This window comes from Geodermatophilus sp. SYSU D00525 (genome assembly GCF_054050475.1).
On sequence record NZ_JBJGZK010000031.1, the window covers coordinates 1 to 52,692 of the forward strand.

Consider the following 52,692-nt stretch of genomic DNA (forward strand, 5'->3'; position numbering starts at 1 on the left):
GGCGCCGGTCCCGGGCGACGACGCCGACGCGGTCACCTGGGCCGGCGCCGCCGACCTCGACCGGCTGGCCTGCACGCCGGGGTTGGTCGCGACGCTGCGCGGCTGGGGGGGGGGGGGGGGGGGGGGGGGGGGGGGGGGCGGGGCCCCCCCCGCCCCGCGCCCCCCCGCCCCCCCCCCCCCCCGCCCCCCGGCCCGGCCTCACTTGGCGAACGACACCGGTGCGGTCGGCGGGACGGCGGCCGTCGCGGGGGCCCGGTGGGCGCCCCGGTTCGCGCGCAGGAGCAGCACGGCACCGGCGACCAGCAGCAGGACGCCGAGCCCGGCGACGGCCAGCGGCAGGGTCCGCTGGACGAGGGTGATCTGGTCGCGGGTCCCGGCGGCGTCGGCGGCCGCGTCGCGCAGCCCCTCCTCGGTCGGGCCGAGGTCGGCCGCCAGCACCGTGACGCCGGTGGCGCCGCCGGGACCGCGCAGCGCGGTCACCGGGTGCTCCACCGAGCTGACGATCTTGCCGCTGACCGGCTCGACCAGGATCTCCCGCTCGCTGCTGAAGACGACGTCGGCGGTGACGGTCGCGTCGTCCGACTCGCCGGCCAGGCTGCCGGGGACCTCGATCTGGCGGATGACGGTCTCGGGGACCGACTGCAGGAAGCGGTAGACCTCGACGCCCTCGACCTCGTCCTCGCCGTCGTAGCGGGCGGTGACCGCCGCGCCGACGTTGCCGTTCCACACCTCGTAGTCCTGCCGCTGGGTGTCGAACGGGAAGGTGAGCGTCAGGCCGTCGATGTCCTCGCTGGCCGCGCCGCAGTCCACCGCCTCCGCGGTCGTGCGGTCCAGGCAGTTGACGACCTCGGTGGGCTCGGTGACCAGCGTGCCGTCCGCCGTGGTGATCGTCGTCCCCGAGGCCCACACGGCGACGTCGTCGGAGGCGTCCGGCGAGCCGGCGTCCCCCTGGACGGTCAGCCGCGCGGTGACCTCGCCCCGCGTCTCCTCCAGCTCTTCCATGTCCAGGTAGGTGGCGTCCTCGTCGACGACGGCCCGCGACGCCTGCTGGTCGAGGGGCAGGGTCACGAGGGTGGGCGCCAGCACCAGGCGGACGGCGAGCGCGGCGCCCAGGCACAGCGCGCCCAGGCCCAGCAGCACGAACCCGAGGACAGGACGACGCATGCGGGGGACCTCCTCGACCGTGCGACGGCTCCACCGGCGTCGCAGCGCGGTCACATTACTGTCGGCTCCACCACACGCCAACACCGACCGGTTCCGGGCGGTACCGATCCCCCGATCGGGTCGGGTACCGGTGCGTACCGGAGTCGATAACGCCTGTTACCGCTCGTCACGCGCACGTCGGCGGAGCACCAGGACGACGTTCCAGCTCGCGATCTCCCGCAGGCCCGGGACGCGGGCGACCCAGACCGCCCACCACGGGTGGTAGCGCGGGCGGACGGCCACGAGGTCGGCGTCCGGGCAGCGCCGCGCCCAGCGGACCGCCGCCCCCGCGGAGACCGCGAACAGGGACTCGCCGTACCGGTTCTTCGGCTCGCGGCCGGTGCGCCGCCGGTAGCGCCGGCGGGCCCGGGCGCCGCCGAGGTAGTGCCAGGGCGCGGTCTCGTGCCCGCCCCACGGCGACAGCCAGGGCGTGAACGAGAGCAGCACGGTGCCTCCCGGCCTGGTCACCCGCACCATCTCGTCGGCCATGACCCACGGGTGGCGCACGTGCTCCAGGACGTTCGAGGAGTAGCAGACGTCGACGGCGCCGGTGCGCACCGGCAGGGCCTCGCCGCTGCCGCGCACCGTCCCGGGCTCGGGCGCGCCGCGCGCGGCCATCTCGCCGGCGTCGGGCTCCAGGCCGACGTAGCGGGCGCCGGCCGCCCGGAAGGCGGCGGAGAAGTACCCCGGCCCGCCCCCGACGTCGAGGACGGTGGCCCCGGCGAGGTCGGTGTACCGGGCGAGCTGGCGCACCGAGTCGTCGGCGAGGACGCCGTAGAAGGAGGCGGGGTCGGTCTGCTCGCGCAGGAAGGCGCGGAACAGCCGCACCGACCGCCGCAGCGTCGCCGTCCGGTCCATTCGCGGTTCGTCCTCTCGGGTGGGGAATGCCGTCGATCGGGCGGGTGGAATGGCTGGTACCCGTCTGTATCGTGCCGCGGGTGATCCGCGTCTCCCCCCGGCGTGCGCCCGCCGACGTGCTGTTCGTCAACTGGCGCGACCTCGGTCACCCGGAGGGCGGCGGGTCCGAACGGTACGTGCACCGCGTCGCCGAGGGACTCGCGGCCGCGGGGCTGCGGGTGGAGATGTTCTGCGCCGCCCACGACCGCGCCCCGGCCGAGGAGGACGTGAACGGGGTGCACGTCGTGCGCCGCGGCGGCCGGCTCGGCGTCTACCCGCGGGCGCTGCTGCACGTCCGGCGCTCGCGCGCCCGGCTCGTCGTCGACGTGCAGAACGGCCTGCCCTTCTGCAGCCCGCTGGTCACCCGGGCGCCGGTGACGGTGCTGGTCCACCACGTGCACCGCGAGCAGTGGCCGATCGTCTTCGGCCGGCTCGGCGGCGCGGTGGGCTGGTGGCTCGAGTCGCGCGTCGCGCCGTGGGTCTACCGGCGGTCCCGCTACGTCACCGTCTCCGGGGCCACGCGCGCGGAGCTGGCCGGTCTCGGCATCGCGCCGTCCCGGGTCGCGGTCGTGCCCAACGGGGTGGAGCCGGTGCCGCCGGTGGCGGTGCGCCGCTCGCCGACGCCGCGGGTGGTCGTGCTCGGCCGGCTGGTCCCGCACAAGCGGGTCGAGCACGCCCTCGAGGTGCTGGCCCGGCTCCGGCAGCGGTGGCCGGACCTGGTCCTGTCGGTCGTCGGCGAGGGCTGGTGGGAGGACCGGCTGCGGGCCGAGGCCGAGCGGCTGGGCGTCGCCGACCGGGTCGAGTTCCACGGCTTCCTGGACGAGCCGGCCAAGCACGCCGAGCTCGCGCGGGCGTGGCTGCAGCTGTGCCCCTCGGTCAAGGAGGGATGGGGCCTGGTGGTCACCGAGGCCGGCGCGCACCGGACGCCGACGGTGGGCTACCGGTCCTCGGGCGGGCTCACCGAGTCGGTGCTCGACGGTCGCACCGGCGTGCTGGTCGACGACCTCGGCGGGCTCACCGCGGCGGTGGACCGGCTGCTGGCCGACCCGTCCGCGCGGTCGGCGATGGGCGCCGCGGCGGCCCGGCACGCGGCCCGGTTCGACTGGCCGTCGGCCGTGCGGGGCTGGGCGCGGGTGCTGCGCGGGGTGCCGGCCCCCGCCCGTACGGACGCCGGCGGGGCCTCAGCCGCGGGTGCCGTAGTCGAGGACGTCGATCGACTGCTGGTCGCTCTGCTCGACCGCGGACGTGTCCGGGTCGACGGCGGCGGACACGCCGGCCACGGCGGCGGCGCCGATCCCGGCGCCGGCGCCGAGGGACAGGAGCACGGCCAGGAGGGTCTTCACGCGGGCACTCGCTTCCTCGGGGGACGACGACGGAGCGGGACCCTAGACGCCGCGAGCGTGATCCACAACGCAGCACCGGCCACCGCGCCCAGCGCGGCGCCGTGAGCGACCCCGACCGCGACCGCGCGCACCGCCGTCGGCCGGGGTCCCGGCAGCGCGCCGGGCACGCGGTACAGCCGCAGGTCGGCGCCGTCGACGACCAGCGGCAGGTCGGCCACGGCGGCGGCCACGGGCGGACCGGGCGTGTCGCGCTCCACCAGCACCCAGCCGACGCCGAGCCGGGCCAGCGCCCCCGGGTCCCCGGCGGCGGCGAGGACCTGCGCGGCACGGGCGTCCTCGCCCCGCACCGGCCGGCCGTCGACGACCAGCGTGTCGTCGGCGACGACCGGCCGGGACAGCCAGCGGGCCGCGGGGTCCAGCTGGGGGCGGCGGTCGTTCCAGCCGAACGCGCGGTAGGCGCCGGCGGGGAGGACCAGCACGTCGCCGGGCGCTGGGTCGTCGGCGAGCACGTCGCGCACGGCCTCCCAGTCGGCCGGCCAGGCCACCGGCTGCAGCCGGCCGCCCACGCCCCAGGCGAGGTCGGGGACGGCGACCAGCGGCAGCACCGCCGCGGCGACGGCGACCGCCCCGGCGGCCGGGTCCGGCAGGAGCGCGCGGACGGCGGCGACGGCGCGCCGGGTGCCGAGCCCGGCGCCGACGGCGAGCGGCAGCGCGAGCCACGCCGCGTACTTCTGCCCGTCGCGCAGCAGCCCGGCCCCCGGCACGCCGGCGACCGCGGCCTCGAGCAGGTCCCGCGTGCCGGGCAGGACGCCGGCGACGGCGAGCAGCAGGCCCGCGGCCCCCAGGACCAGCAGCCGGCCGCCGGCGCCCGCGCGGGCCGCCCGGGGCGCCCAGCCCGCGGTGGCGAGGGCGAGCAGCAGCGCGGTGACCAGCGGGGCGAGCACGGACGTGCGGCTCCCGGGGACGGCGGCGCCGTTCCAGATGCCACCGGTACCGAGGACGGCGACCACGGCGCCGGCCCAGTTCTCGCCGCGCGCGGCGAAGGCGGCCACCCCGGACGGGTCGGAGGTGCCGCCGGCCGGCGCGAGCAGTCCGGCCACCACCCACGGCGCGGACAGCAGCGCGACCGCGGCGAGCGCGCGGCCGGCGCGGCGGCGGCCGGTCCCGGCGAGCACGGCGCCCGCGGCGAGCAGGCTGCCGGTGGGGGTGAGCGCGGCCGGTGCGACGGCGAGCACCAGCCGGAGCAGCGCCCGCGGCTCGCCGGCGCGCAGCCGCAGCCCGGCCCGCACCACCCAGGGCAGCGCGGCCCACGCCAGCAGCAGCGTCCAGTGGCCGACGAGCAGCCGCTCGGCGAGGTAGGGGCTCCAGCCGTAGACCAGCCCGGCGACGGCGCCGGCCGCGCCGCGGCGGCCGTCGGGGCCCGGCGGCACCAGCCGCGCGGCGCCGAGCACCGCGGCGTAGACGGTCAGCAGCAGCACGGCGGCCTGCACCAGCGAGCCCGGCAGCACGGCGGTGAGCAGCGCGGCCGCGCCGTCGGCGGGGACCGCGCGGGGCAGCGCGCCGGACAGGCCGAGCGCGTCGAGGTCGAGGTCCTGGCGCGGCACGACGACCATGTCGGCGAGCAGCACGTACCCGGGCGCGAGCACCGGCGCGGTCACCAGCAGCGCCACCGCGGCGGCCAGCGCGCGGGCCGGCCACGGGGAGCGGTCGGGTGCCACGACGGGGTCGACGGCGGTCTCCACGCGCGCCCCTCTCCCCCGTCGTCCCCGGCTCCCGGGCGCCAGCAGCGTAGGGCGGGGGGATGAGGGGGACCCGCAGCCGGGCGGCCCGCGTGGCGCCGGCCGCGCTGGTGTCCGGGGCGCTGCTGTCGGTGAGTGCGCTGTCCTACGTGGTCACCGTGCTCGCCGCGCGGGTGCTCACCCCGGCGTCCTACGGGGAACTGGCCGCGCTGCTCGGCCTCCTGCTGGTCGGCACGGTGCCGGCCAGCGGCCTGCAGACCGCCACCGCGCTGCGGCTCGGCGGCCGGCCGGCGGGCGAGGCCGCCGCGGAGGTGCCGCGCCTGCACGCGACCGCGCTCGCCACCGGCGCCGCCACCGCGCTGGTCGGCCTGGCCGCGCTGGCCCCGGTGGTCGCCCTGCTGCGGCTGCCCGACGCGGCGGCGGCCGCCTGGCTGGTCGCCGCCCTCGTGCCGCACACGCTGGCCGGCACGTACGACGGCGTCCTGCAGGGCACCGGGCGGCACGGGCGGCTGGCGGTGGTCGTCGTCGCCTTCGGGACGCTCAAGACGGCGGGCGCGGTCGCCGGGCTGCTGCTGGGCGGGACGCCGGCCGCCGCCGTGGCCGGCGTGGCGGCGGGCAGCGCCGCCGGCGCGCTGGCGACCTGGGTCGGCGCCGGGCGGCCGGGCCTGGCCCGCGGGCTGCGCGCGCCCGCCCGGGCGGCGGCCCGGGCCGCGGGCGCGCTGGCCGGGCTGGTGCTGCTGGTGAACGTCGACCTGCTGCTCGCCCGGCACCACCTGCCGGCGGGACTGGCCGGCGAGTACGCCGTCGGTGCGGTGTTCGCCAAGGTCGCCTACTGGCTGCCGCAGGGCGTCGGGGTGGTCGTGCTGCCGCGGATGGCCGACGCCGCGGCCCGGCGGCGCGAGCTGCCCCGGGCGCTGGCGGTGGTCGGCGGGCTGGGCGCGCTGCTCACCGCCGCCACCGCCGCGCTCGGGCCGGCCGCGCTGCCGTTGGTGGGCGGGGCCGCCTACGGCACCGCCCTGGGCGGCTGGACCTGGGTGTTCACCGCCTGCGGCACGCTGTTCGCCCTCGCCCAGCTGCTCCTCTACTCCGGCATCGCCGCCGCGGACCGCGTCGCGACCGCCGCGGTGTGGGGCGCCGTCGCGCTGGAGTGCGCGGTGGTGGAGGTCCTGGCCGCGGCCGGGCGGCTGTCGGTGCTCACCGTCGCCGGGACCGCGGCCGGTGCCGGCGTGCTGCTGGTGGCCGTCGGCCTCCTGCGGCTGCCCCGTGCGGCGCCGGACCCGGACGGCGACGCCGCGGTCGCCGCGACCGCGGTCAGCGGCGCGCCGGTCGCAGTGCCAGCACCGCCAGTGCCCCGGCCGCGCTGACCCCGGCGCCGGCGAGGGCGGCCGCGTCCCACCCGGCGAGCAGCCCGGCCGCGGTGCCGGCGGGCGCGCCCGCGGTCACCAGCAGGACGACCAGCGTGACGCCGACGGCGGCGCCCAGGTAGCGGGCGGTGTTGTTGGCGCCGCTGCCCATGCCGGCCCGCTCCGGCGGCACGTGCGCCACCGCCTCGCGGCCCAGCGCCGCGTTGGCCACGCCGTAGCCGACGCCGAGGACCAGCAGGCCCGGCAGCAGCGCGGCGGCCCGGTCGCCGGGGTCGAGGACGGCCAGCGCCGCCAGTCCCGCGGCCGACACGGCCAGGCCGCCGGCCAGCAGCACCCGCCCGTCGACGCCGGGCAGCCAGCGCAGCCCCACCGACGTCGCCGTCGCGACCGCGGACCACACCAGCACGAGCACCGTCGTCGCGAGCAGGCTCTCCCCCAGCGCCCGCTGCAGCACGGTGGCGAGGAAGGACATCAGCCCGACCGTGGCCGCGCCGGTGACCAGCGCGCCGACGCTCGCGGCCAGGAAGCCGCGGACGCGGAACAGGCCGAGGTCGACCATCGGCGCGCGCACCCGGGACTCGGTCAGCACGAACGCCACGGTGAGCACCGCGCCGCCGGCGAGCAGCGCGACCACCGTGGCGGTCCCGGTGCCGGTGCGGGTGGCCACCAGCCCGACGAGCAGGCAGCAGACCGCGGCGACGAGCAGGACCGGCCCGGCGACGTCGACCCGCGGCCGGCGGCCGGGCGCGGCCTCGGGCAGCAGCAGCCGGGCGGCGACCGCCAGGAGCAGCGTGACGACGGCGGTGGCGACGTGCGTGGCGCGCCAGCCGGTGTCGCCGTCGAGGAGCACCGCGGCCAGGCCGCCGACGCCGGTGCCGGCGCCGAGGCTGGCGCCCCACACCGCCGCCGCCCGCGCCCGCCCCGGGCCGAGCGGGAACACCTGCGCGATCAGCCCCAGCGAGCAGGCCAGGACGGCCGCGCCGCCGACGCCCTCGACCAGCCGGCCGGCGACGAAGACCCCGGTCGACCCCGCGGCGGCCGACAGCGCGGCGCCGGCGGCGAGCAGCACGAGGCCCGCGGTGAACACCCGGCGGCGGCCCACGTCGTCGGCGGCGGCACCGGTGACCAGCAGCGCCGCGGCCAGCCCGACGCTCATCGCCGACAGCAGCCACGCCTGCCCGCCTGCGCCGGTGCCCAGGTCCGCCGCGGTGGCCACGGCGGTGGCCAGCGGGGTGACGAAGGCGGCGAGGACGACGAGGGTGCTGACCGCGACGACGGCGAGCGTCCGCCGCTGCAGCACGGCGGCCGGGGCGGCACCGGCGGCCGCGGGGACGGGACGGGACTCGACCGATCGGGACACGCGCGCCCCCAGCAGGCTTGTCGGTTGGACATTCCAACCGGGATGCCGGCGACGCTAGCAGGAGCGGCGGCGGCCGCACCACCCCCGCGGGGGACCAGGCATGGCCGGCGGCACCGGGGGGCAAGGGTCGGGCGAGGAGCACCGTCCGGGTGCCGCGAGACAGGGAGGAGCGCCGTCGATGGCGTCCGTCATCCACTTCACCATCGCGACCGTCGCCGAGGAGAGCCCCGACTTCCGCCGGGTCCTGTGGACCGGGGAGAAGACACAGTTGGTCGTCATGACCATCCCGCCGGGTGGGGAGATCGGCGAGGAGGTCCACGAGGACATCGACCAGATCCTCACCTTCGTCAGCGGCATCGGTGAGGCGAAGGTCGGCGGGGCCACGAAGAAGGTGGCGCAGGGCGACCTGGTCGTCGTCCCGGCCGGGACCAAGCACAACTTCGTCAACACGGGCGAGAACCCGTTGATCCTGTACACGGTCTACGGCCCGCCGGAGCACGCCGACGGCGCGGTGCACAAGACGAAGGAGGAGGCCGACGCGGCGGAGGAGTCCGGCGAGGACGAGCCGCCGACCGGGGACTGACACGCTGCCCCGGTGCCGTCCGCGCCCGCGGCGGCACCGGGGACACTGGGAGGGTGAGCAGCGCCGTCGCCGACACCACCTCCGACACCGCCGAGGTCACCGCCGCGCTCCGCCGGGCCGGGATCGGCGACGTCGACGACTCGGGCCTGGCCCGGGCGCTGTACTCCTCCGACGGCTCGCTGTACCGCGTGCTGCCGCGCGCGGTCGTCCGCCCGCGCGACGCCGACGAGGTCGTGGCGGCCCTCGAGGTGTGCCGGACGCTCGGCGTGCCGCTGACCATGCGCGGCGCGGGCACCTCGATCGCCGGCAACGCGGTGGGCACCGGCGTCGTCGTCGACACCAGCCGGTACCTGGACCGGGTGCACGCGGTCGACGCCGAGGCGCGCACCGCGGTCATCGACCCCGGCGTCGTCCAGGCGCGGCTGCAGCTGGCCGCCCGGCCGCACGGGCTGCGCTTCGGGCCGGACCCGAGCACCGCCAACCGCTGCACCGTCGGCGGGATGATCGGCAACAACGCCTGCGGGTCGCGCGCGCTGGGCTACGGCCGGACGTCGGACAACGTCGTCGGCCTCGACGTCGTCACCGGGACCGGGCAGCGGCTGCGGCTGTCGTCGGGGTCCGCCGTCGACGGCCTCGAGGACCTGCGCGCCCTGGTCGGCCGCGAGCTGGCCACCATCCGCACCGAGCTCGGCCGCTTCGGCCGGCAGGTGTCGGGCTACTCGCTGGAGCACCTGCTGCCCGAGCGCGGCTTCGACGTCACCCGTGCGCTGGTGGGCAGCGAGGGGACGCTGGCCGTCGTCCTCGGCGCCACCGTGCGGCTGGTCGCCGACGCCCCGTACCGCGGGCTGGTGGTGCTCGGCTACCCGTCGATGGCCGACGCCGCCGACGCCACCCCCGGCCTGCTCCGGCACGGGCCGACCGCCGTCGAGGGCCTGGACGAGCGGATCGTGCAGCGGCTGCGCGACGTGCCGGCCGCCGTCGTCCCGGACCTGCCGCGCGGCGCGGGCTGGCTGATCGTCGAGGTCACCGGCGACACGGTCGCGGAGGTCGGGGCCACGGGCGCGGCCGTCGTCACCGACGCCGGCGCGCTGGACGCCCTCGTGGTCACCGACGTCGCGCACGCCGCCGCGATCTGGCGGATCCGCGAGGACGGCGCGGGCCTGGCCGCGCGCACCTCCGACGGCCGCCCCGCGCACGCCGGCTGGGAGGACGCCGCGGTGCCGGTGGAGTCCCTGGGCGCCTACCTGCGCGAGTTCGACGCGCTGCTGGCGCAGCACGGGCTGCAGGGCGTGCCGTACGGGCACTTCGGCGACGGCTGCGTGCACGTGCGCATCGACTTCCCGTTCGGGCGCGAGCCCGACCGCGGCCGCGCCGCCTACCGCTCGTTCGTCGAGGACGCCGCCCGGCTGGTCGCCCGCTACGGCGGGTCGGTGTCGGGTGAGCACGGCGACGGACGGGCCCGCAGCGAGCTGCTCGGCACCATGTACTCCCCCGCCGCGCTCGACCTGTTCGCGCAGGTCAAGGCGCTGTTCGACCCGGACGACGTACTGAACCCCGGCGTGCTGGTGCGCCCGGCCCGCCTCGACGACGACGTCCGGGTGGCCGCCGCGCCCCGGCTGCGGGACGGCCTGGCGCTGGCCTACCGGCACGACGACGGCGACCTGTCCAACGCCGTGCACCGCTGCACCGGCGTCGGCAAGTGCCGGGCCGACCCGTCCGGCGTCGCGGTGATGTGCCCGTCGTTCCCGGCCACCCGCGAGGAGAAGGACTCCACCCGCGGCCGGGCCCGGGTGCTGCAGGAGATGCTCGCGCCCGGCGGGCCGGTGCGGGACTGGCGCTCGCCGGAGGTGCACGCCGCGCTCGACCTGTGCCTGTCGTGCAAGGGCTGCTCGCGGGACTGCCCGACCGGCGTGGACATGGCCAGCTACAAGTCCGAGGTGCTGCACCAGTCCTACCGGCGGCGGATCCGGCCGCTGGCGCACTACACGCTGGGGAAGCTGCCGATGTGGTCCGACCTGGCCGCGCGGGCGCCGCGGCTGGTCAACGCGGTGCTGCGCAACCGGCTCGGCGGGCGGCTGGCGAAGTGGGGCGCCGGCGTGGACCGGCGGCGGTCGCTGCCGTCGTTCGCGCCGCGCACCTTCCGGCAGTCGTTCTCCCCGCGGCCGGGCGGCGGCGCGCCGGTGGCGCTGTGGGTGGACTCGTTCACCGACCACTTCGCACCGGAGGCCGCGCAGGCCGCCGTCCGGGTGCTCGAGGCGGCCGGCTACTCCGTGCAGGTGCCCGGCGACGACACCTGCTGCGGCCTGACCTGGATCACCACCGGCCAGCTGGACACGGCGAAGCGCATCCTCGGCGACACCGTGCGCCGGCTGGCGCCGCTGGCCGACGCCGGCATCCCGATCGTCGGCGTGGAGCCCTCGTGCACCGCGGCGCTGCGCAGCGACGCGGTCGAGCTGCTCGACGACCCGGCCGCCGGACGGGTCGCCGCGGCCACCCGGACGCTGGCCGAGCTGCTCACCGCCACCGAGGGCTGGGCGCCGCCGTCGCTGGCCGGCGTCGAGGTGGTCGCGCAGCCGCACTGCCACCACCACGCGGTGATGGGCTGGGCGACCGACGAGCGGCTGCTGCGCCGGGCCGGTGCGGCGGTCACCCGGCTCGGCGGCTGCTGCGGGCTGGCCGGCAACTGGGGCGTCGAGCGCGGGCACCACGAGGTGTCGGTGACGATCGCGGAGCAGCAGCTGCTGCCCGCCGTCCGGGCGGCCGGGCCGGACGCCGTCGTGCTGGCCGACGGGTTCTCCTGCCGCACCCAGCTCGACCAGCTCGCCGACCGGCCCGGCCGGCACCTCGCCGAGCTGCTCGCCGACGCGCTGGACCGGGCATAGGGAGCGATCCCCGCGTTCCCGGCGCGGGGACGCAGGGATCGCTTCCCACACCTCGGCGGCCGGGAATGGGCCGCCGGGCGGCGCGTTGGCGCGAGGCATGACCACTCTCGGCATCATCGGCGCCGGCCACATCGGCACGGCGCTCGCGCAGGCGGCCACCGACCTCGGCCACGACGTCGTCCTCTCCAACTCGCGCGGCCCGGAGACCCTCGCCGGCCTCGTCGACGCGCTCACCGACCGGCCCTCCCGGCGCGGCTCGGTGCGCGCGGCCACGGCCGCCGAGGCGGGCGCCGCCGGCGACCTGGTCGTCGTCACCGTGCCGCTCAGGGCCGTGCCGGACGTCCCGGTCGAGCCGCTGGCCGGGAAGGTCGTGATCGACACCAACAACTACTACCCGGAGCGCGACGGGCACGTGGCCGCCCTCGACGAGGGGACCACCACCAGCTCCCAGCTGCTGCAGGACCACCTGCCCACGTCGCGCGTGGTCAAGGCGTTCAACCACATCGCCGCCGCGCAGATCACCGCCCGGCGGACGCCGAGCGGCACGCCGCACCGGCGCGCGCTGGTCGTGGCCGGGGACGACGCCTCGGCGAAGGACGTCGTCGCCTCGTTCATCGACGAGGTCGGCTTCGACGTCCTCGACCTCGGCCCGCTGGCCGAGAGCTGGCGGATCGAGCCCGGCACCCCCGGCTACGGGCCGGACCTGGACCTCGAGGGTCTGCGCCGGGCGACCGCGGAGGCGACCCGGGCCGCGTGAGCTCAGGCGGCGCGGCGGTCCCGGCGGGCGCGGGCTGCGGCCAGCACCGTCGGGGCCAGCGCGGCCGCGATCCGCGCGTAGCCGGCCGACGAGGGATGGAACCGGTCGGCGGAGAACAGTGCCGGGTCGGTGGTGAACGCCCGGCCCACCTCGCCGGACACGGCCGCGACGACGGCGCCGCGCGCCTCCGCCACCTGCGCCTGCCGCTGCTGCATCGCCGCGCAGGCGGCCTGCACGACCGGGCGGAACGCCGGCGGCACGAACGGCACGCTGGACATGTCCGGCGCCGGCACGACGACGACGTCGGTGCCCGCAGCGCGCAGTCCGTCGACGGCGGCGCCGAGCGCGGCCACCGCCGGCTCGACCGGGAGGAACCGGGCGAGGTCGTTGGCGCCGATCACCACGACGGCGAGGTCGGCGCCCAGGGGCGCTGTGCGGCGTACCTGCGCGGCGAGGTCGCGGGAGACGGCGCCGGGCACGGCCAGCACGGACAGGTGGGTCTCGATGCCCGCACTGCGCAGCACCTGCGCCAACCGCGGGCCGAGGCCGTCCTCGACCCGCGCGGCACCGGTGCCGTACGCGATGGAGTCACCGAGGACGGCGAGGTGGAGACGGTCGGTCACGCCCGGTACAACGCCGGCCGGCGGGGCGCTCTGCCCGCCGGCGCGGCCGGCCGCCGGTGACCCCGGCCACCGTGCGCCCCGACCTGCGACGCTCTGCCACGATGCCCGCGTGGTGGATCTCGACGAGACCATGCTGCCCGGCGTCGGCGTGCGCTACGGACTCACGACGCGCGCCGGTGACCGCCTGGCCGTCGTCGTCCAGCGCGAGGGTGGCGCGGAGGTGGCCGTGTTCGACCGGCGCGACCCGGACCGCGCCCGCGCCGTGTTCCGGCTCGACGCCGAGGAGACCGGCGTCGTGGCCGAGCTCCTCGGCGCGCCGCGGCTGACCCAGCGGTTCGTGGACCTCTCCCGGGAGGTGCCGGGCCTCGAGTCCGCCCGCTTCCTCGTCCGGCCGGGATCCCCCTTCGACGGGCGTCCGCTCGGGGAGACCCGCGCCCGCACGCTGACCGGGTGCTCGATCGTGGCCGTGGTGCGCGAGAGCGACGTCGTCCCCTCTCCCGGGCCGGCGGAGGTCCTGCACGCCGGGGACGTGCTGGTCGCCATCGGCTCCGACGCCGGGCTCACCCAGCTCGGCGCGCGGCTGGACGGCGCGGCCTAGGCCCCCCGGCGTGCACGGCACCGAGGCGCTGCTGGTCGAACTGGGGCTGCTCTTCCTGGGGCTCGCGCTGCTCGGCCTGCTCGCCCGGCGCCTGGACCTCTCCCCCATCCCGTTCGTCCTCGTGGCCGCGCTGGCGGTGGGCGAGGGCGGGGTCGCGCCCCTGACCACGGCCACCCCGTTCATCGAGGCCGCGGCCGAGATCGGCGTCGTGCTGCTGCTGCTCGCCCTCGGCCTGGAGTTCTCACCGGACGAGCTGTTCGCCTCGCTGCGCCACCACGGCCGTTCGGGCGTGGTGGACCTGCTGCTCAACGCGCCGCCGGGCATCGTGGGCGGCCTGGCGCTCGGTCTGCCCTGGCAGGGAGCGCTGGCCCTCGGCGGCATCACCTACGTCTCGTCGTCGGGCATCGTGGCCCGGCTGCTGGCCGACCTCGGCCGGCTGGCCAACCGGGAGACGCCGGCCGTGCTGTCGGTCCTGGTCCTCGAGGACCTCGCGATGGCGCTGGTGCTGCCGCTGCTCGCGGTGGCGCTGGCCGGGGGCGGCCCGGCCGCGGCCGCGGGCGGCCTCGCCCTGGCCGCCGGGGCCGTGGTGCTGGTCCTGGCCGCCGCCCGGCGCCACGGTCACCGCCTCGGGGTGCTGCTCACCTCTCCCGACGACGAGCAGGTCCTCCTGCGGCTGGTCGGGCTGACCCTGCTGGTCGCCGGCGCGGCCCAGGCGCTGGGCGTCTCGGCCGCGGTCGGCGCCTTCCTCGTCGGGCTGGCCCTGCCCGCCCCCTTCGCCGCACGGGTGCGGCGGATCCTCACCCCGCTGCGCGACCTGTTCGCGGCCACCTTCTTCGTGGCCTTCGGGCTGGGCACCGACCCCGCCGACGTCCTCCCGGTCCTGCCGGCGGCGCTCCTCCTCGCCGTCGTGACGGCGGCGACCAAGGTGGGGACGGGCTGGTACGCCGCCCGCCGGGACGGGGTCGCGGCTCCGGGCCGCTGGCGTGCCGGGACGGCGCTGATCGCCCGCGGGGAGTTCTCCGTGGTCATCGCCGGGCTGGCCGTGGTGGCCGGCCTGCCCGAGCTCGGTCCCCTGACCACCGCGTACGTGCTGGTGCTCGCCGTCGCCGGCCCCGTGGTGACCCGGCTGGCCGAGCCCCGGACCGCGCTCCCCGGCACGGCCCACCCCGGGCCCGGGGCGCCGGCCGCGTGAGCGCCGGTGCCGCGGGACCGGGGTGGGACACGGCCGCTGCGGTCAGTGCAGGACGGGCGCGCCGCCCTGCTCCTCGGCCAGCCGCTGCGAGCCCGACGTCGTCTTCAGCGGCTTCTCCGGGATGAACAGCACCACGAGCAGCGCGAGCGCGGTCAGCGGCGTGGCGATGGGGAACAGCTCCGCGGTGGCGTCGGCGTAGGTGCCCTGCACCAGCGCGACCACCTCCGGCGGCGGCGCGCTGACGTCCGGCGCCGCGGCTTCGCCGCCGCCCGGGGCCGGCGCGCCGCCGCGGAGGGCACCGAGCCCGTCGGCGACCCGGGCGGCCAGCACCGCGCCGAGCACGGTGACGCCGATGGTGCCGCCGAGGCTGCGTGAACGGCCCCACAACACGACGGGGCCCGGCCGGGATCTTCCCGGTCGGGCCCCGTCGGTCCGTGCGTGGCGGCTGTCAGGCCTTCGGGCCGCCCGCGGCGTAGACGACCTGGCCGGAGACGAAGCCCGCGCCCTCGCTGACGAAGAACGACACCAGGTGGGCGATGTCCTCGGGCTGGCCGACACGGGCCACCGGGATCTGCGAGGCGGCGCCCTTGATGAAGTCGTCGAAGGCGATGCCCATGCGCTCGGCGGTGGCCATCGTCATCTCGGTCTGGATGAAGCCCGGGGCGATCGCGTTGGCGGTGACGCCGAACTTGCCCAGCTCGATGGCGAGGGTCTTGGTGAAGCCCTGCAGGCCCGCCTTCGCCGTCGAGTAGTTCGCCTGGCCGCGGTTGCCCAGCGCCGAGGTGCTCGACAGGTTCACGATCCGGCCCCACTTGGCCTCGACCATGTGCTTCTGGCAGGCCCGGCTCATGAGGAAGGCGCCGCGCAGGTGCACGTTCATGACCAGGTCCCAGTCGACCTCGGTCATCTTGAACAGCATGTTGTCCCGGATGACGCCGGCGTTGTTGATCAGCACGACCGGCGGGCCGAGCTCCGCGGCGATCCGGTCGACGGCGGCCTGCACCTGCTCGGCGTCGCTGACGTCGGCGCCCACGCCGAGCGCGCGCCCGCCGGCGGACTCGATGGCCTGCACGGTGTCCTTGGTGTTCGCCTCGTCGAGGTCGAGCACGGCGACGGCGAAGCCGTCGGCGGCCAGGCGCTTCGCCGTCGCGGCGCCGATGCCGCGCGCGGCGCCGGTCACGATGGCGACGCGGGGGGTGGCCTCGCTCATGGCAGTTCCTCTCGTTGGTGGCGGCGTCGTCGCCGGCCGGTCCGGGTGGGGGGCTCGGGCCGGGTCGACCCCGCGCCGGCCCCCGGGCTGCGCCGGACAGGTTACGGCGGGCTCCCGCGGCGTCCGGAGACGCCCCCGTACCGGTGCGCGGCGGCCGTCAGGGCCAGATCGAGGCGACGATGATCGCGGCGACCGAGAGCTGGGCCGCGCCCATCACGAGGCAGGCGGGGTGGAAGCCGGGCTCGGTGACGAGGTGCCCCATCTTCCCCGGGGTGAGCAGGTCGAGGATGACGAAGGCGACGGCCTGCAGCACCACGCCGAGCACGCCGAACACGACGGTCCAGAGCAGCGCCTCCCCGAACCCGGACGTCGCGTTGGTCCAGATCGAGGCGAAGATGACCGCGCCCTGGGCGAGGAACCCGGCGGACAGGACGACCGCGGCGCTCACCGACCGGTCCTCGTAGATGCGCCGGCCCAGGTGGCCGGGCGTCAGCAGGTCGAGGACGAGGAAGCCGAGGGCCAGCAGCACGAGGCCGACGGCGGTGTAGGCGACGGCGTAGCCGAGGCTGGCCAGCACGGGACGGGTACCTCCGGGGGCGGGAGCGGACGGGCCTGCCAGTTCCTACCGCACCGGCTCCCCCGGCCGCACGCGACCGCCCGCCGGTCAGCCCCCCGGGCGCACGACGTCACCCCGCACGACGTCACCCCGCACGCCGCCACCCCGCACGCCGCCACCCCGCACGCCGCCACCCCGCACGCCGCCACCCCGCACGACGTCGACCCGGTCGAAGCCCTCGGCCTCGGTGGGCGGGGCGAGGCGGGCGCGGGCGGCGTACACGCCGACCAGCGGCACCGGCGACTCGCGGGCGGCGTTGCGCGCCAGGCACTCCTCGAGCGGGGTGTCCACCCAGATCGCGCGCACCGGCACGCCGGCCGCGCGGGCCGCGGCGACCAGCGGGGCGCGCTCCTCCGGCGACGGACTGGTGTTGTCGACGACGACGCTGCGCCCGGCCGCCAGCAGCCCGGCGACGACCCGCTGCTGCCGGGCCTCCCGCCGGCGGGCGCGGGGCCAGTGGTCCTTGCTCACCACCTCGTGGGTGGCGGCGAGGGTCCGCTCCACCCAGGTCGACTTGCCCGCGCCCTGCAGGCCGACCATCACCACCAGCTCGGGTGAGGTGCTGGGGTTCACGCGCTCCGGCGCAGCGGGGTCACCGGCTCGTCGTCGTCCTCGAACACCGGGCGGGCCGCCGGGTGCTCGACCAGCGCGAGCACCCTCCCGGACATGAAGCGTGCGGTGCGCACGGGCGTGCCGCCGCGGGTGGTCTCGGTGACCTCCACGACGCCGCGGCCGTGGGACACGTCCACCCGGCGCCCGGCGCGGGTGGCCTCGATCTCGTAGGTGCGGGTGTCGCCACCGGCGTCGATGACGACCTCGACACGATCGCCCTTCACGGGTCCTCCTCGGGGTCTCGCCGGGACCTTCTCCCGGCTTGTGGACAACGTCCTCCAGACCCCTGACATTCCCCGAACGCGCTGGTCAGTCCCCGGATCCGCGCCGCGAGGGCCAGTGCGGGTGCAGCGCCCGGACCGAGGCCAGCGCCGCCCGGCGGGCCTGCGCGCGCTGCCGCGCGCGGCTGGTCCGCGGGGCCCGCGGCTCCTCCCGCAGCAGCGCGTCCAGCCAGTGCCCCCGCGGGTCGACGTCGACCAGCAGCGCCTTCACCAGCAGCGTGAGCGGGATGGCCAGCAGCGCGCCCAGCGCGCCGAGCACCCAGCCCCAGAACAGCAGCGCGAGGAAGGTGACCGTCATCGACAGGCCGACCGAGTCGCCGACGAAGCGCGGCTGGATGAGCGTCTGCACCACGAAGTTGAGCAGCGAGTAGACGACGATGATCACCCAGAACTCGGTCCAGCCGCCGGCGAGCAGGCCGAGCAGCGCCGGCGGGATGACGCCGAGCACGAAGCCGATGTTGGGCACGTAGTTGGTGATGAACGACAGCAGGCCCCACAGCACCGGCAGCGGGACCTCGAGGATCGCCAGCGCGACGGTGTCGCCCACCGCCACGATCGCGCCGAACACGGTGCTCACCAGCAGGTAGCTGCGGGTGCCGCGGGCGAACAGGCCGAGCGCGATGGGCAGGTGCGGCCGGTCCTCGGCGACCAGCGCCAGCCGGCGGCCGAACCCGCCGGACTCGATGGCGAGGAAGACCATCGCCGACAGCAGCAGCACCAGCGTGCTGGCGGTGTCGGTGACCCGGGCGAGCAGGTCGGTGGCGAGGCCGACGAGCTGGCCGTAGTCGAACCGGTCGACCAGGTCCTGGATCTGCGTCGAGGACAGCCCGGCCTCGTCGAGCCGCTGCACCGTGTCGTCGAGCAGCACCGCGAACTGCGGGGCGTAGTCGGGCAGCAGGACGGCGAACTGGGCGATCGCCACCACCAGCAGCGACCCGAGGCCGAGCAGCACGCCCCACACGAGCAGCAGCAGCACGCCGGCCGCCGCCCAGCGCGGCACGTGGTGGCGCAGCAGCCAGCGCTGCACCGGCATGAGCGCCACGACGACGACCAGCGCGAGCAGCACCGGCGCGACCAGCCAGGCGATCTCCCGCACCCCGGCGACGGCGATCGTCGCGGCCGCGGCCCCGACGAGCAGCACCAGCCAGCGGGGCAGCCCGCCGGGGCCGGACGGCGTGCCGGCCGGTCCCGCCGCCGGGCCGCCGTCGGAGGCGGGGGTGAGGGTGACGTCGGCGGCCAGCGGGAGCCCGTCGGCCAGGTCCCCCGGCAGCTCGGTGGGCTCCGGCGGGACCACCCGGGAGGCCCCGGTGCGCGTCCGCTCCGCACCCGGCTCGGGCAGGTGCGACTGCGCGGCCATGGACGTCCTCCCCCCGTAACGGCGCCGTGACGCCCCAGGGTGTCACGGCGGGGCGGCTCCCGCGGGGAGCCTCAGCCGAGCCTCAGCCGGACCGGCCCTCGAGCAGCGCGGTCATCTCCGGCAGGTCGAAGAACGCCGCGGTCTCGCGGGCGCTGGGCCCGCCGGCGTCGGGGTCGGCGCCCGCGGCCAGCAGCGTCCGCACGCCGGCCTCGGAGCGGCGGAACACCGCCGCGGCCAGCGCCGTCTGCCCGCGGTCGTTGGCCCGGCCCGGGTCGGCGCCGCGCTCGAGCAGCGCGGCCACCGTGTCCGGGTGGTCGTGGTAGGCGGCCAGGATCAGCAGCGTGTCGCCCTTGTCGTTGGTGAGGTCCACCGGGACGCCGGCGTCGACGTAGGCGGTGAGCTCCTCGGTGTGGCCGAACCGGGCCAGGTCGAAGACCCGCGCGGCCAGCTCGACGACGCCGGGGTCGATCGGCTCGCTCACGACCGCGCCCCCGTCCCGAGGCCGTCGACGAGGGCCAGGATCCGGCGCCAGGCGTCCTGGCAGGCATCCTCCCACTCGGGCGCGGCGCGGTCGAAGAAGGAGTGCGGGGCGCCGTCGTAGACGGCGGTCTCGACGTCGGCGCCGGCGGCGCGCATCGTCTCCGCGAGCGCGAGCTGGTCCTCGACGGGGGTGGCGGCGTCGGCGCCGGCGACGATCATCAGCGTCGGGCGCGAGGCCCGCCCGGCGGCGTCGCCGACCATGGCCGGCCGGCCGTAGAAGCCCACGCAGGCGGCGACGTCGAGGTCGCCGCCGGACTGCCGCCAGGAGTGGCTGCCGCCGAAGCAGAAGCCGACGGTGACCACCGCCAGGTCGGGCCGGGTGCGCCGGCGCAGGTCGGCGACCGCGGCGGAGAGGTCGGCGTCGACCCCCTCGGGCGTGGTCTGCGGGACGTGCGCCTGCCAGTCGAAGCCGGCGTCGCGCGTGCCGCCCTCGGCCGTGCCGGCGGTGCGCCCGAAGTAGTCGACGGCGACGGCGGGCACGCCGGCCTCGGCGAAGCGCTCGGTCAGCGCGACGTAGTAGGGGTGCAGCCCGCGGATGTCCGGGAGGACCACCACGCCGGCGGGCGCGGCCGCGACGTCGGCGGGCAGCGCCCAGGCGGCGGAGACCTCCGTGCCGTCGGCCGCGGTGAGGACGGTGAGGCCGCGGTCGCCGACCTGCCCCGTGCGCGGCGGGGCGGGCGGGCGGCTGGCGGGGTCGTGGCACATGGCCCTGTGCTACCAGGCCGCGCCGGGCACCGCGCGAGGGACCCGGGTCAGACGCCGCCGGTGCGCTCGGCGGCCCCCGCCCGGCCGCCGAAGACGGCGGCGGCCACCTCGCGGCGGGCGTCGGTGAGCCACGCGTACTGCCGGTGCGCCTGGTCGATGAGCCGGTCGAGCTCGGCCCGGTCCAGCCGGTGGTCGGCCTCGGCGACGATCCGCAGCGTCTCGAAGCCGCTGCGCTTGGCGCGCACCCCGGAGGCGAGGAACTCGAACTCGACGAGGTCCGACAGCGGCGAACGGGACAGCAGCCGGCCGTTGAGCTTGGCGCGGGTGATCTTCTCCGCCAGCCAGACGCCGAGCTGCTTGTACTGCCGCACCGGGATGCCGAGCGCCCGGGCGGTGGCCAGCAGCGAGGACTTCTCCTCGCGCAGCTCGCCGAGCAGCTGGGTCAGCGGCGCCTCCCAGCGGGAGCCGCGGTGCACGCCCAGCATCCGGCCGACCAGCTCGATGCCGCCGGTGGCCGAGGCGAGGTGGTCGTTGACGTAGACGCCGAGGAGCTCGGCGTTGCGCAGTGGCTGCACGGGTTCGGACACGGGACCTCCTGCGGGGCGGGACGTCCCCATCCTCCGGGACCGGTGATCACCGCGCGCGGCGGCGTCCCTCATCCGGGCGGCCGGCCGGCGGCACGGGCGAGCAGCCGCGCGGCGGCCGGGCGCAGCTCCTGCTCCAGCTCCCAGGACCCCGCGGCCAGCCGCTGTGCGACCGCCTGCCGGGAGACGCCGAGCGCGGCGGCCGCGGCGGCCCGTGTGGCGCCGGCCGCGACCAGGTCGACGGCGGCCCAGGCCGCGGCGCTGCGGCGGGCGAGCAGGACGGCGAGCGCGGTGAGCACCGCCTGTGCGTCGGCGGCCGCCTCGGCGTCGGACCCGCGCACGGCCAGCCGGGCCGGGCGGCGCCCGGCGGCCTCCAGGGCGCGGCGCGCGGCCAGCACCACCGGGCCGTCGCCCGGACCGGCCGGCGCCGCGCCGACGCCGATCCGCCGGCCGCCCTCCCGCGCCAGCGCCGCGACGGCGTCGACCGCGGCCGGGGCGTCGACGACGGCCGCCCAGCCCTCCCCCACCGCCCGCGCGCCGGCCCCGAGGACCGCCGGGGGGCCGCCGGCGGCGGAGCCCGCGGTCAGCGGGGCGCACGCGACGGCCAGGGGCACGCGGGCAGCGTCGCCGCCGGCCGGGCCGGGTGCAAGCTCCTGGGCTTGCCCGGCGCGCCGGTCAGTCCTGCGCGAGCTCGGGTGGGAAGCCGCCGGTGGCCACCGGCCCCCAGCGCTCGATCGTGACCCGCAGCAGCGACTTGCCCTGCCGGGCCATCGCCGCGCGGTACTCGTCCCAGTCGGGGTGCTCCCCGCTGATCGACCGGAAGTACTCGACCAGCGGCTCCAGCGCCTCCGGCAGGTCCAGCACCTCGGCCCGGCCGTCCACCTGCACCCACGCGCCGTCCCAGTCGTCGGACAGGACGCAGAGGGAGACGGCGGGGTCGCGGCGGGCGTTGCGCACCTTGGCGCGCTGCGGGTAGGTGGAGACGACGACCCGGCCCTCGGCGTCGACGCCGTAGGTCACCGGGGACAGCTGCACCCCGCCCTCCCGGCGCCGGGTGAGCAGCACCGCGCGGTGCCGGGGGCGGAGGAAGTCGAGCAGCTCGGCGCGCTCGACCCGGTCGGCTCTGGCGGTCCTGGGCACGTCCCCGACGCTAGCCGCGGCCGGCGTCCCTCCCGCCGTCGGGCGGTGGGCGGCGGTGATCCGTGGTGCGATGTGACCATGAGGTTCCGCCTGTCCGGACGCCGGGACGACGCCCCCGGCGGTGGCGGCGCGTCCGCCGCCGGCGCTCCCCCGGCCGGGGACCGCGCGGCCGACGACGCCTCCGGCACCCGGCCGGTCGGCGACGAGCGGGCCACCCCGACGCTCACCGGCGAGGGCGGCCCGGGCGACCCGCGCGCGGCCGACCACGACGCGACGGCGGCCCCCGCCCCGACCTGGCAGCGCGGCGAGCGCGTCCGCTCCGCCACGCGCACCCTCGCCATCGCCTCGGCGCAGCTGCTGCTCATCAGCGCGGCGCTGGTGGTCATCGGCTGGGTCCTGGGCAAGCTGTGGGTCGTCCTCCTGCCGGTCATCCTCGGCCTGCTGTTCGCCACCGTGCTGTGGCCGCCGACCCGGTTCCTGCGCCGGCACGGCTGGCCCCCCGCCCTCGCCGCGGCGCTCGTGCTGCTGCTGTTCCTCGGGGTCATCGGCGGGCTGATCGCGGTCATCGCGCCGCAGGTGGCCGACCAGGTCACCGAGCTCGCCGACCAGTTCACCAGCGGTCTGCAGCAGATCCAGAACTGGCTGCAGGGCCCGCCGCTGAACATCGACGAGGAGCAGCTCGGCCGGTACGTCGACCAGGCGATCGACTCGGTCCAGAACAACGCGTCCAACATCGCGGGCTACGCCGCCACCGGCGCCTCCGCCGTCGGCAACGGGCTGATCAACCTGGTGCTGGCGCTCGTGCTGGCCTTCTTCTTCGTCAAGGACGGGCCGCGCTGGGTGCCGTGGCTGGCCGCGCAGACCGGGCCGAAGGCCGCGCCGCACGTGGCCGCGCTGTCGCAGAAGACCTGGACCACCCTGTCGGAGTTCATCAAGCAGCAGGCCCTGGTCGGCTTCGTCGACGCCTTCTTCATCGGCCTGGGCCTGTGGATCCTCGACGTGCCGCTGGTCGTCCCGCTGGCCGTGCTGACCTTCTTCGGCGCGTTCATCCCGATCATCGGTGCGTTCGTCGCCGGCGCGTTCGCCGTCCTGATCGCGCTGGTCGACGAGGGCCTCACGGTGGCGCTGATCGTCTTCGGGATCGTGCTGCTGGTGCAGCAGATCGAGGGCAACGTGCTGCAGCCGATCATCCAGGGCCGCGGGTTCAACCTGCACGCCGCGGTGGTCATCCTCGCCGTGACCGCCGGCGGCAGCCTGTCCGGGATCATCGGCGCCTTCCTCGGGGTGCCGGTGGCCGCGCTGATCGCCGTCGTCTACCGCTACACGCGCGACGTCCTCGACGGGCGCCATCCCGAGGTCGCCGGCGACGGCACGCGTCACCAGGTGGCCGGCGACGACGACGGCGCCGTCCTGACCCGCTCGCCCGCGGCGCCGGCCTGACCGGCCGGGAATGCGGGCCCGGTCGCCGTCGCTGATCCCTGACGACGTCCGACCAGCAGGAGGTGCCCCCGTGGCGCAGCGACCGGAGGAGCTCGTCCAGCTCACTCCCGAGGCCGACCCGTTCCTCGCCGCCGAGGAGGCGGCCGCCGGGGCCGCGCAGCGGCGCGGCCTCGTGCTCGTGCACGCCCTCGCCGGCGACTTCGACGCCGCCTCGTCCGCCCAGCTCGCCGCCTCGCACCTGCTGGCCTCGCTGCCGCACCGCACCGTCGCGCGGTTCGACGCCGACCTGCTGGTCGACTACCGCGCCCGCCGTCCGCGGATGTCGTTCAACGGCGACCACTACGAGGACTTCACCGCGCCGGAGATCGTGCTCTCGGCGCTGGAGGACGACGCCGGCGAGCCGTTCCTGCTGCTGCACGGCCCGGAGCCGGACTACCGGTGGGAGGGCTTCGTCGCCGCCGTCGCCGGGGTGGTCGAGCGGCTGGGGGTGACCTCGGTGGTGGCGCTGCAGGCCATCCCGATGCCGGTGCCGCACACCCGGCCGGTGACGGTCACCGCGCACGCCACGCGGCGGCAGCTCATCGAGTCCTACCCCGTCTACTGGGGCGAGCTGCGCGTCCCGGGCAGCGCCCCGGCGCTGCTGGAGCTGCGCCTGGGCGAGGCCGGCGTGGACGCCCTCGGCGTGGCCGCGCACGTGCCGCACTACCTGGCGCAGGCCACCTACCCGGCCGCGACGCTGACGCTGCTCGAGCACCTGGGCCGGCTCACCGGCCTGCTGCTGCCCACCGAGACGCTGCGCGAGGCCGCCCAGGAGCACCGCACCGAGGTCGACGAGCAGATCGCCCGCTCGGCCGACAACACCGCCGTCGTGGCCGCGCTCGAGCAGCAGTACGACCAGTTCGCCGCCGCCCGCGAGGGCGAGGACCTGCTCGGCGGGGGCGGCGAGGTGCCCAGCGGCGACGAGATCGGCGCGGAGTTCGAGCGCTTCCTCGCCGAGCAGGACCGCCGCGGACGAAGCGACTGACGGCGTCCCGAGTGGGCCCCGGAGGGGTCCCCGAGGAGGACTCGACCGCGGGGCTCCGCCCTCAGGGGGACGGCAGCTGGCGGCGGTGCGGTCCGCAGGACCGCGGTGTCATCGCGCGGGGCGCATCGCCCGCGTGACGCTCAGGGCCAGCGCCCCCAGTGCGCCGACGACGGCGAACACGTAGAAGCCCCACGGGAAGGCGATGCCCGCCGTCACCAGCGCCCCGGTGATCACCGGCCCGACGATCGCGCCGATCCGGCCGGCCCCGGCCGACCAGCCCAGCGCGGTGGCGCGCACGGCCGGCGGGTGGTTGGCGCTGGTGAACGCGTACACGAGCACCTGCGCCGAGAAGACGAAGCAGCCGGTGAGGAAGCACATCAGGTAGAGGCCCGCGGTGGGCAGCTCGACCGACAGCAGCGCCAGGAACAGCGCGCCGGAGGCGAACCAGATCATCCCGGCGGTGCGGGCGCCGATGCGGTCGGCGACCGTGCCGGCCACCAGCAGACCGACGATGGCGCCGACGTTGAGCACCAGCAGGAACGCCAGGGAGGAGCCGAGGTCGTAGCCGGCCTCGCGCATGATCGTCGGCAGCCAGTTGTTCAGGCCGTAGACCAGCAGCAGCCCCATGAACGAGGTCACGCCGATGGCCACGGTGTTGCGGGCGAACCCGCCGGTGAACAGCGAGCGGACGGTCGAGGCGGCGCCGGCGGTCGCGCCGGCCGACGCCGGGCCCGCGGTGCTCTCCAGCTCCAGCCCGTACCGGCGGGCCACCTCCTCGGCCTCCGCCCGCCGGCCGGCGGCCTGCAGGAAGGACGCCGACTCCGGCAGCCGCGCGACCATCAGCGGGACGAGCACCAGGGCCGGGGCCGCGCCGATGACGAACATCCACCGCCAGCCCAGCGACGGGATGACCACGATGGCCAGCGCCGCGGTGGCCACGGCACCGACGTGGTAGCCGGTCATGATCGTCGTGGTGGCCCGGCCGCTGCGCCCGGCGCGGGTGAACTCGTTGACCATGGCGATCGCCGTGGGCAGGCAGCCGCCGAGGCCCAGGCCCGCGAGGAAGCGCAGCACCCCGAAGACGACCTCGTTGGGCGCGAACGCGCACAGCAGGGTGAACAGCGAGAAGGACGCCACGGCGCCGATCAGCGCCTTGCGACGGCCGACCAGGTCGGTGAGCGTGCCGATGGTCAGCGCGCCGATCATCATGCCGACCAGGCCGATGGTGATCACCGCGGTGGCGCCGGTGCCGGTGAGGGCGAACTCCTCCGGCTCCGACAGCGTGGGGACCACGGTCCCGACGACGACCAGGTCGAAGCCGTCGAGCAGCACCGCGATCCAGCACAGCGGCGCGACCCACCCGGCGGCGCGGGCGGCGGCGCCGGGCGTCGTCGGGCGGACGGGGGTCGAGCTCATCGGTGTCCTCCACGGCGAGGCGACGGCGGTCGACCGACGGTAGGAGCGCCCCGCGCCGCGTCCCAATCGGCTCCCGCCCAGCGGAAGTCCGCCGCGCCCCGACACGACAGCGGGCCGCGCCCGGGGATCCCGGACGCGGCCCGCTGCGGTGTGCCGTGTGCTGCTCAGGCCTCGACGGTGACGTGCTCGTTGGGCACGCAGTGCGTCATCTGGTGGCCGGTGACGTCGCGCGGGCCGTTCTTGCCGAGGTTGGCGGCGCGCTGCAGCTCCTCCTCGGTGAGGGTCTGCGTCTGCAGCGGCTCCAGGCCGCGGACGTCGTCGGCGCTGATGCCCAGGCCGTCGCCGACCCGCTGGCCCCACTCGTCGTCGCACATGAAGAAGTGCCAGACCATCCGCTCCTGGATCTCGCGGCGGCACTGCGAGAGGGCGTCGACCAGGTTGGCGACCAGGTCGTCCTTCTCCCACTGCTCCGAGAGCTGGTAGCGCTCGCCGGCCTGCGCGTAGTCGTTCGTGCGCGGGATCCGCTTGCGGGTGAGCCGGCCGGTGACGACCGGGCCCTGCTCGTCGTGCGTCGGGTACTGGGCCTCCCGCAGGCCGCCGAGGATCGACGGCTCGTAGTTCACGTGCGGGTTGGTGCCCTCGGCCCGGTCCACGCCGTAGGCCATCTGGCCGTCGCGCTGGTTGGTGGCCACCCGCGCCTTCGGCGCGTTCACCGGCAGCTGCAGGTAGTTCGGGCCGACCCGGTAGCGCTGGGTGTCGGAGTAGGAGAACGTCCGGCCGACGAGCATCTTGTCGTCGGAGAAGTCCAGACCGTCGACCAGCACACCGGTACCGAACGCGATCTGCTCGTTCTCGGTGAAGTTGTCCACCGGCATCCGGTCGAGCGTCATCGTCCCGACCTTGCGGACCGGGAACAGCTCCTCGGGCCAGACCTTGGTGTCGTCGAGCGGGTCGAAGTCCAGCTCCGGGTGCTCGTCATCGCTCATGATCTGGACGTAGAGGTCCCACGACGGGTGGTCGCCGGCGGCGATGGCGTCGTGCAGGTCCTTGGTGTGGGTGCCGAGGCTCTTGGCCTGGGCGGCCGAGGCGTCCGCGGCGGTCCAGGACTTGACGCCCTGCTTCGGGTACCAGTGGTACTTGACCAGGACGGTCTCACCCTCGGCGTTGACCCACTTGTAGGTGTTCACGCCGAAGCCCTGCATGTGCCGGTAGCTGGCCGGCGTGCCCCGCGGGCTGAAGACCAGCGAGATCATGTGCATGGCCTCGGGGGTCTGGCTGAAGAAGTCGAAGGCGCGCTCGGCGACGTTGGCCTCGAAGGTGACCGGGTCCGGCTTCTGCGAGTGGATGAAGTCGGGGAACTTGATGGCGTCCCGGATGAAGAAGACACCGAGGTTGTTGCCGACGAGGTCCCAGTTGCCCTCCTCGGTGTAGAACTTCACGGCGAACCCGCGCGGGTCACGCGCGGACTCCGAGGAGTCGCGGCCGCCGGCCACGGTGGAGAACCGCAGCGCCACGTCGGTGCGCTTGCCCTTCTCCTGGAACAGCTTGGCGCGGGTGTACCGGCTGATCGGCTCGTCGCCGACGGTGCCGTCGGCCTCGAAGTAGCCGAACGCGGTGATGCCGCGCGCGTGGACGACGCGCTCGGGGATCCGCTCCCGGTCGAAGTGGCTGATCTTCTCGAGGAACTGGTAGTTCTCCAGCGTCGCCGGGCCGCGCGCGCCCACCGTCCGCTGGTTCTGGTTGTCGTAGACCGGGTGGCCCTGACGGTTGGTCAGGACCGGGCGGTCGGCCTCGCTCGGGGCCGGCCCCTGCGATGCGACGTCGGTCATGCTCCTGCCTCTCCTCGGGTGTGGTGCTGTCCGACCTCTGGACGGACTCGGACGGACGGGCCGGGGGCGGCGGCCGGGTGGCCGGCGCCCCGGCAGTCGGGGCACAGCCCCCAGAACACGACCTCGGCCTCGTCGACGACGAAGCCGGCCGTGTCCGACGGGGCCAGGCACGGTGCCGCGCCCACGGTGCAGTCGACGTCGGCGACCGCACCGCACGAGCGGCACACCAGGTGGTGGTGGTTGTCCCCCACGCGGACCTCGTACAGCGCCGGTGCCCCGGCGGGCTCGACCCGGCGGGCCAGCCCGACGGCGACCAGCGCCTTGAGGACGCCGTAGACCGCCTGCGGCGAGATCGTGGGGTGTGCCTGGCGGGCCACCGTGACCAACGTGTCCGCGTCGGCGTGCGGATGGGCGGCGAGGGCGTCGAGGACCGCGAGCCGGGGCCGGGTGACCCGCAGCCCGGCGTCGCGCAGCCGCGGCGCCCACGTCGTCTCCATCGGGTCCCACCCAACCCGCTTTTCTTTAGTCAGTCAAATCAAGGGCGCGTGTCGGGTGGGGCTCCCCGCTGGACCAGCGGTACCCGGGTGGGCAGGAACACATGCGTCAGGCGAAGACGATCGTGCGGTCGCCCTCGACGACGACGCGCTCCTCCACGTGCCAGGTCACCGCCTGCGCGAGCACCTGGCGCTCGACGTAGCGGCCGATGCGGCGCATGTCCTCGACGGTGGCGCGGTGGTCGACCCGGGCCACCTCCTGCTCGATGATCGGGCCGGCGTCGAGCTCCGGGGTGACGTAGTGCGCCGTCGCGCCGATCAGCTTCACGCCGCGGTCGTGCGCCGCCCGGTACGGGTTCGCCCCGACGAAGGCCGGCAGGAAGCTGTGGTGGATGTTGATCAGCCGCTCGGGGAAGCGGCTGCAGAAGTCCGCCGAGACGATCTGCATGTAGCGGGCGAGCACCACCAGGTCGACGTCGCCGACCAGCTCCAGCGCCCGCGCCTCGGCGTCGGCCTTGGTGTCGGGCGTCACCGGCACGTGGTGGAAGGGCACCCCGGCCGCCGCGGCCACCGGCTCGAGGTCGGGGTGGTTGGAGACGACGGCGGCGATGTCGGCGCGCAGGTCACCGGCGCGGACCCGGTAGAGCAGCTCCTGCAGCACGTGGTCGGTCTTCGACACGAACACCGCCAGCCGCGGCCGGCGCGCGGCCTCGGTCAGGCGCCAGGTCAGCTGCCACTGCGCGGCGAGCAGCTCCAGCGCGCCCTCCAGCTGCGTCCGGCGCGTGGCCAGCCCGGGCAGCACGAACTCCAGCCGCAGGGTGAACACCCCGCCGGTCGGGTCCGAGGAGTGCTGCTGCGACTCGGTGATGTTCGCGCCGACGTCGGCCAGCAGCCGGGAGAGCACCGCGACGATCCCCGGGCGGTCCGGGCAGCGGACGACCAGCCGCCCGAGATCGGAGGAGACGGGGTCGTGCGCGAGCGGGGCGGCGGACACGGTCGGAGATGGTGGCAGAAACGGCCGTTTCTGCCGCTCACCGGGGCTCAGACGGCGGGCAGGCGGGCGCGGGTGCGGGCGGCGACGTCGAACAGGTCCCCGTACTCCTCCACCCGGGCGAGCACCTCCTCGGTGCGGAAGCGCAGCTCCGCGGGGTCGGCGCCGTCGCGGACGGCGTCCACCTCGTCCCACCCGATCGGCGTGGACACCGGCGCGTCGGGGCGGGCGCGCAGCGAGTACGGGGCGACCGTCGTCTTGGCCGGGTTGTTCTGGCTCCAGTCGACGAGCACCTTTCTCGGCCGCAGCACCTTCTCCATCCGCCAGACGACGCGGTCGGGCGTCTCCGCCGACAGCTCCTGGGCCAGCGCCTTCGCGTAGCGGCTGGGGTGCTCGCGGTCGGTCACCCGGATCGGCGCGTAGACCTGCACCCCCTTGGACCCCGACGTCTTGACCACCGGGTCCAGCCCGTCGGCCACCAGCCGCACCCGCAGCCGCTCGGCGACGTCGCAGCACTCGCGGATGCCGGCGTCCGGGCCGGGGTCGAGGTCGAGCACGAGCAGGTCCGGCAGCGCCGGCTGCCGCTTGCTGCCCACCTGCCACTGCGGCACGTGCAGCTCCAGCGCGGCCAGGTTCGCCGCCCAGGCGAGGTCGGCGACGGTCTCCAGGACCACCATCTCCAGCACCTCGCGGTCCCGCGAGCTGCCGGGGCTCGGCACGGTCACCCGCCGCACCCAGTCCGGCGCGTGCCGGGCGGTGTTCTTCTCGAAGAAGGCCTGCCCCTCGACGCCGTCGGGCCAGCGGGTGAAGGTGACCGGCCGGCCGGACAGGTGCGGCAGCAGCACCGGCGCGATGCGCACGTAGTAGTCGATGACCGCGGCCTTGGTGAACGAGACCTCGGGGAAGAGCACCTTGTCGAGGTTGGACACCGACAGCTGCCGGCCCTCCACCCGCACCCGCTGGCGGTCCATCAGGCTCCCCTCAGGGGGACCACTCCACGACGACGTCGTCGACGTCGAGGTCCTCGCGCAGCCCCCGCCACGCAGGGTGGCGCATCCGGCCGTCCGCGGTCCACGCGGCGAAGGCGACCTCGCCGACCAGGTCCGGCTCGGCCCAGCGCGCGTCGCGGGCCACGTCGCGCGGGACGGCGCCGGCGAACGGCGCGCTGCGGCGCGGGGTGAGCAGCCCGCCCAGCTCGCGCAGCACCGCGTCGGTGAACCCGGTGCCGACGTGCCCGGCGTAGACCAGGCGGCCGTCGTCGTCGTGGACGCCGACCAGCAGCGACCCCACTCCCCCGGCCCGCCGCCCCTTGCCCGGCCGCCAGCCGCCGACGACGACGCTCTGCGTGCGGACGTGCTTGACCTTGCGCCACTCCGGCGAGCGCGCGCCCGGCCGGTACGGCGAGTCCAGCCGCTTGGCGACCACGCCCTCCAGCCCGTTGTCCCGGCTGGCCGCGTGCACGCCGGCGCCGCCGCCGCGGAACCACGGGGTCGCCGCCCAGCGGTGCCCCTGCGGGGCGAGCGCGTCCAGGCGCTCGCGCCGCTGCGCGTAGGGCACGTCGAGCAGGCTGCGGCCGCGCTCGGCGAGCAGGTCGAACACCAGGTAGGTGACCGGCACCGCGGCCGCGAGCCGGGCGACCTCCGGCCCGCCGGTGCGGTGCATGCGGTTCTGCAGCAGCCCGAAGTCCGGGTGGCCCAGCCGGTCGAGGGCCACCACCTCGCCGTCCAGGACGGCCTCGACGCCGGCCAGGGTGCCCGGTAAGCGGCTGAGTTCGGGATAACGGGCGGTCAGGAGGGTGCCGCTGCGCGCCCACAGGTCCACCCGGCCGTCGCGGACCGCCGCGAGCGCCCGCACACCGTCCCACTTGAACTCGTAGCCCCACGCGGCGTCGTCGGCCGGCAACTCGCCGGCGACGGCGAGCATCGGCGCCGGCACCGGCGGCCCGGGCAGGGCGGGACGGACCATCCGGGCGGGTCAGGCGCTGCGGCGGGACGCGCGCTTGGCCGGCTCCTTCTTGGCGGCCGTGACCTTGCGCGCGCGGGCCGGGCGGGCCGGCGCCTCCTCAGCGGTCGCCTTCCCCGCGGGCGCCTTCTTCGCCGCGGCCTTCTTGGCGGGCTTGCGCGCCGGCGCCGCCTCCGCGGGCGCCTCGTCGTCGGCGGCGCCGCCGCGGGCCCGCTCGACGCTGCGCCGCAGCGCGCTCATGAGGTCGACGACGGCCGCGCCCGGGTCGGCGGTCTCCGGCACCGGCTGCACGTCGCCGCCGGTCTGCTTGGCCTCCAGCAGCGCGGTCATCGCCTCGCGGTAGTCGTCGGTGAACTCGGCCGGGTCGAAGTCGCCGGCCATCGAGGTGATCAGCGCCTCGGCCATCTGCAGCTCCTGCGGCCGGACCGAGACGTCCTCGTCGAGGAAGCCGAAGTCGGGACGGCGGATCTCGTCGGGCCAGCGCATGGTGTGCAGCACCAGCACGCCGTCGCGGACCCGCATGGCGGCCAGCGACTCCCGCTGCCGCAGCGCGATCTTGGTGATCGCGACCCGGCCGGTGTTCTCCAGCGCGTCGCGCAGCAGCACGTAGGGGCGGGTGGCCGGGCCGTCGGGCTCCAGGTAGTAGGTCTTCTCGAACTGGATCGGGTCGATGTCCGCCTGGTCGACGAACTGCAGGACCTCGATCTCGCGCCGGGTGGCCAGCGGCAGCTCGGCGAGGTCGTCGTCGGTGAGGATCACCAGCTGGCCGTCGGACAGCTCGTAGCCCTTGGCGATGTCGCCGTACTCGACCTCCTCGCCGTCGATCGAGCAGATCCGCTTGTACCTGACCCGCCCGCCGTCGACGGCGTGCACCTGGTGGAAGCGGACGTCCCTGTCCTCGGTCGCGGTGTAGAGCTTCACCCCGATGCTGACCAGGCCGAACGAGACCGCGCCGCGCCAGATCGAGCGCATGTCACTCCCCTTCCCGGGCTCCGCGACCGTCGGGCGGCGCGGCCCGCAGGATAGGTGCGGGCCGGCGCCCCGGCAGTGCGGTCGCTGGTGATCTCCTCCGCCCGGGGGAAGCGGGCGCTCCTCTCGCTCCTGTCGTGCTCAGTCCTGTTCTGCGTGCCGGCCGGACGTGTCGTCCTGACTGCCATCGTCCTCCGGGCCGCCGCCGGTGACACTGCTCTGCAGCGCGTCGTAGGCGAACTGGAGGACGTCGGAGCCGGCCACCATCGTCATGGTCAGCGCGGCCAGCCGGGTGGCCCGCGGCGCGGCGACGTAGGAGAAGACGAACGCGGTGCCCACCCACTGCGCCAGGCAGAACGGGCAGGTGACCAGCTCGCCGACGGCGTGCTTCCAGCCGTGCTCGACCCGCAGGTCCTCGGCGAGCTCCGCCTCGCCCGACGCGCCCTGGAACCGGGCGAACGGCGCGCGCAGCGGGCTGGTGACCGGGTCCTTCGCGATCCGCCGGGCCAGCCGGAAGGTGCCGACGGTGAGCAGCACGGCGTCGCCGAGCGGGATCCTGCTGGGCAGCTCCCGGCCGGAGGCGCGGACCACCGCCGCGCCGGCGGTCACCGCGGCGCTGTACACGCCCATCGCGCCGAGGAACCCGCCGAGGGGCCGACCCTCGTCGCCGGCGTAGCCGCGCGCCTGCTCGTTCGCCCAGCGGCGCACCGGTTGCACGGTGCGCGCCACCTCGTCGGGGATCGCCATGCGGCTCCCGCTACCCCTGCGGCCGGTGCGCCATGCCGTCCGGCCCGGCCGGTCGCGTCACGTCCCGCCGCCGCATGGCTTCCCGGGAGGCGGGTAGGCGGGAGGGCAGTCCGCCGCCGGGGGCACCGTCCGGCGGCCCGAGAGAGAGGAACGCCCGATGACCCAGCCGGAGCCGAACGACAGCGGGGCGGTCCACTCCGCGCAGAACGACGCCGAGTTCCCCGACGACGAGCGGGGCCTGACCGGCGTGCGCGAGGGCGGCGCGCCGGGCTCCCAGGGGCAGACCGCCCGCGACGTCTTCCCCGAGGACCAGGGTGTGCCGGACGTCTCGCAGGACGACTTCCCCACGATGCAGCGCTCCGAGGACCCGCAGTTCGCCCCCGAGCCGGGTGACCGGGAGGACGAGCCGGTCGGGTTCGGGACGACGGCGCGCGAGCAGCAGGAGGGCGAGTCGCTGACCGCACGCCTGGAGGAGGAGGTCCCCGACGACGACCCCGGCGTGCGCCCCGCCGAGGACCCGTCGCGCGCGTTCGCGCAGCTGGACCAGGACCAGGACACCGACGCGCTCAGCGACTCGGGCACCAACCGCACCGGGGACGACGTCGAGGCCTTCGCCGACGCCCCGGTGGCCGGGGAGGGCCCGGAGGAGTCGGCGATGCACGTCGTCGAGAACACCTGACGCCACTCTCCAGCACCGTTCCGTCACCGGCCCGGGTGAGCGCCGCCACGCGCACACCCGGGCTGGTTGGCGGACGGCCACCGGGTTGTCTACGTTGTAAATGCGGTTGAGCAGGCAGCCGCGCTCGCCGGTCGGCCGACCGCCTCCGGCGTTCTCACTGCGACGCCGGCCTGCCCGGGGGCCACGACACCTCCGGGTCGCACGGCGGTAGATTGACCGGTGGCCGCACCGCTCGGCGTGGCCACTGAGAGGAGCTGCGTCCGTGACCGCATCCGACCTGCCCGCCGGGGGGCAGCACGACGTGTCCACCGAGGGCACGGAGGCACCCTTCGACGACGTGATCACGCTCTCGACCTCCACCAGCGAGGACGGCGCGGTCACGGTGACGGTCGTCGGCGAGGTCGACACCTTCACCGCCCCGGTGCTGCGCTCCTCGCTGGACACCCAGCTCGAGCAGCAGCCCCGTGAGCTGGTCATCGACCTGTCGGGGGTCCAGTTCCTGGGCTCCGCCGGCCTGGCCGTGCTCGTCGAGACCCAGAAGTCGGCGAAGTCCCGGGACGTCGAGCTGCGCCTGGTCGCCACCACCCGGGCGGTCACCCGCCCGCTGGAGGTCACCGGCCTGATCGACCTGTTCACCATCGTGGACAGCAGCGCCCGCTGACCCCTCCGCACCACCCGCGACGAGGCCCCGCTCCGGCGGGGCCTCGTCGGCTTCCGGAGCCGGTCAGGCGGAGAGCAGGCGACAGACCGCCTGCTCGAGCACCTTCTGCACCTCGCGGTCGTCGTCGGCGCCGGCCAGGTCGGCCAGCGCGTCGGCCACCGTCTCCCCGTTCTCGTAGCGGTCCACCACCCGCGGGTCCACGTAGCTGGCCTTGCACACCGCGGGGGTGTTGCCGAGGTGCTCGGAGACCCGCACGTACGCCTCGCGGATCGTCCGGTTCCGCGCCGTCCGGGTCCTCGGCGGCGGCTGCTCGGCCAGCGCGGCGGCCATCATCACCGTGGCGTTCCAGGTCCGGAAGTCCTTGGCGGTGATCTCCGCGCCGCTGACCTCCTTGAGGTAGGCGTTGATCTCGTCGCTGGTCACGTCGTGCCAGGTGCCGTCGTCCAGCTGATACGCCAGCAGCTCCTCGCCGGCGTCGTCGGGGCGCTCCAGCAGGTGCCGGACGACGGTCGCCGTCGGCCGGTCGGTGATCTCCACCTCCCGCTCGATGCCGCCCTTCGCGGTGTACCGGAAGAACGTCCGCTCCCCGCGCACGGTCACGTGCTCGCGGCGCAGCGTGGCCAGGCCGTAGGTGCCGTTCTCCTCGGCGTACTCCTCGCTGCCGATGCGGAAGGTCCCGAGGTCCAGCAGCCGCAGCGCGCAGGCGAGCACCCGCTCCCGGTTGGGCCCGCGGGTGCGCAGCGCGTCGGCCACCCGGTCGCGGACCTCGGGCAGCTCCGAGGCGATGGCCAGCACCCGCTCGTGCTTCTCCGCGTCCCGTCGCGCCCGCCAGGCGTCGTGGTAGCGGTACTGGCGGCGGCCGGCCGCGTCGAGCCCGGTGGCCTGGATGTGGCCGTTGGGCCACGGACAGATCCACACGTCCTTCCAGGCCGGCGGGATCGCGATGGACCGGATCCGGTCCAGCCGGTCCGCGTCCCGGATCAGCTGCCCGGTCTCGTCGCGGTAGGAGAAGCCGCGACCGGCCCGGCGCCGGGTCCAGCCGGGCCCGTGCACGTTGCTGCGCCGGAGTCTCACGCTCCGTTGATGGGCACCGCGCCGGTCCCGTAAACGGACCGGCCCGGGTCAGCGCAGCTCGACCAGCCGCTGCAGGCCGCTCACCTCGAGGATGTGCCGGGTGACGCCGCCGTCGGGCGCGTGCACGACCAGCCGCCACCCCTCGGCCTCGGCGATCGCGGCGACCGCGAGCACCACGCGCACCGCCGCGCTGCTGAACAGCGTGACCGCGGTGAGGTCCAGCTGCACCCGGACGGTGCCGCCGTGGCTGGCCTCGAGCAGCCGGATGCGCAGCTGCTCGGCGCTGACCATGTCGACGTCGCCGGCGGCACGCACCACCGGGTCGGCGCCCTCCCGGTCGACGACGACGGTCGCGCCGGTGCCGCCCACCGGGTGCTCGGGCTCCTCGTCGGGCGTCTGGCGCAGCCGGGTGCGCAGCGTGACCGTCGTGCCGTGCTCGCCGCGCACGACCATCCCGTCGACCAGCTGACGCATGATCAGCAGCCCGCGGCCGCGGTCGCCGGGGTCGCGGTCCGGGGGGCGCCAGGTGCCCTCGTCGTGCACGGTCACGGTGAGCACGCCGTCGACGTCGACCGCGGCGGTGACCTGCATGGGGCCGGGCTCGGTGCCGCGGTAGGCGTGCTCGGCCGCGTTGGCGCAGGCCTCCCCCACCGCGACCATGACGCCCACCCGGTCCTGCTCGCCCATGCCGAGCGCGGTCAGCCAGGCGCTCAGCCGGCGGCGCACGGCGGGCAGCGACGCGGGCACCGCGAGCAGGTCCAGCCGCAGCGCCTCCACCGACCGCGCGCGGCGGTGCGCCACGAGGACGGCGACGTCGTCGGGGCGGCCGTCGGCGGTGAGCACCCCGCCGGCGATGGTGGCGGCCAACCCGGCCATCGCGTCGCCGTCGAGGGTCGCGGGGTCGGTCAGCGCCGCCCGGGCGACCTCGGTGAGCCGGTCGAGCCCCGCGGCGGGCGGCGGGCCGGCCGCGGCGACCGCGCCGTCGGAGTACAGGACCAGGGTGGCGCCGCGCTCCAGCCGGGCCGAGGCGACCGGCGTCGCCGCGCCGCGCACCGTGCCCAGCGGCGGCCGCGGGTCGACCGCCAGGCGGGTCGTGCGCCCGTCGGCCTCGACCAGCAGCGGCGGCGGGTGCCCGGCGGCGGCGTAGGTCAGCGCGCCGGTGGCCGCGTCGAGGACGGCGTAGAACACCGAGGCGCCCTGGACGTCGTCCATCTGGGTGGCGAAGTCGTCGAGGGCGGCGAGCACCGCGGCGGGGGCGGGGTCGCGCAGCGCGCTGGAGCGCATCGCCCCGCGCAGCCGGCTCATCGCGGCGGCGGCCGGCACCCCGGAGCCGACGGCGTCGCCGATGACCAGCGCCAGCCGGCCGTGGCCCAGCGGCACGGCGTCGTACCAGTCGCCGCCCGCGACGCGGTCGGAGCTGGCCGGGTGGTAGCTGCCCGACAGCCGCACGTCGGGCAGCAGCGGCAGGGAGGGCGGCAGCAGCGAGTGCTGCACCTCCCCCACGACGTCCCCGGGCACCCCGTCCCGGGAGTCTCCGGGCTCCTCGCTGCTCTCGACGACGAGGACCGCACCCGGGTCGGCGCCGGCGGCCAGCGGCCGCACGGCCACGGTCACCTCCGGGCCGTCGCCGGCCAGGACGCCGGAGAGGGTGACCGGCCGGCCGGTGCGCAGGACGTCGGCGACGACGTCGGCCACCGAGCGGTCGCCGACGACGGGCAGGTCGTGCGGGGTGGGCCCCAGCATGCGCGCGCGGGCGTTGGCCCACAGGGTCCGCGGGTCGGGGCCGGCGACGAACCACAGGGCCGAGGGCACGTCCTCCAGAGCGGCCACCAGCGCCGCCGGGCCCACGTCCTCGGCGGGACGGGGCCCCGGCGGCAGACTGCCCTGGCTGGTGCTCATCCGGGGACCAACAGACCACAGGGCCGGTGCCCCGGCAACCGCGCGCGACGCCGTCGGCACACCGTGTTTGCCGACGCGCCGGGGACGGGTAGACGGTCCTGCTGGGACACGGCCCGGTCGCCTCCCGCCCCCCGCCCCCCGCGCACCGCGGACCCGCGAGCGGGGCAGGATGGAGGCCGGGTGCCGCGACCCCGGACACCTGCGTGGAGACCGGTCGCGGCCGGACGGACTGACGAGGAGCGGACGACGGATGGCGGACTCGAGGGGTGCCCTCGCCCAGGACGGGCGGCGCGCGGAACGGCTGGAGCTGCGCGTGCCGACCACGCCGACCCAGCTCCCCGCGGTGCGGGCGATGGCCGGTGACCTGGCCATCCGCATGGACTACGACCTGGACTCGGTGGAGGACCTGCGGCTGGCGGTCGACGAGGCCTGCGCGACGCTCGCGGCGATCGCGCTCGGCGACGCGCCCCTGACGGTCGTCTTCGAGACCACCCGGGCCGGCCTGCACATCGACGCGTGGGTGCCGACCGCCGAGGGGACCGACGTCCCCCGCGACGGCTTCGGCTGGGCGGTGCTGCAGACGCTGGCCGACAACGTCGAGGGCCGGCCCGCCTCCCAGCGGGAGGTGCCGGCCGGTGACGGCGGTGGGGGCGCGGTGGCGGTCATCTCCATGGACAAGTACCTGCCCGGGCAGCGGCCGGCGCAGCTGGTCGGCTCGGCGGGCAGCGACGACTCGGTGGCCCCGTGACGCCGGCGACCGCCGGTCCCCGGGCCCCCGTCGAGGAGGACGCCCTGCACGACGACCCGTCGGTGGACGCCCCCGACCCGGCCGACCGGGCGGAGGCCGAGGACACCGGGGCCGAGGACGTCCAGGACACCGAGGACGCCGACACCGAGGACGCCGACACCGAGGACGCCGACACCGAGGACGCCGGGCCCGGGACCGGCCGGGGCGCCGGCGCCCGCGAGGGCGACAGCGCGCCGGTGTCGGACAACCGGCGGCGCGCCGAGCGGACCGCGCCGCTGTTCGCCGAGCTGGCCACGCTGGAGAAGGACGACCCGCGGCGGGAGCGGCTGCGCGAGATCCTGGTCGAGGAGCACCTGCCCCTCGTCCGGCACTTCGCCCGCCGGTTCAGCAACCGCGGCGAGCCCTTCGACGACCTGCTGCAGGTCGGCACGCTGGGCCTGATCGCGGCGATCGACCGGTTCGACCCGACCCGCGGGGTGGAGTTCCTCTCCTTCGCCGTCCCCACCATCACCGGGGAGATCAAGCGGCACTTCCGCGACCAGGGCTGGTCGGTGCGGGTGCCGCGGCGGCTGCAGGAGCTCCACCTGTCGCTGAACTCCGCCGTCGGCGAGCTGGCGCAGAAGAACGGCCGCGCGCCGACGCCGTCGGAGCTGGCCGAGCACCTGGGCATCCCGCGCGAGGAGGTCCTCGAGGGCCTGGCGGTGGCCAACGCCTACCGCAGCAGCTCGCTGGACGAGCGGCTCTCCGGCGAGGACGACTCCCCCACGCTGGCGGCCACCCTCGGCGAGGAGGACGCGGCGCTGGAGGGCGTCGAGTACCGCGAGTCGCTGCAACCGCTGCTGGCCACCATCCCGGCCCGCGAGCGCCGCATCCTCATCCTGCGGTTCTTCGGGAACATGACCCAGTCGCAGATCGCCGCCGACATCGGCATCTCCCAGATGCACGTGTCCCGGCTGCTGAGCCAGACCCTCGCCAAGCTCCGCGAGGGACTGCTCAAGGACTAGCTCACCCCTGCGGCCGCCCGGCGTCGGGGGTCCCGCCGTGGGTGACGTCCTCCTCGGCCGCCCGCGCCAGCGACGTCGTGGGCGGCAGCTCTGGGGCGGGCAGCGCCGGCCCGGCCTCGGCGATGCTGTGGAGCTCGATCCTCGCCTCGGGCTGCTCGGCGGCCGGAGGCACCTGTGACTCGAACCAGCCGGTGGTGTCGATGCCGCCCCCGTGGGCGCCGGCGGCGGGAGCCCCGTCGGCGGGCGGCGGGACGTCCAGGAACGACCGGCCGTCGCCGTCGGCGCCGCCGAGCTTCGCCAGGCCCTCGAGCGCCCGGCTGAACTCGCTGGGGACGATCCACATCTTGTTCGCGTCGCCCTGCGCGATCCGCGGCAGCGTCTGCAGGTACTGGTAGGCCAGCACGCCCTGGTCGGGCCGGCCCTCGTGGATCGCCCGGAACACCGTCTCGATCGACTTGGCCTGCCCCTGCGCCTGCAGGTACAGCGCCGCCCGCTCACCCTCGGCCCGCAGGATCCGGCTCTGCCGCTCCGCCTCGGCCTCGAGGATCGCGGACTGCTTCTTCCCCTCGGCCGACAGGATCGCGGCGGCCTTCTGCCCCTCGGCGGTGGTGATGGCCGACTGCCGGGCGCCCTCGGCCTGCAGGATGATCGCCCGCTTGTCGCGGTCGGCCCGCAGCTGCTTCTCCATGGAGTCGCGGATCGACGGCGGCGGGTCGATCGCCTTGATCTCCACCCGCGCCACCCGCAGCCCCCACGGGCCGGTGGTGCCGTCGAGCACCTCGCGCAGCTGGCTGTTGATGCCGTCGCGGCCGGTCAGGGACTGCTCGAGGTTCAGCCCACCGACGACGTTGCGCAGCGTCGTCGTGGTCAGCTGCTCCATGCCGGTGATGTAGTTGGCGATGCCGTACACCGCCAGCCGGGGGTCGGTGACCTGGAAGTAGACGACGGTGTCGATCCCCACCTGCAGGTTGTCGGCGGTGATCACCGGCTGCGGCGGGAACGAGACGACCTGCTCGCGCAGGTCGACCGTCGCGCGCACCCGGTCGACGAAGGGCACGAGCAGCGACAGGCCCGGCGAGAGCGTGCGGCTGTAACGACCGAGCCGCTCCACCACCTTGGCCTGGGCCTGCGGGACGATCGTCACGCTCCTCGCGACGACGAGCACCACCAGCAGGGCGACGACGATCAGCGCGATCAGGGCAGGGGTCACGGCGGCGCTCCTCGGATCGGGTCCCGCTGTGATCATCCCCCGGGTGGCACCCGGGGTCACGCCCTCGCGCCGCGGGCGCGAGGCGTCAGAGCTCGAGCGCCTCGCCCACGACGGCGGTCGCGCCGTCGACCTGGAGGATCCGCACGGTGGCGCCGACGGGGAAGCTGCTGTCGCCGTAGTCGGTGCGGGCGGTCCACTCGTCGGCGCCGACCCGGATGCGGCCGCTGGAGCGACCGACCTCGCGGGTCACCGTGGCGGTGCGGCCGACGAGGGCCTGCACGCCGTCGACGTGCCGCGGCGTCCGGTTCTCCAGGTGCGCCTTGGCCGCGGGCCGGACACTGGCCAGCAGGAACACCGAGACGGCGATGAACGCCACCACCTGGAAGGCGAGCGACCCGCCCGCCAGCGCCACCACGGCCCCGCCCAGCGCACCGCCGGCGAACATCAGCAGGACCAGGTCGAGGCTGGCCACCTCGCCCGCGACGAACAGGCCCGAGGCGACCAGCCAGAGCACCCACGCAGCCACGTCCCCAGTCTCCCAGAACACCCGGCGTCCCCGGGCCCCCGGGACGCCGCCGACGTAGCCTCGCGGGGTGCTCCACGACCTCCCCGCCGGGCGGTTCGCCGTCTGGGCGACCGCGTGGCTGTCCGGCCGCGCCTCCTACGACGACGCGCTCGACGCGCTGGCCGACGACCGCGCCCACCGCGTCAGCGGCCTGCCCGGCACCTCCGGCGCCGTCCCCCTCGGCTGGGCGCTGACCGCGCTGCGCGGCCTGGGCGAGCGGCGGCTGCGGCTGGTGCTGCCGGTGCCCGGCGACGTCCGCGGCGTGCCGGCCGCGCCGGGCCTGGCCGCGCTCGCCCTCGAGGCCGGGCAGGTCGCGGTCGGCGACGCCGTCGCGCTGGTGCCGGAGGACCTCGGACCGGAGGTCACCGCGTGGACGGCGGTCGACCTGACCGGCGTCCCGCCCGCGCCGCCGCCGGTCGAGGGCTCGCTGCGCGCGGTCTCCGGGGCGCTGGACCTCGCCGTGGGCGACGCCGCCCGCACCCTCGCCGCGCTAGACCTGGCCCGCTGGAACCCCGAGGTGCCGGCGCTGCTGGCCGGCCTGGGCAGCGCCCGCGCCCCGGAGCTGCCGCCGGACACCGACGCGCTCGCGTCCTCGGTGCTCGCCCGGGCGCAGCGGCTGGCGAGGGTGCTCGACCTCGCGCTGACCGACGCCCCCGGCGGCGCGGTCACCCACGGCCAGGCCGCCGCCCGCGACGAGGCGCTGCGCCCGCTGGCCACCGCCGTCCGCGAGGCGACCGTCGCCGCCTACAACGCGGTGCCGCGGCCGTAGCGGCACCGCGGGCTGCCGGTGCACCCGGCGGGCCGTGCCCCGTCCGGCGTCAGGGCCGGCGGGCCGTGACCAGCCAGGCCGCGGAGCCGAGCTCGACGCCGTCGGGCCCGGCGTGGGCCTCGAGCCGGCGCCGCAGGTCGGCCACGGCGCGGTCCCGGGCGTCCGGGTCGAGCCCGTCGAGCATCCAGCCGGCGAGGCCGAGGACGAAGGTCAGCGCCTCGTCGGCGTCGGCACCCCACCACTCCGGCTCGGCCAGACCCTCGACCTCCACCTGACGGTGACCTGCCGCGGTGAGCACCTCCCGGATCCGGGCCGGGTCCGCGAGGGAGAACGGACCCGGCGCGCCCGGCGGCGGTGTCGGCAGCGGGCGGCCGGCGGCCAGGGCCCCCGTGATCTCGGTGATCCACTCGTTGGCCTCGGCGGCCTGCCACACGAGCAGGACCAGGCGGCCGCCGGGCACGAGCGCCCGGCCGACGTTGGCCAGCGCCGCCACCGGGTCGGCGAAGAACATGGCGCCGGCCCGGCTGATCGCCACGTCGAAGGCAGCCGGCGGGAAGGCGGCCACCTGGGCGTCGGCCTGCTCGAAGCGGACGCCGGTCAGCCCCTCGTCGGCGGCGCGGCGCCGGGCGACCTCGAGCATCACCGAGGACAGGTCGACGCCGAGCGCCGAGCCGGTGCGGCGCGCGGCCTCCCGCGTCGTCCGGCCGGTGCCGCAGCCGACGTCGAGGACCCGGTCCCCCGGCCGCAGGTCGGCCGCGGCGAGGAAGGCCGCGTCGTAGCGGGCGACCGACCGGTCGAAGCGGTCGGCCTGCGCTGCCCAGTACGCGCCCTGCGCGCCGTCCCACGCGCCCAGCTGCGCGGCGTTGTCGGGAGCGACCTCGACCACGGCCCACCGTCCTCGTCCGGCCCCCGGTGGCCGACCGGTCTACTCGCGGGACCCGGCCGGGTCAACGGGTCAGGCCGGGCGGGCCGCCGGGCGCTGCACGAAGCAACACGACGCCGGGCAGTTCGTGCCCAGCCGCGGCTCGCCGCCCGAGCGCCGCTCCTGCAGCAGCTCGCGGACCATCGCGACGAACGCCGGGTGGGTGCCCGCCGTCGCGGCCCGGACGAACGCCAGCCCCAGCTCCCCGGCGGTCTCCTCGGCCTCGTTGTCGAGGTCCCAGATCACCTCGAGGTGGTCGCTGACGAACCCGATCGGGAACAGCACGACCGCCGTCTCGCCGTTCTCGTGCAGCGCGCGCAGGTGGTCGTTGACGTCGGGCTCCAGCCACGGCACCGACGGCGGGCCGCTGCGGGACTGCCAGACCAGGTCGAAGGCCCGGCCCGGCTCGACGGCGTCGACGACGGCGCGCGCGGCGGCCAGGAGCTCGGCCTCGTAGGCGTGCCCGTCGGGGCCGGCGACGTCGGCCATCGCGTCCGGGATCGAGTGCGCCGTCGCCACCAGGCGCGCGCCGGCCCGGTGCTCCTCGGGCAGCTCCGCCAGCGCGGCGGCCAGCGCGTCGGCGTTGGCCCGGACGAAGCCGGGGGTGTCGAAGTAGTGCGGCAGCTTCTCCGCCGTGGGGCCCCCTGGGCGGGTGGGGGACGACACGGCGATCCGGGCCCGGGCGACGTCCTCGTGGTACTGCCGGCACCCGGAGTAGGAGGCGTAGGCCGACGTCGCCAGCACGTAGACGTGCTCGATGCCGTCGTCGGTCATCTGCTGCCAGACGTCCTCGACGTAGGGGTCCCAGTTGCGGTTGCCCCAATAGACGGGCAGGTCGACGCCGTGGGCGGCGAGGTCGGCCTCGATCGCGGCGACCAGCGCCTCGTTCTGCTCGTTGATCGGGCTCACGCCGCCGAAGTGGTGGTAGTGCTCGGCGACGTCGAGCAGCCGCTCGCGCGGGACGCCGCGGCCGCGGGTGACGTTCTCCAGGAACGGCATGACGTCGTCGTGGCCGCGGGGGCCGCCGAAGGACAGGACCAGCAGCGCCTCGCGGCGGCCGGCCGGGGCGGGCGACGCCGCGGGCGGCGTCCCCCCGTTGTTGCGGACGGCCAGCGAGGGGTCCTCGTCGGGACGCTGGCCGGGGTTGATGTCGACGGTGGCGCGGGGCACGGACGTCCTTCGGTGGTACGGGGTGGATCGGATGCGGTCAGACGCCCACGGCGTGGCTCTGTGACCTCACACGCCTACGGCGTGGAAGCCGCCGTCGACGTGCACGATCTCGCCGGTGGTGGCGGGGAACCAGTCCGACAGCAGGGCGACGACGGCCTTGCCGGCGGGCTCGGTGTCGGTGACCGACCAGCCCAGCGGCGCGCGGCCCTCCCAGGCCTCCTCGAACTGGGCGCTGCCGGGGATGGACTTCATGGCCATGCTGCGCAGCGGGCCGGCGGCGACGATGTTGGACCGCACGCCGTCGGGGCCGAGCTCGCGGGCCACGTAGCGGCTGACCGACTCCAGCGCCGCCTTGGCCGCGCCCATCCAGCCGTAGACCGGCCAGGCGACGGAGGCGTCGAAGGTGAGCCCGACGACCGAGGACGGGTTGGCCAGCAGCGGCCGGCAGGCCTGGACCAGTGAGGCGTAGGACCACGACGAGACCTGGAACGCCGTCGCGGCGTGCTCCCAGGCGACCTCGGGGAAGCCCTCCCCCATCGCCTCCTGCGGCGCGAAGCCGATGGAGTGCACGACGCCGTCGAGGGTGTCGAGGCCGGCCTCGCGCAGCCGGTCGGCCAGCGAGGCCAGGTGCTCGGTGTCGGTCACGTCCAGCTCGACGACCGCCGCCTCCTGCGGCAGCCGCTTGGCGATCCGCTGGCACAGCGACAGCGCGCGCCCGAAGTTGGACAGCACCACCGTGGCGCCCTGCTCCTGCGCGATCCGCGCGGTGGCGAAGGCGATCGACGCCTCGGTCAGCACGCCGGTGACGAGGACCTGCTTGCCCTCCAGGATCCCGCTCATCAGTGCCCCATCCCCAGTCCGCCGTCGACCGGGACGACCGCCCCGGTGACGTATCCGGCCGCGTCGCTCGCCAGGAAGCGGACGACGGCGGCGATCTCGTCGGCCTCGGCGTACCGGCCCAGCGGCACCTGCCCGAGGATCTCCTGCTGCCGCTTCTCCGGCAGCTCCGCGGTCATGTCGGTGCGCACGAAGCCGGGCGCGACGACGTTCGCGGTGACGTTGCGGCTGCCGAGCTCGCGGGCGATCGAGCGGGCCAGGCCCACCAGCCCCGCCTTGCTCGCCGCGTAGTTGGTCTGGCCGGCCGAGCCGAGCAGCCCGACGACGGAGCTGACGAACACCATGCGGCCGAACCGAGCGCGCACCATCTTCGCCGAGGCCCGCTTGGCCACCCGGTAGGCGGCGGTGAGGTTGGCGTCGAGGACGTCGGCGAAGTCGTCCTCCTTCATCCGCATGAGCAGCCCGTCGCGGGTGATGCCGGCGTTGCTCACCAGCACCTCGACCGGCCCCTGCTGCTCCTCGACCTCGGAGAACGCCCGGTCGACGGCCGCGGCGTCGGTGACGTCGCACCGCACGCCGAACAGCCCGTCGGGGGCGCCGCTGCCGCGGTGGGTGACCGCCACCGAGTCCCCCTGCTCGGCGAAGGAGCGGGCGATGGCCAGCCCGATCCCCCGGTTGCCGCCGGTCACCAGCACCGACCTGCCCACGCTCGACCCCCTGACCCCGGCGACGTCCTCCGTGCCGAACCTAGTCGCTGGGCGCAGGTCACACCCGGCCGCGGTCGGACGCCTCCCGCAGCAGCGCGGCCACCTCCGGTGTCGCGGCGTGCACGCCGGCCTGGAAGAACGACTGCTGCAGCACCTCGTCCACGCGCTCGCCGGACATGAAGTCCGCGCCCATGACCTCCTGCTCGGCCGCGCCGGGGGTGAAGACGGCGGTCCGGATCCCCGCCGCGCGCAGGGCCCGCACCTCCCGGTCCAGCTGCCGCTGGGAGTACCGGCGCATGGCGGCGGTGACGTCCTGGCGCCAGCCCGGCGAGCCGCTCATCGGCGCCAGGACGACGACGACGTCGACCCCGGCGCGGCGCAGCACGGCGGCGTTGGTCGCGGAGTGCACCCCGCCGTCGACGTAGGCGTGCCGGCCGATGGTCACGGGGGCGAAGTAGCCGGGCACCGCGCAGGACGCGGCGACCGCCAGGTGCACCGGCGCCGGCGGCGCCCCGGGCCGGCCGAAGACGACGCGGCGCCCGTCCCGCCGGCGCACGGCGGTGATCCACAGGTCGCGCTCGGGCCAGGTCGGCCCCTCGACCTCCCTGAGGGCGCCCAGCTGGGACACGATGTCGTGCCGGCCCGCGGCCAGCAGCGTCATGCCGGCGACCAGGGGGCGGAACCGCCACGGGCGGGCGAGTGCCCGGGCGACCAGGTGCGGGCCGGGCACGCGCATCGGCCGGCGGAGCACGTCGAGCGGGCGGAACGGCGCGAGCTCGGGGACGGGGGTCGCCGCGATGGTGCGCAGCACGTCGTCGTCGCCGGACAGCGGCGCCTTGACCGTCCACGCGGCGAGGTCCTCCGGCGAGACGCCGGCCCGCAGCAGGGTGCCGGTGATCGACCCGGCGGAGGTGCCGACGACGACGTCCGCGGTGCGGGCGTCGAAGCCGGCGTCGTGCTGCAGGACCGCCAGGACACCCGCGTGGTAGGCCTGCCCCACCACGCCGCCGCCACCCAGCACCAGACCGACCCGGACCATCCCCCCACGGTCCCACGGCCGGGTCGGCCCGGCTCCCGCGCCCGGGGACCGACCTACGCTGGCCGCGTGTTCCTCCTCTTCGGCTTCGGCACCCGGCAGAAGGACCTGGGCCCGGGGGCGGTGCGCACCTGCCCGCGGTGCGGCAACACCACCCGGTGGGCGCGGGTGCGGCAGTTCCGCCAGCTGAGCGTGTTCTTCGTGCCGGTCGCCCGGTGGGGACGCCGGCGGCTCGAGGTCTGCGGCGTCTGCGGCACCGCCGTCGAGGCCTGAGCCGCGACGGCGGTGCCGGGGGCCGGGCGGGGCCTCAGCCGATGCGGAGCGGCAGCGAGCGGGGGCCGCGGATCTGGCCGGTGGACCAGCGCACCGCCGCGGGGTCGGCCAGGCCGAACTCGGGCACCCGGTCGAGCCACACGTCGAGCGCCACCCGCATCTCCATCCGCGCCAGGTGCGACCCGACGCAGCGGTGGATGCCCAGGCCGAAGGCGGCGTGCCGGTTGACCTGCCGGTCGATGACCACCTCGTCGGCCCGCTCGAACTGTGCGGGGTCGCGGTTGGCCGCCGGGAAGGACAGCAGGACCCAGTCCTCGGCCTTCATCTCCACGCCGCGCCAGGTCACGTCCTCCTTCACCAGCCGCGCCATGGTGACCGGGGCGTAGGCGCGGAGGAACTCCTCGACGGCGGTGGGCCGCAGCCCCGGCTCGGCGACCAGCCGGTGGCGGTCGTCGGGGTGGCCGGCGAGGTGCCACAGCGAGGCGCCGATCGCGCTCCAGGTGGTGTCGATGCCGGCGATGAGCAGCAGCGCCATCGTCCCGGCGACGTGCGCGGGCTCGAGCCGGCGGCCGTACAGCTCGGCCTCGAGCAGGTAGGTGGTGAGGTCCTCGCGCGGGTGCTCGAGGTGGTCCTGGATCTGCGCGAGCAGGTACTCGAACAGGTGGCTGCTGCGCGCGAGGCGCTCCTCGGGCGGCAGGTCGATGCCCTCGAGCGCGTTCTCGACGAACTGCCGGAACCGCGGGCCGTCCTCGGGCGGGAAGCCGAGCATGTCGGCGATGACCCGCACCGGGATGTGCTGCGCGTAGTCGGCGGCGGCGTCGACGACGTCCCGCCCCTCGAACGCGTCGACCAGCGAGTGGCAGAACGCCCGCGTGCCCTCCTCCTGCCGGCCGACCGCGTTCTTGGTGAACGCCGGCAGCAGCAGCTTGCGGGCGTCGTGGTGGAACGGTGGGTCCGAGGAGATCGGCGGGGTGCCGCCGACCGGGGCGAGTGCCCGCGGTGGCCGGAAGTTGCCCGCGATGATCGCGCGGGAGGAGAAGTGCTCGGTGTCGTGGGCGACGGCGGCGACGTCCTCGTAGCGGGTGGGCAGCCACGCCCCGCCGAACCGCTCGGTGTGCGCGATCGGGCAGCGCTGCCGCAGGTCGTCCCAGATGCCGATCGCGCCCTGCGCCCACTCCTCCCCGGTGTGCGAGAAGTCGGTGGCCCAGTCCTCGACCGGGCCGCTGCGCACCTCGCTGAACGTGCCGAGGGCGGGGTCGGAGCGCAGCGTGCCGGCGTCGGTGAAGGAGCGGTCGTCGACGCTCACCGCGCCGGCTCCTGCTCGACGACGAGGACGGCGGCCTCGGGGCAGTTGTCGGCGGCCAGGTGCGCGTCGCCCTCGAGTCCGGCCGGCACCTCCCCGCCGGGGACGAGGAGGGTCGAGTAGCCCTCGTCGTCGGCGCCGAACAGGTCCGGCGCGAGGTCGTAGCAGCGGCCGTGCCCCTGGCACAGCGACGGGTCGATCGAGATCCTCACGGGCGGCTCTCCGTTCCTGGGACGGGTGTCTCCTGCGGTGCGAGGCCGGTGACGAGGCGGGCGAGCAGCGCCGTCCACTCCCCGTCGTCGACCGGGTCCACGTCGGGGCCGACCAGCGCGGTGCCGACGGCCAGCGACAGGTACAGGTGGGCGACGGCGCGCGGGGACAGCGCGGCGTCGATCTCGCCGTCGTCCTGGCCGCGGCGGACCAGGCCGGCCAGCCACGCGGCGCGCTCCTGCACGTGGTCGCGCACCGGGCCGGCGGCGTCGTCGTCGCGGCGGGCGGCGACCAGCGCCTCGAGCAGCAGGTCGCCGTCGGGGTCCCGGCGGCGGCGCAGGGTGCGGCCGCTGGCGAGCAGCAGGTCCGCGACCGAGCGGCCGGGGTCGGCGGCGACGAGGTCGGCGAGCAGCCGGCGGCCGTGCACGTGCAGCGCGTCGACGAGCAGGGCGGCCTTGGAGCCGAAGTGGGCGTACAGGGCGCCGTTGCTCAGCCCGGCCGCGTCGGCGACCTCGGACACGCGCGTGCCCTCGTAGCCCCGCCGGGCGAAGACGTCGGCGGCCGCGCGCAGCAGCCGCTCGCGCGTGCCCGCCGCGGTGGCGCCCGGGGTGCGACCCACGTCACGAATCGAACAGCGGTTCAATTCGCGCCGTCAAGGGCCGGGAACGCGCGAGAGGCCCGCCCAGCCCCCGTCGGCCGGCGCGCGGTGTGACCTTGACAACACTCCGGGCCCTGCCCGATGGTCCTCCTCGCGTTCCGGACCGGAGCACCCCCGGGACGTCCCGCCGCGGGCCGCGGCGGGCACCGTCCGGCCTGAGGCGCGCCGACGACGTCGCGCCGGAGGAGGCGCCGTGCCGTCCTGGTGGGAGCAGGTCTGGGCGCGCTGGCTGGTGTACCGGCTGGAGGCGGCGAACCGGCGGTCCGCGTGCCCGCACGACGGGCTCTCGCTGCTCTGCTCGACTTGCCTGGCCATCGCCTCGGCCGGGTTCCTGCTGCCGGCCGCTCCTCCCGTGCCGCGCGACCGCGGCTGACCGGTCGGTCCCCGTCGTCGGCGGGGACCCGGCCGGCCCCGTGCTCGCCGGTCGTCAGGGAGCAGGCGGCCCCGCGGTCACCGGCCGCGCCGGGACCGGGCGGCGGCGGCCAGCTCGGCCAGCATCGCCTCGGTCGTCGCCGGGTCGACGCAGGCGTCGGTGACGCTCACGCCGTACTCGAGCCGCTCGGGGTGCTCGCGGTCGAGGTCCTGCCGCCCCTCGGCGAGGTTGCTCTCGATCATCACCCCGCGGATCGCCCGCTCCCCGCCGGCGACCTGCCCGGCCAGGTCGCGCACGACCGCGGGCTGGCGCCGGTGGTCCTTCTGGCTGTTGCCGTGGGAGGCGTCGACGACGACCACCTCCGGCAGCCCGCGCGCGGCGAGCTTCCGCTTCACCTCGGCGACGTGCGCCGCGGAGTGGTTGGGGCCGTCCTTGGTGCCGCGCAGGATGACGTGGCCGGTGTCGTTGCCGGTGGTGGACAGCTGCGCCGAGACCCCGTGGTGGTCGACGCCGAGGAACTCGTGCGGGGCGCGCGCGGTGACGACGGCCTGGACGGCGGAGTCGACGCTGCCCTCGGGTGAGTTCTTGAAGCCGACCACGGACGAGAAGCCCGACACCCGCTCGCGGGCGGTCTGGTCGGTCACGTTGCGCGCGCCGACGCCGTTGTAGGTGACCAGCCCGTTGACGTACTGCGGCGTGAGCGCGTTGAGCGGCTCGGCGGCGACGGGCACGCCCATCTCGGTGATGCGGCACATGAGCATCCGGGTGGCGACCAGGCCGACGCTGATCCGGCTGGACCCGTCGAGGAACGGGTCGTAGGCGAAGCCCTTCCAGTCGACCTCGGTCCGCGGCTTCTCGGTGTAGGTCCGCATGAGGATCTCGAGGTCGTCGCCGTGCCGGGCCCGCATGCGGCCGAGGAAGGCGGCGTACTCCAGCGCGGCGGCCGGGTCGTGCACCGAGCAGGGGCCGGCGATGACGACGAGGCGGTCGTCGGCGCCGGTGAGGACGTCGGTGACGGCGGCCCGCGCGGCCCGCGTCGTCGCGGCGGACTCCGGCGACAGCGGGACGACGGTCGCCACCGCCGCCGGGGTGACGACGACGCTCAGGCCGGTGATCCGCGCGTTCACCAGGCCGGACGGGTCGGCGCCGTCGGCCGCCGAGACCCCCACCTGCCGCTGGACGGCCGGCAGCAGGTCGGCGAGCGTGGCGTCGATCTGGGCGTTCACCGTCGTCTGGACGTCGAGCAGCAGGTCGGCGATCCGCGTCGCCGCCTCCAGGATCCGGTCAGCGGGGATGGGGGCCTCCTCGGTCGTTCCCGACCGTCGAGCCAACCACAGCGGCGCCACGGCCCGGCGCCCGGTGGCGGGCCCCGCACGACGGGACGGGTGGGGCGCCCGGGGCGGGTGGGGCGCGGCGCCGTCACGCGGGGCGGACCCGTGCGCACCATGGGCGCGTGCCCGCCCGACCGGACGCCGTCGCCGTGCTGCCGGCCGCCCCGGGCGTGTACCGCTTCCGGGACGCCGCCGGGCGCGTGCTGTACGTCGGCCGGGCCACGCACCTGCGCTCCCGTGTGGGCTCCTACTGGGGCGACCTGCGCGACCGCCGCCACCTGCGGCGGATGGTGGGCCGGGTGTCCCGGATCGAGGCGCTCGAGTGCGACTCCGTGCACGAGGCCGCGTGGGCCGAGCGCAACCTGCTCGAGCGGTCGCTGCCCCCGTGGAACCGGATCCCCGGGGGCCTGGAGGTCCCCGTCCGGATCCGGCTGGACCCCTCGGCGGGCGCGCCGCGCCTCGACGTCGTCCCCGACGCCCGGCCGGCGCCGGGGGTGCGCCACTTCGGCCCCTACCTCGGCCGCCGCAGGGTGCGGGCGGCCGTGTCCGGGCTGAGCCGCGTGTACCCGCTCGCCCACGCCGGACCCGGCCGGAGCGCCGGTGAGCGCGAGCTGGCGCGATTGCGGGGGGCGCAGGACGCCTCCCTCCCGGAGCTCGCCGCCGCGCTGACGGCGGTGCTCGACCGCGAGCCGGACGCGGTCGCCGCCGCGCTGGCCGCGCTGGGTGCCCGGCGCGACGCCGCGGCCGCGGCGCAGGCCTACGAGGCGGCCGCCCGCCTGCAGGAGGAGATCGAGGCGCTCCAGTGGGTGGTCGCGCCGCAGCGGGTCACCGCGCCCGAGGGGCAGGCCGACGGCGACGTCACCGGCTGGACGGGCGACGTCCTGGTGCGGCTGCGCATCCGCGGCGGCCGGGTGCGCGGCTGGGACCAGGAACCCTGCACCCGCGCGGCGTCGGGGACCCGCGCGCCGGCGGGGTGGACGCGGTTCCTCCGCCGCAACGCCGAGCTGGCCGCCCGCCTGGTCGCGCTGCCCGTTCCCTGAGCCCGCGCGGGGACGTCCTGGTCGGAATTCGAAGCACCTAGGCTCCCGCCATGGACGCCTCTCCCCCGTCGCTCGACCCGGTCCAGCTCGGCGCCTACTTCGACCTCGTCGAGGTGACCAGCCTCCTGCGGCACGCGGTGGAGCGGCAGCTGCGCGAGGCCGGCGGCCTCAGCTACGTGCAGTTCCAGCTGCTGGCCCGGCTCGGGGACTCGCCGGCCGGGAGCGCCCGCATGACCGACCTGGCCGACGGCGTCGTCTACAGCCGCAGCGGGCTGACCTACCAGGCCGGCCTGCTCGAGAAGGCGGGCCTGGTGGTGCGCGCCCCCTCCCCGGACGACGAGCGGGGCGTCACGGTCACCGTCACCGACGCCGGGCGCGCCCTGCTCGCCGAGGTGTTGCCGGGCCACGTCGAGGTCGTCCGCGACCTGCTCTTCGCGCCGCTCTCCCGCGACCAGGTCACGGCCCTCGCCGGCCTGCTGGCGCCGGTGCGCGACCACATGCGCGCGGCACCGCCCCGCTCCGCGGCACCCCGCCGCCGGGCGGCCGGGACCTGAGGACCCGCCGCGGGCGGAGGGTTGCTGAGAATTCGAAGCAGGCCTACGGTCGTCTCAGTGCTTCGAATTCGAAGCCGACCTCGAGACAAGAGCGGGTCCCCGCCATGAAGGCAGTCCGGTTCCACGAGTTCGGCGCCCCCGACGTCCTGCGCTACGAGGATGTGGAGCTGCCCGTCCCCGGCGCCGGGGAGGTGCGCGTCCGGGTCGCTGCGACGTCGTTCAACGGCGTCGACGGCACCATCCGCGCCGGCGGCATGCAGGGCCCCATCCCGGTGGTCCTGCCGCACACCCCCGGCATCGACGTCGCGGGCACGGTGGACGCGCTCGGCGAGGGCGTGGACGGCGTGCGGGTCGGCGACCGGGTCGTCGGCTTCCTGCCGATGGGAGCCGACGGCGCGGCCGCCGAGTACGTCGTCGCGCCCGCCGGGGTCCTGGCGCCGGCGCCGGAGAGCATCCCGCTGCCCGACGCCGCGGCCCTGCCCATCGTCGGGCTCACCGCGTGGCAGGCGCTGTTCGACCACGGCGGCCTGACGGCCGGGCAGCGCGTGCTGGTCAACGGCGCCGGCGGCGCGGTCGGCGGCTACGCCGTCCAGCTGGCCAAGCGCGCCGGCGCGCACGTCATCGGGACGGCCGGCCCGCGCAGCGGCGAGCGCGTCCGGACCGGCGGCGCCGACGAGGTCGTCGACCACACCACCACCGACGTGACCGCGGCGGTCCCCGAGCCGGTCGACCTCGTGCTCAACCTCGCGCCGGTCGACCCGGCGCAGCTGGCCGCGCTGGTCGGCCTGGTGCGTCCCGGCGGCGCCCTCGTCAACACGACGGTGTGGATGCCCGCCCCGTCCGACGAGGAGCGCGGCGTGCGCGGCGTCGACCTCTTCGTCCGCAGCGACGCCGACCAGCTGGCCCGGCTGGTGGCGCTGGTCGACGGCGGGGAGCTGCGGGTCGACGTCGCGCAGCGGGTGCCCCTGGCGGACCTGGCGGACGTGCACGCCCGGGCCGCCACCGGCGGGCTGCCCGGCAAGGTGGTCGTCGTCCCGGCCGCCGCGTGACGTCCCCCTCCTGAGGGTCCGGAGCAACGAAACGAGCCGGTGCGCCACGGGGGTTGGGGCCCCCCCCCCCCCCCCCCCACCCCCACCCCGCCCCACCACACCCCCCCCCCCGCGCCCCCCCCCGCCCCCCCGCCGCCGCCCACCACCCCACCACCCCCCCCA

At 76.4% G+C, this 52,692-nt stretch carries 56 protein-coding genes and 1 pseudogene; 19 read left to right on the forward strand and 38 right to left on the reverse strand.

All coding sequences use genetic code 11. From position 1 onward, the window contains the following. Positions 1-198 precede the first annotated feature (198 nt). A complete protein-coding gene (locus tag ACI796_RS20015) occupies positions 199-1,164 on the reverse strand; it encodes a DUF3068 domain-containing protein (RefSeq protein ID WP_456942973.1) in 966 nt (321 codons plus the stop codon). Positions 1,165-1,320: 156 nt separating this feature from the next. Further along, complete coding sequence (locus tag ACI796_RS20020; RefSeq protein ID WP_456942974.1) at positions 1,321-2,061, reverse strand: class I SAM-dependent methyltransferase; 741 nt, start codon at positions 2,059-2,061, stop codon at positions 1,321-1,323. Positions 2,062-2,087: 26 nt separating this feature from the next. Here ACI796_RS20020 and ACI796_RS20025 point away from each other — a divergent pair. After that, positions 2,088-3,209: pseudogene (locus ACI796_RS20025) on the forward strand (glycosyltransferase family 4 protein); the annotation flags it as partial. Positions 3,210-3,281: 72 nt separating this feature from the next. On the opposite strand, the gene ACI796_RS20030 reads toward ACI796_RS20025, so the two are convergent. Continuing rightward, the gene (locus ACI796_RS20030; protein ID WP_456943024.1) at positions 3,282-3,443 is read right to left on the reverse strand and encodes a DUF2613 family protein; all 162 of its coding nucleotides are present in this window, start codon (positions 3,441-3,443) and stop codon (positions 3,282-3,284) included. Then, positions 3,440-5,185, reverse strand: coding sequence for a hypothetical protein (locus ACI796_RS20035; protein ID WP_456942975.1), 1,746 nt, complete (start codon positions 5,183-5,185; stop codon positions 3,440-3,442). The genes ACI796_RS20030 and ACI796_RS20035 overlap by 4 nt, the downstream gene beginning before the upstream one ends. A 59-nt stretch (positions 5,186-5,244) precedes the next feature. Between ACI796_RS20035 and ACI796_RS20040 the strand changes: the two genes are divergently transcribed. Continuing rightward, complete coding sequence (locus ACI796_RS20040) at positions 5,245-6,546, forward strand: hypothetical protein (RefSeq protein WP_456942976.1); 1,302 nt, start codon at positions 5,245-5,247, stop codon at positions 6,544-6,546. Here the strand turns inward: ACI796_RS20040 and ACI796_RS20045 are convergent. Next, on the reverse strand, positions 6,494-7,906 hold the full coding sequence (locus ACI796_RS20045; RefSeq protein WP_456942977.1) for an MFS transporter: 1,413 nt from the start codon (positions 7,904-7,906) through the stop codon (positions 6,494-6,496). The genes ACI796_RS20040 and ACI796_RS20045 overlap by 53 nt on opposite strands. Before the next feature lie 178 nt (positions 7,907-8,084). Between ACI796_RS20045 and ACI796_RS20050 the strand changes: the two genes are divergently transcribed. From ACI796_RS20050 to ACI796_RS20060, 3 genes are all read left to right on the forward strand, one after another. Further along, on the forward strand, positions 8,085-8,489 hold the full coding sequence (locus ACI796_RS20050; protein WP_456942978.1) for a cupin domain-containing protein: 405 nt from the start codon (positions 8,085-8,087) through the stop codon (positions 8,487-8,489). A gap of 53 nt (positions 8,490-8,542) precedes the next feature. After that, positions 8,543-11,371 carry an FAD-binding and (Fe-S)-binding domain-containing protein gene (locus ACI796_RS20055; RefSeq protein WP_456942979.1) on the forward strand — a complete coding sequence of 943 codons (2,829 nt, stop codon included), beginning with the start codon at positions 8,543-8,545 and terminating at the stop codon, positions 11,369-11,371. 97 nt (positions 11,372-11,468) lie between these two features. Further along, positions 11,469-12,128 carry an NADPH-dependent F420 reductase gene (locus ACI796_RS20060; RefSeq protein ID WP_456942980.1) on the forward strand — a complete coding sequence of 220 codons (660 nt, stop codon included), beginning with the start codon at positions 11,469-11,471 and terminating at the stop codon, positions 12,126-12,128. 2 nt (positions 12,129-12,130) lie between these two features. Here ACI796_RS20060 and ACI796_RS20065 read toward each other — a convergent pair whose 3' ends face one another. After that, positions 12,131-12,751 (reverse strand): SGNH/GDSL hydrolase family protein, encoded by a 621-nt coding sequence (locus ACI796_RS20065; protein ID WP_456942981.1) that lies wholly within the window; start codon positions 12,749-12,751, stop codon positions 12,131-12,133. A gap of 109 nt (positions 12,752-12,860) precedes the next feature. On the opposite strand from ACI796_RS20065, the gene ACI796_RS20070 reads away from it, so the two are divergent. Both ACI796_RS20070 and ACI796_RS20075 read left to right on the forward strand, forming a co-directional pair. Further along, a complete protein-coding gene (locus ACI796_RS20070) occupies positions 12,861-13,349 on the forward strand; it encodes a cation:proton antiporter regulatory subunit (RefSeq protein ID WP_456942982.1) in 489 nt (162 codons plus the stop codon). A gap of 10 nt (positions 13,350-13,359) precedes the next feature. After that, positions 13,360-14,541 (forward strand): cation:proton antiporter, encoded by a 1,182-nt coding sequence (locus ACI796_RS20075; RefSeq protein ID WP_456942983.1) that lies wholly within the window; start codon positions 13,360-13,362, stop codon positions 14,539-14,541. A gap of 42 nt (positions 14,542-14,583) precedes the next feature. Here ACI796_RS20075 and ACI796_RS20080 read toward each other — a convergent pair whose 3' ends face one another. From ACI796_RS20080 to ACI796_RS20130, 11 genes are all read right to left on the reverse strand, one after another. Further along, positions 14,584-14,931: a hypothetical protein gene (locus tag ACI796_RS20080; protein ID WP_456942984.1), complete on the reverse strand. Its 348-nt coding sequence runs from the start codon at positions 14,929-14,931 to the stop codon at positions 14,584-14,586. A 58-nt stretch (positions 14,932-14,989) separates the two neighbouring features. After that, the gene (fabG, locus tag ACI796_RS20085) at positions 14,990-15,751 is read right to left on the reverse strand and encodes a 3-oxoacyl-ACP reductase FabG (protein WP_456942985.1); all 762 of its coding nucleotides are present in this window, start codon (positions 15,749-15,751) and stop codon (positions 14,990-14,992) included. A 157-nt stretch (positions 15,752-15,908) separates the two neighbouring features. Then, a complete protein-coding gene (locus tag ACI796_RS20090; protein WP_456942986.1) occupies positions 15,909-16,328 on the reverse strand; it encodes a DUF350 domain-containing protein in 420 nt (139 codons plus the stop codon). A gap of 87 nt (positions 16,329-16,415) precedes the next feature. Next, positions 16,416-16,940, reverse strand: a complete 525-nt coding sequence (locus ACI796_RS20095; RefSeq protein WP_456942987.1) for an AAA family ATPase — start codon at positions 16,938-16,940, stop codon at positions 16,416-16,418. After that, a complete protein-coding gene (locus ACI796_RS20100; RefSeq protein WP_456927976.1) occupies positions 16,937-17,203 on the reverse strand; it encodes a hypothetical protein in 267 nt (88 codons plus the stop codon). Before ACI796_RS20100 ends, ACI796_RS20095 begins: the two co-directional genes overlap by 4 nt. An 85-nt stretch (positions 17,204-17,288) precedes the next feature. After that, positions 17,289-18,617: an AI-2E family transporter gene (locus tag ACI796_RS20105; RefSeq protein WP_456942988.1), complete on the reverse strand. Its 1,329-nt coding sequence runs from the start codon at positions 18,615-18,617 to the stop codon at positions 17,289-17,291. 82 nt (positions 18,618-18,699) lie between these two features. Next, positions 18,700-19,098: an ankyrin repeat domain-containing protein gene (locus tag ACI796_RS20110; protein ID WP_456942989.1), complete on the reverse strand. Its 399-nt coding sequence runs from the start codon at positions 19,096-19,098 to the stop codon at positions 18,700-18,702. After that, complete coding sequence (locus ACI796_RS20115) at positions 19,095-19,862, reverse strand: dienelactone hydrolase family protein (protein ID WP_456942990.1); 768 nt, start codon at positions 19,860-19,862, stop codon at positions 19,095-19,097. The genes ACI796_RS20110 and ACI796_RS20115 overlap by 4 nt, the downstream gene beginning before the upstream one ends. Positions 19,863-19,909: 47 nt before the next feature. After that, positions 19,910-20,449 carry a hypothetical protein gene (locus ACI796_RS20120; protein ID WP_456942991.1) on the reverse strand — a complete coding sequence of 180 codons (540 nt, stop codon included), beginning with the start codon at positions 20,447-20,449 and terminating at the stop codon, positions 19,910-19,912. Positions 20,450-20,517: 68 nt separating this feature from the next. After that, the gene (locus ACI796_RS20125) at positions 20,518-21,060 is read right to left on the reverse strand and encodes a hypothetical protein (RefSeq protein ID WP_456942992.1); all 543 of its coding nucleotides are present in this window, start codon (positions 21,058-21,060) and stop codon (positions 20,518-20,520) included. A 61-nt stretch (positions 21,061-21,121) separates the two neighbouring features. Then, entirely contained in the window at positions 21,122-21,586 is a 465-nt protein-coding gene (locus tag ACI796_RS20130; RefSeq protein WP_387989820.1) for a PPOX class F420-dependent oxidoreductase, read from the reverse strand. Between the two features lie 78 nt (positions 21,587-21,664). Here ACI796_RS20130 and ACI796_RS20135 point away from each other — a divergent pair, with 78 nt between their 5' ends. Both ACI796_RS20135 and ACI796_RS20140 read left to right on the forward strand, forming a co-directional pair. Beyond that, positions 21,665-23,026, forward strand: a complete 1,362-nt coding sequence (locus ACI796_RS20135; RefSeq protein WP_456942993.1) for an AI-2E family transporter — start codon at positions 21,665-21,667, stop codon at positions 23,024-23,026. Between the two features lie 70 nt (positions 23,027-23,096). Further along, positions 23,097-24,050 (forward strand): proteasome assembly chaperone family protein, encoded by a 954-nt coding sequence (locus ACI796_RS20140; protein WP_456942994.1) that lies wholly within the window; start codon positions 23,097-23,099, stop codon positions 24,048-24,050. 108 nt (positions 24,051-24,158) lie between these two features. Here ACI796_RS20140 and ACI796_RS20145 read toward each other — a convergent pair whose 3' ends face one another. From ACI796_RS20145 to ACI796_RS20180, 8 genes are all read right to left on the reverse strand, one after another. Then, positions 24,159-25,466 (reverse strand): MFS transporter, encoded by a 1,308-nt coding sequence (locus ACI796_RS20145; RefSeq protein WP_456942995.1) that lies wholly within the window; start codon positions 25,464-25,466, stop codon positions 24,159-24,161. A 164-nt stretch (positions 25,467-25,630) separates the two neighbouring features. Further along, positions 25,631-27,295 carry a catalase gene (locus ACI796_RS20150; RefSeq protein WP_456942996.1) on the reverse strand — a complete coding sequence of 555 codons (1,665 nt, stop codon included), beginning with the start codon at positions 27,293-27,295 and terminating at the stop codon, positions 25,631-25,633. Beyond that, positions 27,292-27,792 carry a Fur family transcriptional regulator gene (locus tag ACI796_RS20155; RefSeq protein WP_456942997.1) on the reverse strand — a complete coding sequence of 167 codons (501 nt, stop codon included), beginning with the start codon at positions 27,790-27,792 and terminating at the stop codon, positions 27,292-27,294. The genes ACI796_RS20150 and ACI796_RS20155 overlap by 4 nt, the downstream gene beginning before the upstream one ends. Before the next feature lie 106 nt (positions 27,793-27,898). Next, positions 27,899-28,783: a formyltetrahydrofolate deformylase gene (purU, locus tag ACI796_RS20160; RefSeq protein WP_456942998.1), complete on the reverse strand. Its 885-nt coding sequence runs from the start codon at positions 28,781-28,783 to the stop codon at positions 27,899-27,901. Between the two features lie 47 nt (positions 28,784-28,830). Continuing rightward, the gene (gene ligD / locus ACI796_RS20165) at positions 28,831-29,751 is read right to left on the reverse strand and encodes a non-homologous end-joining DNA ligase (RefSeq protein WP_456942999.1); all 921 of its coding nucleotides are present in this window, start codon (positions 29,749-29,751) and stop codon (positions 28,831-28,833) included. Positions 29,752-29,761: 10 nt separating this feature from the next. Continuing rightward, on the reverse strand, positions 29,762-30,745 hold the full coding sequence (ligD, locus tag ACI796_RS20170) for a non-homologous end-joining DNA ligase (protein WP_456943000.1): 984 nt from the start codon (positions 30,743-30,745) through the stop codon (positions 29,762-29,764). Positions 30,746-30,754: 9 nt separating this feature from the next. Next, positions 30,755-31,714, reverse strand: a complete 960-nt coding sequence (ku, locus tag ACI796_RS20175) for a non-homologous end joining protein Ku (protein WP_456943001.1) — start codon at positions 31,712-31,714, stop codon at positions 30,755-30,757. 138 nt (positions 31,715-31,852) lie between these two features. Further along, positions 31,853-32,458, reverse strand: a complete 606-nt coding sequence (locus tag ACI796_RS20180) for a DUF1360 domain-containing protein (RefSeq protein WP_456943002.1) — start codon at positions 32,456-32,458, stop codon at positions 31,853-31,855. Positions 32,459-32,615: 157 nt separating this feature from the next. Between ACI796_RS20180 and ACI796_RS20185 the strand changes: the two genes are divergently transcribed. Continuing rightward, positions 32,616-33,137, forward strand: coding sequence for a hypothetical protein (locus ACI796_RS20185; RefSeq protein WP_456943003.1), 522 nt, complete (start codon positions 32,616-32,618; stop codon positions 33,135-33,137). A gap of 262 nt (positions 33,138-33,399) precedes the next feature. Next, positions 33,400-33,798 carry an STAS domain-containing protein gene (locus tag ACI796_RS20190; protein ID WP_387989785.1) on the forward strand — a complete coding sequence of 133 codons (399 nt, stop codon included), beginning with the start codon at positions 33,400-33,402 and terminating at the stop codon, positions 33,796-33,798. A 63-nt stretch (positions 33,799-33,861) separates the two neighbouring features. On the opposite strand, the gene ACI796_RS20195 is transcribed toward ACI796_RS20190, so the two are convergent. Next, positions 33,862-34,872: a DNA topoisomerase IB gene (locus tag ACI796_RS20195; protein WP_456943004.1), complete on the reverse strand. Its 1,011-nt coding sequence runs from the start codon at positions 34,870-34,872 to the stop codon at positions 33,862-33,864. 48 nt (positions 34,873-34,920) lie between these two features. Next, complete coding sequence (locus ACI796_RS20200; protein ID WP_456943005.1) at positions 34,921-36,771, reverse strand: SpoIIE family protein phosphatase; 1,851 nt, start codon at positions 36,769-36,771, stop codon at positions 34,921-34,923. A 250-nt stretch (positions 36,772-37,021) separates the two neighbouring features. Between ACI796_RS20200 and ACI796_RS20205 the strand changes: the two genes are divergently transcribed. Beyond that, positions 37,022-37,519 carry an ATP-binding protein gene (locus ACI796_RS20205; RefSeq protein ID WP_456943006.1) on the forward strand — a complete coding sequence of 166 codons (498 nt, stop codon included), beginning with the start codon at positions 37,022-37,024 and terminating at the stop codon, positions 37,517-37,519. Then, the gene (locus ACI796_RS20210) at positions 37,516-38,523 is read left to right on the forward strand and encodes a SigB/SigF/SigG family RNA polymerase sigma factor (protein WP_456943007.1); all 1,008 of its coding nucleotides are present in this window, start codon (positions 37,516-37,518) and stop codon (positions 38,521-38,523) included. Before ACI796_RS20205 ends, ACI796_RS20210 begins: the two co-directional genes overlap by 4 nt. 1 nt (position 38,524) lies before the next feature. Here the strand turns inward: ACI796_RS20210 and ACI796_RS20215 are convergent, their stop codons facing one another. Both ACI796_RS20215 and ACI796_RS20220 read right to left on the reverse strand, forming a co-directional pair. Beyond that, positions 38,525-39,733, reverse strand: coding sequence for an SPFH domain-containing protein (locus tag ACI796_RS20215; RefSeq protein WP_456943008.1), 1,209 nt, complete (start codon positions 39,731-39,733; stop codon positions 38,525-38,527). An 85-nt stretch (positions 39,734-39,818) separates the two neighbouring features. Further along, the gene (locus tag ACI796_RS20220; protein ID WP_456943009.1) at positions 39,819-40,259 is read right to left on the reverse strand and encodes an NfeD family protein; all 441 of its coding nucleotides are present in this window, start codon (positions 40,257-40,259) and stop codon (positions 39,819-39,821) included. Positions 40,260-40,326: 67 nt separating this feature from the next. Here ACI796_RS20220 and ACI796_RS20225 point away from each other — a divergent pair, with 67 nt between their 5' ends. Continuing rightward, positions 40,327-41,067 (forward strand): hypothetical protein, encoded by a 741-nt coding sequence (locus ACI796_RS20225; RefSeq protein WP_456943010.1) that lies wholly within the window; start codon positions 40,327-40,329, stop codon positions 41,065-41,067. 49 nt (positions 41,068-41,116) lie between these two features. Here the strand turns inward: ACI796_RS20225 and ACI796_RS20230 are convergent, their stop codons facing one another. The 5 genes from ACI796_RS20230 to ACI796_RS20250 form a co-directional block, all read right to left on the reverse strand. Then, positions 41,117-41,953 carry a class I SAM-dependent methyltransferase gene (locus tag ACI796_RS20230; protein WP_456943011.1) on the reverse strand — a complete coding sequence of 279 codons (837 nt, stop codon included), beginning with the start codon at positions 41,951-41,953 and terminating at the stop codon, positions 41,117-41,119. Between the two features lie 69 nt (positions 41,954-42,022). Continuing rightward, entirely contained in the window at positions 42,023-43,159 is a 1,137-nt protein-coding gene (locus ACI796_RS20235; RefSeq protein WP_456943012.1) for a ferrochelatase, read from the reverse strand. Positions 43,160-43,225: 66 nt separating this feature from the next. After that, positions 43,226-43,999, reverse strand: a complete 774-nt coding sequence (fabI, locus tag ACI796_RS20240) for an enoyl-ACP reductase FabI (RefSeq protein ID WP_456943013.1) — start codon at positions 43,997-43,999, stop codon at positions 43,226-43,228. Next, entirely contained in the window at positions 43,999-44,703 is a 705-nt protein-coding gene (fabG, locus tag ACI796_RS20245) for a 3-oxoacyl-ACP reductase FabG (protein ID WP_456943014.1), read from the reverse strand. Before fabG (ACI796_RS20245) ends, fabI begins: the two co-directional genes overlap by 1 nt. Before the next feature lie 58 nt (positions 44,704-44,761). Next, on the reverse strand, positions 44,762-45,742 hold the full coding sequence (locus ACI796_RS20250) for a patatin-like phospholipase family protein (protein WP_456943015.1): 981 nt from the start codon (positions 45,740-45,742) through the stop codon (positions 44,762-44,764). A 66-nt stretch (positions 45,743-45,808) separates the two neighbouring features. Here ACI796_RS20250 and ACI796_RS20255 point away from each other — a divergent pair, with 66 nt between their 5' ends. After that, the gene (locus tag ACI796_RS20255; protein ID WP_456934959.1) at positions 45,809-46,012 is read left to right on the forward strand and encodes a zinc-ribbon domain-containing protein; all 204 of its coding nucleotides are present in this window, start codon (positions 45,809-45,811) and stop codon (positions 46,010-46,012) included. Positions 46,013-46,046: 34 nt separating this feature from the next. Here ACI796_RS20255 and ACI796_RS20260 read toward each other — a convergent pair whose 3' ends face one another. The 3 genes from ACI796_RS20260 to ACI796_RS20270 are packed head-to-tail and all read right to left on the reverse strand — an operon-like array spanning position 46,047 to position 48,144. Next, positions 46,047-47,318, reverse strand: coding sequence for a cytochrome P450 (locus tag ACI796_RS20260; RefSeq protein WP_456943016.1), 1,272 nt, complete (start codon positions 47,316-47,318; stop codon positions 46,047-46,049). Beyond that, positions 47,315-47,527 carry a ferredoxin gene (locus ACI796_RS20265; RefSeq protein ID WP_456943017.1) on the reverse strand — a complete coding sequence of 71 codons (213 nt, stop codon included), beginning with the start codon at positions 47,525-47,527 and terminating at the stop codon, positions 47,315-47,317. The genes ACI796_RS20260 and ACI796_RS20265 overlap by 4 nt, the downstream gene beginning before the upstream one ends. After that, positions 47,524-48,144, reverse strand: a complete 621-nt coding sequence (locus tag ACI796_RS20270) for a TetR/AcrR family transcriptional regulator (protein ID WP_456943018.1) — start codon at positions 48,142-48,144, stop codon at positions 47,524-47,526. Before ACI796_RS20270 ends, ACI796_RS20265 begins: the two co-directional genes overlap by 4 nt. 232 nt (positions 48,145-48,376) lie before the next feature. Here ACI796_RS20270 and ACI796_RS20275 point away from each other — a divergent pair, with 232 nt between their 5' ends. Then, complete coding sequence (locus ACI796_RS20275) at positions 48,377-48,556, forward strand: hypothetical protein (protein WP_456943019.1); 180 nt, start codon at positions 48,377-48,379, stop codon at positions 48,554-48,556. A gap of 77 nt (positions 48,557-48,633) precedes the next feature. Here the strand turns inward: ACI796_RS20275 and ACI796_RS20280 are convergent, their stop codons facing one another. After that, positions 48,634-49,887 carry a 3-deoxy-7-phosphoheptulonate synthase gene (locus tag ACI796_RS20280; protein WP_456943020.1) on the reverse strand — a complete coding sequence of 418 codons (1,254 nt, stop codon included), beginning with the start codon at positions 49,885-49,887 and terminating at the stop codon, positions 48,634-48,636. Positions 49,888-50,009: 122 nt separating this feature from the next. On the opposite strand from ACI796_RS20280, the gene ACI796_RS20285 reads away from it, so the two are divergent. From ACI796_RS20285 to ACI796_RS20295, 3 genes are all read left to right on the forward strand, one after another. Beyond that, on the forward strand, positions 50,010-50,927 hold the full coding sequence (locus ACI796_RS20285; RefSeq protein ID WP_456943021.1) for a GIY-YIG nuclease family protein: 918 nt from the start codon (positions 50,010-50,012) through the stop codon (positions 50,925-50,927). Between the two features lie 50 nt (positions 50,928-50,977). Continuing rightward, positions 50,978-51,481, forward strand: a complete 504-nt coding sequence (locus ACI796_RS20290; protein ID WP_456943022.1) for a MarR family winged helix-turn-helix transcriptional regulator — start codon at positions 50,978-50,980, stop codon at positions 51,479-51,481. Positions 51,482-51,585: 104 nt separating this feature from the next. Beyond that, a complete protein-coding gene (locus tag ACI796_RS20295) occupies positions 51,586-52,530 on the forward strand; it encodes an NADP-dependent oxidoreductase (protein ID WP_456943023.1) in 945 nt (314 codons plus the stop codon). Positions 52,531-52,692 lie beyond the last annotated feature (162 nt).

Excerpts from the sequence above, each read along its gene's own strand:
- ACI796_RS20015 (WP_456942973.1), bottom strand. The coding sequence starts at position 1,164 with ATGCGTCGTCCTGTCCTCGGGTTCGTGCTGCTGGGCCTGGGCGCGCTG.
- ACI796_RS20020 (WP_456942974.1), bottom strand. The coding sequence starts at position 2,061 with ATGGACCGGACGGCGACGCTGCGGCGGTCGGTGCGGCTGTTCCGCGCC.
- ACI796_RS20040 (WP_456942976.1), top strand. The coding sequence starts at position 5,245 with ATGAGGGGGACCCGCAGCCGGGCGGCCCGCGTGGCGCCGGCCGCGCTG.
- ACI796_RS20050 (WP_456942978.1), top strand. The coding sequence starts at position 8,085 with ATGGCGTCCGTCATCCACTTCACCATCGCGACCGTCGCCGAGGAGAGC.
- ACI796_RS20060 (WP_456942980.1), top strand. The coding sequence starts at position 11,469 with ATGACCACTCTCGGCATCATCGGCGCCGGCCACATCGGCACGGCGCTC.
- fabG (WP_456942985.1), bottom strand. The coding sequence starts at position 15,751 with ATGAGCGAGGCCACCCCCCGCGTCGCCATCGTGACCGGCGCCGCGCGC.
- ACI796_RS20105 (WP_456942988.1), bottom strand. The coding sequence starts at position 18,617 with ATGGCCGCGCAGTCGCACCTGCCCGAGCCGGGTGCGGAGCGGACGCGC.
- ACI796_RS20115 (WP_456942990.1), bottom strand. The coding sequence starts at position 19,862 with ATGTGCCACGACCCCGCCAGCCGCCCGCCCGCCCCGCCGCGCACGGGG.
- ACI796_RS20135 (WP_456942993.1), top strand. The coding sequence starts at position 21,665 with ATGAGGTTCCGCCTGTCCGGACGCCGGGACGACGCCCCCGGCGGTGGC.
- ACI796_RS20145 (WP_456942995.1), bottom strand. The coding sequence starts at position 25,466 with ATGAGCTCGACCCCCGTCCGCCCGACGACGCCCGGCGCCGCCGCCCGC.
- ACI796_RS20150 (WP_456942996.1), bottom strand. The coding sequence starts at position 27,295 with ATGACCGACGTCGCATCGCAGGGGCCGGCCCCGAGCGAGGCCGACCGC.
- ACI796_RS20155 (WP_456942997.1), bottom strand. The coding sequence starts at position 27,792 with ATGGAGACGACGTGGGCGCCGCGGCTGCGCGACGCCGGGCTGCGGGTC.
- ligD (WP_456942999.1), bottom strand. The coding sequence starts at position 29,751 with ATGGACCGCCAGCGGGTGCGGGTGGAGGGCCGGCAGCTGTCGGTGTCC.
- ligD (WP_456943000.1), bottom strand. The coding sequence starts at position 30,745 with ATGGTCCGTCCCGCCCTGCCCGGGCCGCCGGTGCCGGCGCCGATGCTC.
- ku (WP_456943001.1), bottom strand. The coding sequence starts at position 31,714 with ATGCGCTCGATCTGGCGCGGCGCGGTCTCGTTCGGCCTGGTCAGCATC.
- ACI796_RS20180 (WP_456943002.1), bottom strand. The coding sequence starts at position 32,458 with ATGGCGATCCCCGACGAGGTGGCGCGCACCGTGCAACCGGTGCGCCGC.
- ACI796_RS20185 (WP_456943003.1), top strand. The coding sequence starts at position 32,616 with ATGACCCAGCCGGAGCCGAACGACAGCGGGGCGGTCCACTCCGCGCAG.
- ACI796_RS20200 (WP_456943005.1), bottom strand. The coding sequence starts at position 36,771 with ATGAGCACCAGCCAGGGCAGTCTGCCGCCGGGGCCCCGTCCCGCCGAG.
- ACI796_RS20205 (WP_456943006.1), top strand. The coding sequence starts at position 37,022 with ATGGCGGACTCGAGGGGTGCCCTCGCCCAGGACGGGCGGCGCGCGGAA.
- fabI (WP_456943013.1), bottom strand. The coding sequence starts at position 43,999 with ATGAGCGGGATCCTGGAGGGCAAGCAGGTCCTCGTCACCGGCGTGCTG.
- ACI796_RS20250 (WP_456943015.1), bottom strand. The coding sequence starts at position 45,742 with ATGGTCCGGGTCGGTCTGGTGCTGGGTGGCGGCGGCGTGGTGGGGCAG.
- ACI796_RS20290 (WP_456943022.1), top strand. The coding sequence starts at position 50,978 with ATGGACGCCTCTCCCCCGTCGCTCGACCCGGTCCAGCTCGGCGCCTAC.
- ACI796_RS20295 (WP_456943023.1), top strand. The coding sequence starts at position 51,586 with ATGAAGGCAGTCCGGTTCCACGAGTTCGGCGCCCCCGACGTCCTGCGC.